Annotated in this window: 53 protein-coding genes, 2 tRNA genes and 1 riboswitch (2 of these 56 only partly in view); of the genes, 13 read left to right on the top strand and 42 right to left on the bottom strand. The window is 64.1% G+C overall.

Annotation, left to right across the window (positions count from 1 at the left end; genetic code table 11):
* Both AC50YA_RS02705 and AC50YA_RS02700 read right to left on the bottom strand, forming a co-directional pair.
* Positions 1-300, bottom strand: the 5' end (the start) of a protein-coding gene (locus AC50YA_RS02705; RefSeq protein WP_494980817.1) for a VOC family protein. 438 nt of this gene lie to the left of the window's left edge; 300 of the gene's 738 nt are visible here — the first part of the coding sequence; it begins with the start codon at positions 298-300; its stop codon lies beyond the left edge, outside the window.
* Positions 301-508: 208 nt separating this feature from the next.
* A complete protein-coding gene (locus AC50YA_RS02700) occupies positions 509-922 on the bottom strand; it encodes a hypothetical protein (RefSeq protein WP_494980816.1) in 414 nt (137 codons plus the stop codon).
* A gap of 425 nt (positions 923-1,347) precedes the next feature.
* On the opposite strand from AC50YA_RS02700, the gene AC50YA_RS02695 reads away from it, so the two are divergent.
* From AC50YA_RS02695 to AC50YA_RS02680, 4 genes are all read left to right on the top strand, one after another.
* A complete protein-coding gene (locus tag AC50YA_RS02695; RefSeq protein ID WP_494980841.1) occupies positions 1,348-1,686 on the top strand; it encodes a UBP-type zinc finger domain-containing protein in 339 nt (112 codons plus the stop codon).
* 133 nt (positions 1,687-1,819) lie between these two features.
* Complete coding sequence (locus tag AC50YA_RS02690; RefSeq protein ID WP_494980815.1) at positions 1,820-2,512, top strand: MSMEG_4193 family putative phosphomutase; 693 nt, start codon at positions 1,820-1,822, stop codon at positions 2,510-2,512.
* Positions 2,513-2,536: 24 nt separating this feature from the next.
* Complete coding sequence (locus AC50YA_RS02685; RefSeq protein WP_494980814.1) at positions 2,537-3,091, top strand: DUF3090 domain-containing protein; 555 nt, start codon at positions 2,537-2,539, stop codon at positions 3,089-3,091.
* Positions 3,091-3,858, top strand: coding sequence for an SCO1664 family protein (locus AC50YA_RS02680; RefSeq protein WP_494980813.1), 768 nt, complete (start codon positions 3,091-3,093; stop codon positions 3,856-3,858). Before AC50YA_RS02685 ends, AC50YA_RS02680 begins: the two co-directional genes overlap by 1 nt.
* Before the next feature lie 783 nt (positions 3,859-4,641).
* Here the strand turns inward: AC50YA_RS02680 and AC50YA_RS02675 are convergent.
* The 4 genes from AC50YA_RS02675 to AC50YA_RS02660 all read right to left on the bottom strand — a co-directional run bounded on the left by AC50YA_RS02675 (position 4,642) and on the right by AC50YA_RS02660 (position 7,843).
* Positions 4,642-4,953, bottom strand: a complete 312-nt coding sequence (locus AC50YA_RS02675) for a hypothetical protein (protein WP_494980812.1) — start codon at positions 4,951-4,953, stop codon at positions 4,642-4,644.
* A 116-nt stretch (positions 4,954-5,069) separates the two neighbouring features.
* Complete coding sequence (locus AC50YA_RS02670) at positions 5,070-6,356, bottom strand: hypothetical protein (RefSeq protein WP_494980811.1); 1,287 nt, start codon at positions 6,354-6,356, stop codon at positions 5,070-5,072.
* 123 nt (positions 6,357-6,479) lie between these two features.
* Positions 6,480-7,136 (bottom strand): DUF4352 domain-containing protein, encoded by a 657-nt coding sequence (locus tag AC50YA_RS02665; RefSeq protein WP_494980810.1) that lies wholly within the window; start codon positions 7,134-7,136, stop codon positions 6,480-6,482.
* Between the two features lie 44 nt (positions 7,137-7,180).
* Positions 7,181-7,843 carry an Rv1352/Rv1906c domain-containing protein gene (locus tag AC50YA_RS02660; RefSeq protein ID WP_494980809.1) on the bottom strand — a complete coding sequence of 221 codons (663 nt, stop codon included), beginning with the start codon at positions 7,841-7,843 and terminating at the stop codon, positions 7,181-7,183.
* A 266-nt stretch (positions 7,844-8,109) separates the two neighbouring features.
* Here AC50YA_RS02660 and AC50YA_RS02655 point away from each other — a divergent pair, with 266 nt between their 5' ends.
* The 5 genes from AC50YA_RS02655 (at position 8,110) to AC50YA_RS02635 (ending at position 17,159) form a co-directional block, all read left to right on the top strand.
* The gene (locus AC50YA_RS02655) at positions 8,110-10,149 is read left to right on the top strand and encodes a hypothetical protein (RefSeq protein ID WP_494980808.1); all 2,040 of its coding nucleotides are present in this window, start codon (positions 8,110-8,112) and stop codon (positions 10,147-10,149) included.
* Complete coding sequence (locus AC50YA_RS02650) at positions 10,149-11,777, top strand: class I SAM-dependent DNA methyltransferase (protein WP_494980807.1); 1,629 nt, start codon at positions 10,149-10,151, stop codon at positions 11,775-11,777. Before AC50YA_RS02655 ends, AC50YA_RS02650 begins: the two co-directional genes overlap by 1 nt.
* Positions 11,774-12,988, top strand: coding sequence for a restriction endonuclease subunit S (locus AC50YA_RS02645; protein WP_494980806.1), 1,215 nt, complete (start codon positions 11,774-11,776; stop codon positions 12,986-12,988). Before AC50YA_RS02650 ends, AC50YA_RS02645 begins: the two co-directional genes overlap by 4 nt.
* Positions 12,989-13,440: 452 nt before the next feature.
* Positions 13,441-16,632: a type I restriction endonuclease subunit R gene (locus tag AC50YA_RS02640; protein WP_494980805.1), complete on the top strand. Its 3,192-nt coding sequence runs from the start codon at positions 13,441-13,443 to the stop codon at positions 16,630-16,632.
* 56 nt (positions 16,633-16,688) lie between these two features.
* Positions 16,689-17,159 (top strand): hypothetical protein, encoded by a 471-nt coding sequence (locus AC50YA_RS02635; protein ID WP_494980804.1) that lies wholly within the window; start codon positions 16,689-16,691, stop codon positions 17,157-17,159.
* 222 nt (positions 17,160-17,381) lie between these two features.
* Here the strand turns inward: AC50YA_RS02635 and AC50YA_RS02630 are convergent, their stop codons facing one another.
* The 8 genes from AC50YA_RS02630 to AC50YA_RS02595 all read right to left on the bottom strand — a co-directional run bounded on the left by AC50YA_RS02630 (position 17,382) and on the right by AC50YA_RS02595 (position 26,833).
* Positions 17,382-18,395, bottom strand: a complete 1,014-nt coding sequence (locus tag AC50YA_RS02630; RefSeq protein ID WP_494980803.1) for a DUF6414 family protein — start codon at positions 18,393-18,395, stop codon at positions 17,382-17,384.
* Between the two features lie 85 nt (positions 18,396-18,480).
* A complete protein-coding gene (nrdF, locus tag AC50YA_RS02625) occupies positions 18,481-19,455 on the bottom strand; it encodes a class 1b ribonucleoside-diphosphate reductase subunit beta (protein ID WP_494980802.1) in 975 nt (324 codons plus the stop codon).
* A gap of 580 nt (positions 19,456-20,035) precedes the next feature.
* Positions 20,036-22,156: a class 1b ribonucleoside-diphosphate reductase subunit alpha gene (gene nrdE, locus AC50YA_RS02620; protein ID WP_494980840.1), complete on the bottom strand. Its 2,121-nt coding sequence runs from the start codon at positions 22,154-22,156 to the stop codon at positions 20,036-20,038.
* 65 nt (positions 22,157-22,221) lie between these two features.
* Complete coding sequence (gene nrdI / locus AC50YA_RS02615) at positions 22,222-22,695, bottom strand: class Ib ribonucleoside-diphosphate reductase assembly flavoprotein NrdI (RefSeq protein ID WP_494980801.1); 474 nt, start codon at positions 22,693-22,695, stop codon at positions 22,222-22,224.
* Positions 22,696-22,752: 57 nt separating this feature from the next.
* Positions 22,753-22,998 carry a glutaredoxin-like protein NrdH gene (gene nrdH / locus AC50YA_RS02610; RefSeq protein WP_009356333.1) on the bottom strand — a complete coding sequence of 82 codons (246 nt, stop codon included), beginning with the start codon at positions 22,996-22,998 and terminating at the stop codon, positions 22,753-22,755.
* A 354-nt stretch (positions 22,999-23,352) separates the two neighbouring features.
* Entirely contained in the window at positions 23,353-24,726 is a 1,374-nt protein-coding gene (locus AC50YA_RS02605; protein WP_494980800.1) for a class I SAM-dependent methyltransferase, read from the bottom strand.
* Positions 24,723-25,454, bottom strand: a complete 732-nt coding sequence (locus AC50YA_RS02600; RefSeq protein ID WP_494980799.1) for a DUF1365 domain-containing protein — start codon at positions 25,452-25,454, stop codon at positions 24,723-24,725. Before AC50YA_RS02600 ends, AC50YA_RS02605 begins: the two co-directional genes overlap by 4 nt.
* Complete coding sequence (locus AC50YA_RS02595) at positions 25,451-26,833, bottom strand: NAD(P)/FAD-dependent oxidoreductase (RefSeq protein WP_494980798.1); 1,383 nt, start codon at positions 26,831-26,833, stop codon at positions 25,451-25,453. Before AC50YA_RS02595 ends, AC50YA_RS02600 begins: the two co-directional genes overlap by 4 nt.
* 181 nt (positions 26,834-27,014) lie before the next feature.
* Here AC50YA_RS02595 and AC50YA_RS02590 point away from each other — a divergent pair, with 181 nt between their 5' ends.
* Together AC50YA_RS02590 and AC50YA_RS02585 are read left to right on the top strand one after the other, a co-directional pair.
* On the top strand, positions 27,015-27,929 hold the full coding sequence (locus tag AC50YA_RS02590) for a LysR family transcriptional regulator (protein ID WP_494980797.1): 915 nt from the start codon (positions 27,015-27,017) through the stop codon (positions 27,927-27,929).
* Between the two features lie 45 nt (positions 27,930-27,974).
* Complete coding sequence (locus AC50YA_RS02585) at positions 27,975-28,481, top strand: DUF2004 domain-containing protein (RefSeq protein ID WP_160671438.1); 507 nt, start codon at positions 27,975-27,977, stop codon at positions 28,479-28,481.
* Between the two features lie 125 nt (positions 28,482-28,606).
* Here AC50YA_RS02585 and metE read toward each other — a convergent pair whose 3' ends face one another.
* The 8 genes from metE to AC50YA_RS02545 form a co-directional block, all read right to left on the bottom strand.
* Positions 28,607-30,940: a 5-methyltetrahydropteroyltriglutamate--homocysteine S-methyltransferase gene (metE, locus tag AC50YA_RS02580; RefSeq protein ID WP_494980796.1), complete on the bottom strand. Its 2,334-nt coding sequence runs from the start codon at positions 30,938-30,940 to the stop codon at positions 28,607-28,609.
* 56 nt (positions 30,941-30,996) lie between these two features.
* Positions 30,997-31,962 (bottom strand): methylenetetrahydrofolate reductase, encoded by a 966-nt coding sequence (locus tag AC50YA_RS02575; RefSeq protein WP_494980795.1) that lies wholly within the window; start codon positions 31,960-31,962, stop codon positions 30,997-30,999.
* Between the two features lie 375 nt (positions 31,963-32,337).
* Positions 32,338-33,150 (bottom strand): hypothetical protein, encoded by an 813-nt coding sequence (locus tag AC50YA_RS02570; RefSeq protein WP_494980794.1) that lies wholly within the window; start codon positions 33,148-33,150, stop codon positions 32,338-32,340.
* Complete coding sequence (locus AC50YA_RS02565) at positions 33,147-34,172, bottom strand: vWA domain-containing protein (protein ID WP_494980793.1); 1,026 nt, start codon at positions 34,170-34,172, stop codon at positions 33,147-33,149. Before AC50YA_RS02565 ends, AC50YA_RS02570 begins: the two co-directional genes overlap by 4 nt.
* On the bottom strand, positions 34,169-35,272 hold the full coding sequence (locus AC50YA_RS02560; protein WP_494980792.1) for a vWA domain-containing protein: 1,104 nt from the start codon (positions 35,270-35,272) through the stop codon (positions 34,169-34,171). The genes AC50YA_RS02565 and AC50YA_RS02560 overlap by 4 nt, the downstream gene beginning before the upstream one ends.
* Positions 35,263-35,733 carry a hypothetical protein gene (locus AC50YA_RS02555; RefSeq protein WP_494980791.1) on the bottom strand — a complete coding sequence of 157 codons (471 nt, stop codon included), beginning with the start codon at positions 35,731-35,733 and terminating at the stop codon, positions 35,263-35,265. Before AC50YA_RS02555 ends, AC50YA_RS02560 begins: the two co-directional genes overlap by 10 nt.
* A complete protein-coding gene (locus AC50YA_RS02550) occupies positions 35,723-36,607 on the bottom strand; it encodes a DUF58 domain-containing protein (protein WP_494980790.1) in 885 nt (294 codons plus the stop codon). The genes AC50YA_RS02555 and AC50YA_RS02550 overlap by 11 nt, the downstream gene beginning before the upstream one ends.
* Before the next feature lie 7 nt (positions 36,608-36,614).
* Complete coding sequence (locus AC50YA_RS02545) at positions 36,615-37,622, bottom strand: AAA family ATPase (RefSeq protein ID WP_494980789.1); 1,008 nt, start codon at positions 37,620-37,622, stop codon at positions 36,615-36,617.
* Positions 37,623-37,777: 155 nt separating this feature from the next.
* Between AC50YA_RS02545 and AC50YA_RS02540 the strand changes: the two genes are divergently transcribed.
* The gene (locus tag AC50YA_RS02540; protein WP_282330830.1) at positions 37,778-37,975 is read left to right on the top strand and encodes a hypothetical protein; all 198 of its coding nucleotides are present in this window, start codon (positions 37,778-37,780) and stop codon (positions 37,973-37,975) included.
* A 28-nt stretch (positions 37,976-38,003) separates the two neighbouring features.
* Here the strand turns inward: AC50YA_RS02540 and AC50YA_RS02535 are convergent, their stop codons facing one another.
* From AC50YA_RS02535 to AC50YA_RS02505, 7 genes are all read right to left on the bottom strand, one after another.
* A complete protein-coding gene (locus AC50YA_RS02535) occupies positions 38,004-38,888 on the bottom strand; it encodes a carbohydrate ABC transporter permease (RefSeq protein ID WP_494980788.1) in 885 nt (294 codons plus the stop codon).
* Positions 38,885-39,802, bottom strand: a complete 918-nt coding sequence (locus tag AC50YA_RS02530; RefSeq protein WP_494980787.1) for a carbohydrate ABC transporter permease — start codon at positions 39,800-39,802, stop codon at positions 38,885-38,887. Before AC50YA_RS02530 ends, AC50YA_RS02535 begins: the two co-directional genes overlap by 4 nt.
* 3 nt (positions 39,803-39,805) lie before the next feature.
* Positions 39,806-41,155: an extracellular solute-binding protein gene (locus tag AC50YA_RS02525; protein WP_494980786.1), complete on the bottom strand. Its 1,350-nt coding sequence runs from the start codon at positions 41,153-41,155 to the stop codon at positions 39,806-39,808.
* Positions 41,156-41,275: 120 nt separating this feature from the next.
* A complete protein-coding gene (locus AC50YA_RS02520; RefSeq protein WP_494980785.1) occupies positions 41,276-42,478 on the bottom strand; it encodes an ROK family transcriptional regulator in 1,203 nt (400 codons plus the stop codon).
* Positions 42,479-42,658: 180 nt separating this feature from the next.
* Entirely contained in the window at positions 42,659-43,819 is a 1,161-nt protein-coding gene (locus AC50YA_RS02515) for a class I SAM-dependent methyltransferase (RefSeq protein ID WP_494980784.1), read from the bottom strand.
* A 17-nt stretch (positions 43,820-43,836) separates the two neighbouring features.
* Positions 43,837-44,916: an FAD-dependent oxidoreductase gene (locus AC50YA_RS02510; RefSeq protein ID WP_494980783.1), complete on the bottom strand. Its 1,080-nt coding sequence runs from the start codon at positions 44,914-44,916 to the stop codon at positions 43,837-43,839.
* Between the two features lie 17 nt (positions 44,917-44,933).
* Positions 44,934-45,287, bottom strand: coding sequence for a zinc ribbon domain-containing protein YjdM (locus AC50YA_RS02505; protein WP_494980782.1), 354 nt, complete (start codon positions 45,285-45,287; stop codon positions 44,934-44,936).
* 84 nt (positions 45,288-45,371) lie between these two features.
* Here AC50YA_RS02505 and AC50YA_RS02500 point away from each other — a divergent pair, with 84 nt between their 5' ends.
* On the top strand, positions 45,372-46,691 hold the full coding sequence (locus AC50YA_RS02500) for a class I SAM-dependent methyltransferase (protein WP_494980781.1): 1,320 nt from the start codon (positions 45,372-45,374) through the stop codon (positions 46,689-46,691).
* Between the two features lie 98 nt (positions 46,692-46,789).
* On the opposite strand, the gene AC50YA_RS02495 is transcribed toward AC50YA_RS02500, so the two are convergent.
* The 13 genes from AC50YA_RS02495 to AC50YA_RS02435 form a co-directional block, all read right to left on the bottom strand.
* Positions 46,790-46,865: transfer RNA gene (locus AC50YA_RS02495), tRNA-Ala, on the bottom strand.
* 281 nt (positions 46,866-47,146) lie between these two features.
* A tRNA-Ala gene (locus AC50YA_RS02490) sits at positions 47,147-47,219 on the bottom strand.
* A gap of 100 nt (positions 47,220-47,319) precedes the next feature.
* On the bottom strand, positions 47,320-47,721 hold the full coding sequence (gene rsfS, locus AC50YA_RS02485) for a ribosome silencing factor (RefSeq protein ID WP_354251589.1): 402 nt from the start codon (positions 47,719-47,721) through the stop codon (positions 47,320-47,322).
* Between the two features lie 47 nt (positions 47,722-47,768).
* Positions 47,769-49,079, bottom strand: coding sequence for a hypothetical protein (locus tag AC50YA_RS02480; RefSeq protein WP_494980780.1), 1,311 nt, complete (start codon positions 49,077-49,079; stop codon positions 47,769-47,771).
* 7 nt (positions 49,080-49,086) lie between these two features.
* Complete coding sequence (nadD, locus tag AC50YA_RS02475) at positions 49,087-49,716, bottom strand: nicotinate-nucleotide adenylyltransferase (RefSeq protein WP_494980839.1); 630 nt, start codon at positions 49,714-49,716, stop codon at positions 49,087-49,089.
* Positions 49,717-49,756: 40 nt separating this feature from the next.
* Entirely contained in the window at positions 49,757-49,987 is a 231-nt protein-coding gene (locus AC50YA_RS02470; RefSeq protein ID WP_494980779.1) for a hypothetical protein, read from the bottom strand.
* Between the two features lie 75 nt (positions 49,988-50,062).
* Positions 50,063-51,415 carry a glutamate-5-semialdehyde dehydrogenase gene (locus tag AC50YA_RS02465; protein ID WP_494980778.1) on the bottom strand — a complete coding sequence of 451 codons (1,353 nt, stop codon included), beginning with the start codon at positions 51,413-51,415 and terminating at the stop codon, positions 50,063-50,065.
* Between the two features lie 26 nt (positions 51,416-51,441).
* On the bottom strand, positions 51,442-52,611 hold the full coding sequence (gene proB, locus AC50YA_RS02460) for a glutamate 5-kinase (RefSeq protein ID WP_494980777.1): 1,170 nt from the start codon (positions 52,609-52,611) through the stop codon (positions 51,442-51,444).
* A complete protein-coding gene (gene obgE / locus AC50YA_RS02455) occupies positions 52,601-54,190 on the bottom strand; it encodes a GTPase ObgE (protein WP_494980776.1) in 1,590 nt (529 codons plus the stop codon). Before obgE ends, proB begins: the two co-directional genes overlap by 11 nt.
* A gap of 116 nt (positions 54,191-54,306) precedes the next feature.
* Complete coding sequence (gene rpmA / locus AC50YA_RS02450; RefSeq protein ID WP_056340543.1) at positions 54,307-54,570, bottom strand: 50S ribosomal protein L27; 264 nt, start codon at positions 54,568-54,570, stop codon at positions 54,307-54,309.
* Positions 54,571-54,632: 62 nt separating this feature from the next.
* A complete protein-coding gene (gene rplU, locus AC50YA_RS02445) occupies positions 54,633-54,941 on the bottom strand; it encodes a 50S ribosomal protein L21 (RefSeq protein ID WP_018773353.1) in 309 nt (102 codons plus the stop codon).
* A 272-nt stretch (positions 54,942-55,213) separates the two neighbouring features.
* The gene (gene thiD, locus AC50YA_RS02440; protein ID WP_494980775.1) at positions 55,214-56,797 is read right to left on the bottom strand and encodes a bifunctional hydroxymethylpyrimidine kinase/phosphomethylpyrimidine kinase; all 1,584 of its coding nucleotides are present in this window, start codon (positions 56,795-56,797) and stop codon (positions 55,214-55,216) included.
* Positions 56,780-56,877, bottom strand: a riboswitch (TPP riboswitch). (Overlaps the previous gene by 18 nt.)
* A 101-nt stretch (positions 56,878-56,978) precedes the next feature.
* On the bottom strand, positions 56,979-57,408 hold the 3' end of the coding sequence (locus tag AC50YA_RS02435) for an Rne/Rng family ribonuclease (protein ID WP_494980774.1). Its footprint extends 2,861 nt past the window's final position; 430 of the gene's 3,291 nt are visible here — the last part of the coding sequence; its start codon lies beyond the right edge, outside the window; the stop codon is at positions 56,979-56,981.

Here is a 57,408-nt window from a genome sequence, read left to right as displayed (position 1 = left end):
GCCCACGTCGGCGGGCGTCGCGCCGAGTTCCAACAGGCGCGCGACCAGACCCGCCTTATGGGCCGCAGAGGTGGTAGCTAGATCGAGGTGCGCACGGTACTTCACTGTCTCGGGGTCCGGGACGGTGACGACATCGACGCAGACCGCGACCGGGTCCGGCCAGACGAAGCCCACGGGCTCAACATTGGTCACTCCGGGTCCCTCGCTGGAAACACCCCAGCCGAGGGCATCCGCCCAAAACCGGCCGAGAGCCGAGTCATCCCGAGCCTTGAAATTCACCTGAACAAGTCGGAGCGCCATACCACCCGACCCTATACCGAAGACCCAGCCTGTGCCGTGCGCTTCGTTTTCCGCGAAGTCGGAAGCGGCGGAGTCAGGACCTGAGCATGATGGAGTAGAAGATTGCCCCGACGCCGCCTACGTGGACGCGGTGGCCGCTGTCCAAATGGCACGCAGGGCTACCGCTGCGAACAGGATCACGATGGCACCCCTCTATCGGCACTCATGGTCAAGGCCTGGTGTCGGGAAGGAGCCCTCCTATGAGTCCCGCCAGGGCTGCCGGCAAGGCGATAAGACCGGCGATCTGTGGAGTCAGAGACGGGGGCGTCACGATCATGGTCGCGAAGCCCACCAGCGCTGCCGGCGAGGCAACACAGATCGTCACCCAAAGCGGGTTGCCTCGGACCTGCGACCATATTGCTGCTGCAAGCGATAAGGCAGACCCGGCGAGCATGAACAGCCTGCCAACCCGCAACCGCTCGATGAACTCCGGGACCGGCGTGTAGACGAAGAATGCCGTCCGTTCCAGGGCAATCCCTGTGACGACGATGGAGACAACGACCAAGGCCGCCCAGGGCAGTGATCTTGCCCTCCACCAAGGGAGGACGACGTAGCGTTCGTTGCCGTTCTGCGAACTCGTCACAGGGCGAGCCTAGCGGGCCTCTCAGCTTCACGCAGCCCTCAGCGCATTCTCCTCGCCCGCCAGCCCGCCCGCCGGCCACGGGAGTCGACGTGACTCATCTCCAAGAATGCGCCGAGAGGTCGGGTCTGGGGTAGCAATCAGCATGATCGGAACCGAGTAATCCATGGCCGCCGTCTTTCCGGTTCAATGGTTCGGTGGCGCTCACGATACTCGCGCTGAGACATTGGGGACAAGGGGTGCTCGTTGCCTCCTGAAACGTCGTTCGGTCGGAGTTGTAGCTGGCCCCGGTTGTCGCGCCGAGTCTGTCATTCCAAGAGCGCGGAGATTCTGCCAGAATAGCTCCCGACTGTGGGCAAGCGGGATGACCTGAGCAGAACCGGAGCGATGGAAATGGAAGAGCCCATGGAGGATCGCCCTATTCCGGAATCAGTCTCACCGCCACACCCAGTGGAACAGGGTGTCTGGAATGCCTCAGCGGCGACGGCCCAGGATGGTGGCTGCATCTTCGACGCTGCGCCCAATGCGGCCACATCGGATGCTGCGATGCATCACCCTCACAGCATGCCAGTGCCCACGCGCGCACCGCCGGCCACCCCGTCATGAGATCCTTTGAACCTGGGGAGAACTGGTTCTACGAACACACAACAAAGAGGTTCTTCCGGGGTCCGCGGCTTCCGGATCCTCAGTCCAGACCAACGGAGCAACCGGCGCCTGCACCGGCGGACAAGGTACCGGCGGACTGGCGCGAGCGCATACATCGGTAACCGGCGAATCCAGAACCAACCGCACTGACGCCGGGATTCGGTGAAGGATGAACGGTGTGCCTGGCTCCCGGCAAAAGTAAACTTCCAAAGTGTGCGTAAACACAGCCGGCGAGCGAATGGTTAGGCTGGGTGGATGGCGACAGTTATTCTCGTGCGGCACGGCCGCACCACAGCCAATGCCACTGGACTGCTGGCCGGTCGGGCCGCCGGTGTCAGCCTGGACCAGATCGGGCGCGAGCAGGCGGCTTTGACCGGAGAGCGGCTCGCGACCGTGCCTGTAGTTGGGGTGGTATCGAGCCCTCTCGAACGTTGTCAGCAGACCGCCCAAGTCATCCTTGATCGCCAAGCTGGCACTCCGTACGCGCCGTTGGAATCCGACATTACCGAGTGCGATTACGGCCAGTGGCAGGGCCGCACGCTCAGTGATCTCGCAACCGAAGATCTGTGGTCGGCTGTGCAATCGCAGCCGTCCGCCGTCACCTTTCCCGGCGGTGAATCCATGGCGGCGATGCAGACTCGGGCTGTAGCAGCAATTCGACGCCACGATGCAGCCTTCGAAGCCGAGTACGGGCCAGGAGCCATATGGGTGGCAGTGAGTCACGGGGACGTCATCAAATCAGTCGTCGCCGACTCGCTCGGCATGCACCTGGACCTGTTCCAACGCATTAACATAGGCCCTGCCTCCGTATCGATCGTGCGCTACGGAGCCAGTCGGCCGAGCGTCTACGCGATCAACACCGACGCGGGGGATCTGTCGTGGCTGTCGAACGGCATCCACTCCGGCGACGCGCCGGTGGGCGGCGGTGCAGGGCATAGGGCGCCATGAAGCTCATATGCCTAAAATGCTCATATGCCTACACGTGTTCATGAGTTTGCCTGGCCTGATCGGGTCGTCGTTGGCACCATTGGCCTTCCGGGGGCACGCACGTTCTACCTGCAGGTGCGGTCGGGGACTCAGATCGTAAGTATCGCCATGGAGAAGCAGCAGTCGGCTCTGCTCGCCGACAAAATCGACGATATTCTGGACCACCTTCTCACCGTCGAGGGCAACCCCCACAGCGTTCCCACCAGCACCCCCATTGAATTGGTTGACATTGACCAGCTCGAGGCCGTTCAGGAGCAGTTTCGGACCGGCGCCATGAGTTTAGGTTGGGACCCGACGACGGCGCAGGTGGTGATAGAGGCCTACCCGATCACCGATGTCGACGCTGATGGCAACGACGGGTCGCTTGATGAGGACGACGCTGACGTGCCCGAAATGCTGCAGGTACGGATGCCGGTTGGCACCGCCCGCGCATTCGCTAAGCGCACGCGTGAGGTTGTGGGCGCCGGGCGTCCCGCGTGCCCGCTCTGCGGTTACCCCGTAGACGCCGACGGGCACGTTTGCACTCGGCCCGAGGCCTGATGCCGGCGCCCGACCTGTCTACGGCCGAGCTGACGCTCACTGGGCGCATAACGACGGCGTCGAACGCCACCTTCCTGGGCAGCATCGGGGACACGACAGTCGTCTATAAGCCGATAGCCGGGGAGAAACCGCTGTGGGATTTTCCCGACAGCTTCCTTGCCCACCGGGAGGTTGCCGCCTACCTGGTTTCGGAGGTCCTCGGCTGGAACGTGGTGCCACGCACCTGGCTGCGCGATGGTCCGTTCGGCGAAGGGATGGTGCAGCTGTGGCAGGAGTCAGACCCCGACCAGAACCCGGTGGACCTCGTTGCATCGGACGACGTGCCGGAGATCGGCTGGAAACACGTCCTCGAGGGTCAGGATGAGAATGGACGGATGGTCGCCCTCATACACGAGGACTCTCCGGCGCTCAGACGCATAGCGGTGTTCGACGTCGTATTGAACAACGCGGACCGCAAAGGCGATCACATCCTTGCCATGACGGACGGACACCGGCACGGCGTGGATCACGGGCTTACCTTTCACCGTGATCACAAGCTGCGCACGGTGCTGTGGGGGTGGCTGGGAGACGCTCTGACCGTCGAGGAACTTGCGGGCATCGATCGTGTCAGCGAAGGACTGGACGGTGAGCTGGGCCGAAACCTGGCGGACCTGCTCAGCGCCGATGAAATTGCGTCAGTCGCCGCGCGCTGCGCCCGGTTGCGCTTGGCGCGTCGGTTCCCGGCTCCGAGCGGTGAGATGTCGGCGGTGCCCTGGCCGCTGTTCTAAGGGAATCACGGCTACGGGCTTCGCAGCATGCTCCACGTTGAAGGCCGGAACGGTTACCGTGCAGGACTTGCGGAGGCTGCAGAAACGGCAGCACTTTGAAAAGGTTCAATGTCCGAAATCAGTGGCATGTGGTCGCTGAACTGCAGCCAGTCCTCGTGCCGGCCGATCTCGAGGGACGCTGATGCGCCGCGGAGGAAGGCGTAGTCAATAGTCCGTGAAGGTTGTCGACCAACAGGGAATGGTTTCGTCCCGGGTGTTCCCTGTCCCAGATGGTGTTGCTGTTGAAGTCGCCGATAAGCAGAGAAGGTGCCGACGTCAGGAAATCAGCGTTGTGGGAGCGGCCAGTGTAACCCGTGACGCGGAAGCCTTTGTGAGGGTTGGATCCGACCCAGGCTTTGAACGGAGCATCCGTTTCAGCGATATGTCTCCGCGAAACCTCCTGTAGAACGGCGACGTCGGGCTGAAGCGCCTCTACCAGCCAGCGCTTCTTTGCATAACCTATGGCACAATTCCAGCGACCACTCCACTACGATGCCCACGTCTGGAAGCTTTGCCGCACCGCCGTTTATGCGCGGTCCATTCTGTACACTTTGGGGTTTTTATCTCAGCTCCTCAGGGCGAAAAATGTCGCGGTCTGAGACGTGCCGCCAGATCACGTGGTCTAGCATCCGCGGCTCAATAAGGTACATTTCTGCAACCCGCGATGTGCTCTGCCGTCGACGAAGTAGTGCCCTTTTCGCTGTCTCACAGCACGACTAGGAGCAGGCAGGTCCCGCGACCGAATCAAGGGATGTCGTGCTCGCCCACTTCGCCGCGCCTCTGCGCAACTTTCATGGCGACTCGCACCGCTTTGACCCGGATGTAGTTGAACGTCACGACAACTTGTCCCGGCGACGTGTCCTTCTTCTCCAGGGACCACCTGACCAGGCGGTCGTACTCCTCACGCTCCTCGATGTCCTCCGGCAGGGAGCTTTCGGGCAGGGAAGCCATGTAGGCGTCGGCCAAGCTGTGGCAGTGCTCCCCCGTGTATTGGTCCTTTACAAAGCCTGCCTCCATGGCTGCGGCGAGTTCTGCACTGTAAGCCTTGGCGTCCATTTAATACTCCCCTATTGAAACCTGCGAACCACGGCCAGGGCAGGCAAATCGAGCGGGCGTCCCTGCCATATGGCCCCTTATGCCCCAGTCGTAGTACCTGATGCCCCGCTTCGGTCCTACTCTGACGCTTTTTCCGGTACTTCGGTGGTGCCGCGCTTCTTCGACTTGAACAAACCAGCAACCCGTCCACCCGCTGCATCAGCGGCACCGGCCAGGGCACCGCCGAGGCCTTTGACCGCTGCGAGCGCCTGCGGCTCATCCGCAATTCCGTCTCCGTCAATGTCTACGCTGCGAAACGGCCGGGACACCACGGCGGCGGCGCTCGCTACTCCCGAGCCGACTGTGACGGCACCCATAGCTACTCCCCCGCCAACGGTGCTTGCAGTATCGGAAATCCAGGTTCCCGTCGACTTCGCAGCCTCCTCCAGAGCGGCGAGTGCCCGGTTGGGCTCGGCTTCCCCGTCATCGGCGTCAGCCTTCGCCTTCTCGTGAAGGGCTAGATGTGCGGGAAACTTGTCCGGGGCCTCCGGGAACGCGGCTCGGGCCGCGACGACGACGTCGCGTCCGAACACAAAACGGCTAACTCCTCCCGTCAGCGCACCCACTCCATATTCGATCGCCGACTGTTGCTTTCCGCTCAAAGTCTCACGCACAGTGTCCAACTGACCCGATTGAATGGTTCGGACGAGACTTTGTGCTGCCCCACTAGGCAGAGTGTCCGAGAGGGTGGTCGCCCAGTGGGACCAGTCACCGCTGCCGGCGGCAATTTTGTGGCCAACACCCACCACACCTTCAGGGGATGATTTCGCAACATCCGTGGCCATGACGGCGATCTGCTGCTGACTAACGCGGTCGTTGGTCAGTCCGTAAACCAGGGCATGAGCCTGATCTTGGTCAAGGTCCATCCCGTGAATGTCGGCGAGGGCCAGCCCGAAGACCGCCGTGATCTCGAATTGGAGTTGCTGATCCCCTGCAGGAAGGAGCGCCGCGACCCGCTGGGCGCCGGTCTTTGCCGCCCCCATTGCTACGTTCTTCGCAGCCAACTTGGCGGCTTCCCTTGCGGTGACCTTTGCAGCTTCCTGAACGGTCTTCTTGGCGGCCTGTTTGCCCGCGGTTTTTAGGCCGGCGGCGGCCACACCGCCGCCTGGAATCAGAGCGATTCCCACTTCTACGGCGATAGAACCAGCAGCGATGGCGGCGCCTGCGGCGCTGATCGAAGTGCTGTAGTGGCGCTCCAGCAGCTTGATCACTTCTGCCGGCGTCGCCTCGGGATTCCGGCGACGGACCCTCATGACGTACTTGCGCGCAATCGAGTGACGAGCACTGACGGCCTTCGCTATGTCAGAGTCGGCCTCTTCGTCGTCTAGCTGTGCCTCCAGCGTGACAGCTTCGCTCTCGGTCATTATGTAGTCCCCTCTAAACCACAGGCTCGGCGACGTCATCAGTGTCCCGCATGAGGCGGTAAGACTATGTGCGCCACGCTGCACCACTCTCGGCTAGCAGCGTGGCCCGGATTTGTACTGCGCCTACCCCGGGATCTGGATCCGCGCCGCTTCCTGCATCAGCGGATCGGAGATCATCACGGTCGCCGCGCCGGGAGCCATGTCGAACGCGATAAACCCACGGGACTTGTCACCCGGCAGGACGTCACCGGAGCCCAGCTGGTTATCGGCAAACATACTGAGGTCTGCCTTCCGGCCGCTGGCATCCTTGGCCGAGAAGTAGAAGGGGTTCGAGCTCGTCTTTCCGGCCTCGGTCTCCCACAGCACGTCCAGGAGCAGGTACGTTCCGTTCTTCGGCGGCGACGCGAAGGCGGTGGTGGTCACTGTGTCGGTCCGCACAGCGGAAACGATCGTGATCCTGGCGACGTCGCCATTGCGCATTTTCACGGTGAAGGGTGTCCCCACCGTCGGTCCCGTCGGAGCAGCAGGTGCCGGGGCGGCCGACGGCGGTGCTGCCGCAGGCTGCGCCGCTGCCTCGGCCGGAGCCTGGGAGGCAGCAGCAGAAGCGATGGGACTGGAGTCCGCCACCGGCTTGGTGCCGCTGGAGCACGAGCCCATGACGATACCCAGCAGCAGGACGCCAGCCGGAATCACAAAGCGCTTCTTCTTGTAAAACGGGCGCTTGGCTGTGGCCGTAGCAACCGGCACGGACGGGAGGGAATCAAAGTTCTGGTGAGACATGGTGGTGGTGCCTTTCGAGAGTGCGTTGGGTGATGCTGCAGGTGCTATTGCTTTTCCCATTTGCCGCAGCGGGTTGAATTGAAGTCCTGGCCCGGAGAGAGCGTGACCACAGGTCGGCCACCGCCGGGGATATCGTTTTCGATGATGTCGCCGCCGTTGCTGCCGCTGCGGTAAATCCCCCAGTAGCAGGTGGATCCCACCGCCGCGCCGGCACGGTAGGTTCCGGGTTCGATGTCGGTCCCCACGGTCCAGGTGCCGTCGCTGACGGTGTTGGCAGCCTTCGCCTTCTCGGCCCCGGTCACTGCCTCTTCCCTGGCCTTGACGGCGGCTTCGGCAGTCTTGACAGCAGCGTCGGCCTTGCCCACTTCGGTCTCCCGTGCGGAAACCTTGGATTCACGGGCTGTGATGCGGCCCTGAAGGCTGTCGTGCTTGCCCTTCACGGACGTGTAACTAGACAGTGCGGCGTCGCGCTCGATCTCGACCGCTGCTTTCTCGTCCGCCAGCGCCGTGTATGCATCGCTGGCCTTCGGGTCAGGAAGAACGGTTCCGAATGCCACTCCGCCGGCAAGAAGTACGACGGCGGCTGTCGCCAGTAGGATGCGCTTCTTACGGCTGGACTTCGCGGCCGGAGCGGGTTGCTCCTCGGCTGCCTCAGGAGCAGTCTGGCCTTCAGGCATTTGCGCCTGGCCAGCGTCAGTGTTCAACATGTTCTCTTCCTTTGTTTGTGGATGACCGCTAAACGGCGGCGGGATACTGATCCCCCAATACGCGGTTCCCCGCCGCCGTCGCAGCTCCGGAAGATTGCTTCGTGGCTGCAGAATGAACTTACGATCGGATCGAGCCAAAAACTCTCGATGCAGTGATAACCCGGGTTATCAGTTGAAAACTTAGAATGTCTGCCGCCGCTACTAAGCTGATGGGACGATCACGACTGAAGGGGGCAGCCATGGAGACATTCACGGAAACATTGCGTATGACTCTCTCCGATGTCGCCTCGCTTGCCCAGGTTCAGCGCCCCGTCGTTTCCATGTGGCGCAAGCGCAGCAGCGGAGGCCCGCTACCGTTCCCGACGGCATCCACTGCGCGAGCCAACGGCGTAGAGCTGTTCGACGCCGATGATGTGACCGCTTGGCTGCAGGCCACGGGCCGGGGGAACAACTCGGAGGCTCGGAACGACGTCGCGGTTTTCGCGAGACTGGCGGCCCCGTCAGCTGAAGCACCGCGGGACAGCCGGCAGACCTTCGATGGCCTGACCGCTCTTCTCACCCTCAAGGTCATTACGGGGCAGGCCGTGGGCGGAAGTACTGCAACGGATCTGTTCGACGCCGCAGATGAAGCGGATCCTGACGATGTGTTCATCTACTCCGAACTGGAGGCCCTCGGCTCGGCGCTTTCGGGACTGGCCAGCTTCGCCGACCGGTTGGCGGACAGTGCGTTCAGCGCGCCGGCGGCCTTCGAAAAACTGCTCGCCCACCGGTTCAAGGAGGGGCTGCGAGAGCAATCGGACACCGCGCTGACAGGCGACGCACTACAGCTCGTGGGCGCAACTGCCATGGAACTGGCATCCACCCTGGACAGCAGGCTGCTATTCGTCGACTCGACGCCCGGCGGGAGCGACGTGATGCTGAGCATCGTCGAGCAATTCGGAGAGTCGCGGCCCATCACTCTCCTGGCAGCCGACCACCATGGCAGCGCGTCGCGACTGGCCCGCCGTCGTCTGGCAGTGCATGGCACGGACAGCAGCCCCGTGAAGATCGACGCCAAGGGAGCCTTCGCGGTCAGCGGCCCTGCGGTGCACGTGGCGCAATACCCCGCTCCGGGCAATCCAGCTTTGGACACCACTGGCATCCTGAACAGCATCGAGAACATCGTCCTGCAAATGGACGACAGTCAGCGCGCCGTTGTCATCGCGCCTGCCCGGGTATTGTGCGACGCTCTCGCTGGAGAGGGCGGCAACCTGCGCTCAGACCTGTTGCGCTCGGGCAGAGTTCGTGCCATCGTCCGCCTCCAGCCGGGGCTTCTTCGTGCCAAGCCCCGGGAGCCGCAGGCCCTCTGGGTGCTGGGGCCGTCCTTCGCTGATGTGCCGATTGCGGAGCGCTGGACAAGCGTGGCAGACCTGAGCACCACCCCGCTCACCCTGGATGTCAGCCAGGACCTGATCAGCGACGTCGTCGCCTCCATGGGCGATCGCGCCACCATCCGCGCTCACTCGTTCAGGTTCACCCGGCTGGTACAGACCCGCGTCCTACTTGCCGGCAAGGGTTCCCTCGTGAACGGTTTGCCTGCCAGAAGTTCGACGGCGGTAGGCAGCGCCGAGGCTACACTTCGGGTCGAGGAACTCGTACGTCTCCTGTCGCTCCGAACCTCCACGCCGGCGGCGCTGCCCGGCGTTCAGCCGGCCGCGCCCGGCACCGTGCCGAGACCGGGCTCAATTCAGGAACTGCTCAACTCAGGAAACCTCAAATACCTCAAAGGCATGAGGATCGACGAAACCGACCTCGGACGAAAGGCCGGAAGCAGGATCCTCGGCCGCGAGGAACTGATGGATCCCGACAACACCGAACCACGGTTCATCACGCTCCTCGACTTCGCGGCCAAGTACCCGGCCGGGCGCCTCACCGAACCTGGTGATGTGGTCTTCTGTACCAGCCCGCGGCCCGCAGCGATGGTCGATGCGGAGGGCGGCGCCGTCGTCGTCTTCCCTGCCCGGATCCTGAGAATCGACCGAGGTGACCCCGGCGGTCTGGTACCGGACGTTGTTGCCGCTGACATCAGCAGCCGACCGCCAGCGGATAAGACATGGCGGAACTGGCGGTTCCGCCGCGCACCGGAAGTTCAACGCCAGCCGCTCTCCAACGCGTTAGCCAGGCTGCAACACGAGCAGGCTGAAGCCCGTCAACGCCTCAACCGACTGGAAGAACTCGCTACGCTGATTACGGACGGCGTAGCGGGCGGAAGCCTTACCCTGACAGACCCCATCTCCATCGCCGCACCAGCAGAAGGAACCGCATAATGCCTCCGAAATTGAAGGTGGACCTCGCCCCGTCCACCATGAAGGAACTGAAAGACACTCTCTGGAAGGCTGCCGACAAGCTCCGCGGCTCAATGGATGCATCACAGTACAAGGACGTGATCCTGGGGCTGGTCTTCCTGAAATACGTATCGGACGCGTTCGAGGAACGGCGCGGGCAGATCCAGGCCGAGCTGGAGGCCGACGGGCTCAACGAAGAGCAGATCGCCCAGCTCATCGACGACGTGGACGAGTATACCGGCCGCGGCGTGTTCTGGGTGTCGCCCCGGGCACGCTGGACCTACCTGGCAGAGAATGCCAAGGGCCTGGACGCCATCGACGGCGCCGAGCCCAAGTCCATTGGACTGCTCATTGATGAGGCCATGGACCTGACCATGGCCGACAACAAGAGCCTGGCTGCAACGCTCCCCCGCATCTACAACCGGGACAACGTGGACCAGCGCCGCCTGGGCGAGCTGCTGGACCTGTTCAACTCCGCACGTTTCACCGGCCAAGGCGCCAGCAAGGCCCGCGACCTGCTCGGCGAGGTGTACGAGTACTTCCTGGAGAAGTTCGCCAAGGCCGAGGGCAAGCGTGGCGGCGAGTTCTACACTCCTGCCGGCGTGGTCCGGGTCCTGGTGGAGGTCCTGGAACCGCACAGCGGCCGGGTCTACGATCCCTGCTGCGGCTCAGGCGGCATGTTCGTCCAGGCCGAAAAGTTCCTTGCGGCGCACAACATGGAGGGCTCGGACATCTCCGTCTACGGACAGGAACTCAACGAGCGCACCTGGCGGATGGCCAAGATGAACCTCGCCATCCACGGCCTGAACGCCAACCTGGCCTCGCGCTGGGGCGACACGTTCGCCCGCGACCAGCACCCGGAGCTGAGCGGCAACAACGGCGCGGACTTCATCATGGCCAACCCGCCCTTCAACATCAAGGATTGGGCCCGCTCTGAGTCGGACCCGCGCTGGAAGTACGGCGTGCCCCCGGCCGGCAACGCCAACTATGCCTGGATTCAGCACATCATCTCCAAGCTGGCGCCCGGCGGAAGCGCCGGCGTGGTCATGGCCAACGGCTCCATGTCCTCCAACTCCGGCGGCGAGGGCGAGATCCGCGCCCAGCTGGTGGAGGCCGACCTCGTTTCCTGCATGGTCGCGCTGCCCACGCAGCTCTTCCGCAGCACCGGCATCCCGGTGTGCACCTGGTTCTTCGCCAAGGACAAGACAGCCGGTCCGCGCGGCTCCGTTGACCGCACGGGGCAGGTGCTCTTCATCGACGCCCGTAACCTGGGATACATGGTGGACCGCGCCGAGCGCGCCCTGTCCGACGAGGACATCGCCAAAATCGCCAACACCTTCCACGCCTGGCGCGGCACAGCTTCCGCTGTTGAGGCAAGTCTGACGTACGACAATGAAGCCGGCTTCTGCTACTCGGCGACACTCGCCGAAATCAAGGCTGCGGACTACGCACTGACGCCGGGCCGGTACGTTGGCGCGGCGGATGTTGAGGACGACGGCGAGCCGATCGAGGAGAAGATCGCGCGGCTTTCGAAGGAGCTATTTGAGCGGTTCGACGAGTCTGAGCGGCTGGCGGCGGTTGTGCGCGAGCAGTTGGGGCGGGTGTCGTGAACTCCCCGCACGTCGAATTCTTTAGCAGTGCGCCATTGCGGATGATCGACGGAGATCGAGGAAAGAACTATCCCAATGGAACCGATTTTTCGGCGGACGGAGACTGTCTTTTTCTTAGTGCCCGAAACGTGACTAAATCCGGCTTCATGTTCAAAGAGACTTCCTTTATCTCGGCAGACAAAGACGCCTCCCTCCGCGCTGGGAAGGTTCGTCGTGGTGACGTGGTCATCACCACGCGGGGCACCGTGGGCAACGTGGCATATTTCGACGATTCAGTCCCATTCGACAGCCTGCGTATCAATTCCGGAATGCTCATTCTTCGGACCGACGAATCACTCCTCGACTCTCGCTATCTGTACCACTTTGTACGGTCGCATTCCTTCGTCGCGCAGATCGAGTCGCTTACGTCCGGGAGCGCGCAACCACAACTTCCAGTTCGCGATCTAGGCAATGTCACGATCCCTATTCCCAGCATGCAAGAGCAACGAGCGATTGCGGAGGTGCTGGGCGCCCTAGACGACAAGATCGCGGCCAACATTAAAATTGCAGAAACGGCAAGCACACTGGCTGGCTTGATGTATGACCGTTCCGCTGCCCAATTCGACATACGGCCCATGAGCGGAGTCTTGACCCCCGTACTAGGGGGAACTCCGCCGCGATCTCGCTCGGACTTCTGGGGCGGAAACCAGTTCTGGGCGTCAGCTAAGGACATTACTGGCGCCGGTTTTGGGGTCGTATTTTCCACCGAGGAGATGATCACAGAAGCCGCAGTAATAGGCACGAAGGCGAAGCCATTGCCTAGTGGAAGCGTCATCCTCACGGCACGAGGAACAGTGGGCGCGGTAGCCAGGCTCGCCTCTCCCGCGTCATTCAATCAGTCGTGCTATGGGTTCATTCCGGGTGACGTCCCGCCCGGCGTCCTTTACTTCGCTCTCACGCGGGCAATGCTAAGGGCGAAGGACATAGCCCATGGCTCGGTATTCGACACCATAACGATGAAGACTTTCGACCATTTGGGATTCCCAAGTTTCGATTCTGCTGCATTGCTGACAACAGAATCCGAAATCGCCCCTCTGCTCGAAACAGTCGCGACAGCCGTGCACGAAAACAGTGCACTCGCCTCTGTCCGCGATGAACTCCTCCCCCAGTTCATGTCAGGCAAACTTAAGGTCAGAGACGCGCAGGCTGCATTGGAGAACGCCGGGGTTTGAACGCACAACGCCTTGCAACACTGCCAAGACGGGCGAGGCCAATCGGGCAAGTGCCGCTTGCACAATTGACGCCGGGCCGCTCCGCAATGATGCAAGGGCCTTGCACGAGTTGGGGCCGGACCCGATTGAATCTTGCAAGCGGCATTTGCAGGTTTAACCGGGACCGAGGTCGTCCAATATTGCAACAGGCTGTTGCAATATTCTTCGACGACCCGCAAACTCTGCACGTCCGTCAGCGGGAAACAGGGTTATAGAGGATAGGGCCATATTTGTGCAGCAGGCGGCTGCACAAATGCTTTGAACCCAGCGCCAATGTTGCAGACACCGTCTGCAACGTCAATTTCGATCCAAATGCTCCCAGCGGGCTAGGCAAACCAACAGCCATGGAATATAGGGCTGGCCGACTTGGCGCCTGAGTAAGCTGAACAGCAAACAACATTGGGGGAATCACCGTGACAACAGCACCAGCAGTAGCCTTTTCCGAAGCCGACTGGGAAGGGGCCGCAAAGGAGCGGCTCGGCGAACTGGACTGGAAGCCGTTCGAAGGCCAGACAATCGCACCCGGCACTGGGGAACGCGATTCCTGGGCCGAGCTGCTTATCCGGCCGCGGCTCCTCGCGTCCCTCCAGCGCTTCAACCCGACGGTCCCGGCCCAATACCTGCAGCAGGCACTGTCGGAAATCGCGGCACCCAAATCCAACGACGCTCTCGCCGAGAATCACCGGATCCATAACTGCCTCGTGGACGGCTACCGGCTGACCTATATCGACTCCGACGGCAACGAAGCCAACCCCACCATCAGGCTCGTCAGCCACGAGCCGGACCAGAACGACTGGCTCGCCGTCAACCAGGTCACGCTGGTGGAGGGCGACTACAAGCGGCGATTCGACGTTGTTCTCTATTGCAACGGCATGCCCGTGAGCATCATCGAGCTAAAGAAGGCGGGCAGCGCCCACGCCGATCTTCCCGGCGCCCACGCCCAGCTCCAGACCTATCTTCGCGAATTCCCGATGGCGTTCCGCTTCTGCGTGTTCACGCTCGCCTCGGACGGCATCCAGGCCAAGTACGGAACGCCGTTTACAGCCTTTAACCACTTCTCACCCTGGAACGTGGACGACGACGGTGTGCCCGTCCCTCAGGGCTTCATGCTCGACGGCGACGCCGTCACCGCTTTGGATACCGCACTGGATGGCCTCTACAACCAGGAGCGCTTCCTCCAGTTGACCCGCAACTTCACCGCCTTCGACCAGGGCTCGGGTGGGCTGGCCAAACGCATCGCCAAGCCGCACCAGTACTACGCCGTGACCAAGGCAGTTGCCAGCACTATCCAGGCGGTGGAAAGCAACGGCAAGGCCGGCGTAGTCTGGCACACTCAGGGTTCGGGCAAGTCCATGGAAATGGAACTGTACGCCAACATGGTGGCCCGTCAGCCAAAGTTGAAGAACCCAACTGTCGTGGTCATTACTGACCGGAACGAGCTGGACGGCCAACTCTTCGAAGGCTTCGACCGCAGTCTGCTCCTCGCGGAGTCGCCGAAGCAGATCAAACGCCGATCCGAACTGCGCGACGAGCTGAGTAACAGGACCACGGGCGGCATCTACTTCACCACGCTGCAGAAGTTCGGTCGCAGCAAGTCCGAGAAAGACGCCGGCGCCGACCACCCTTTGTTGTCCGACCGGCGCAATATCATCGTCGTAGTAGACGAAGCACACCGCTCGCACTACGACGATCTGGATGGCTACGCCCGCCATCTGCGGGACGCACTCCCCCATGCCACCCTGATTGCCTTCACCGGAACGCCCATTTCCTTTGACGACCGGAACACCCAGGATGTTTTCGGCGACTACATCGACATCTATGACCTGTCCCGGGCGGTGGACGATGGCGCCACGGTTCCCGTCTACTTCGAGCCGAGGCTGATCAAGGTGGGGCTGGCCTCCGATATCACCGAGGATGACCTGGACAAGGCCGCCGACGAAGTGACGCTTGGGCTCGACGACACCGAGCGGGCGCGCATCGAGGCGAGCGTCGCCGTCGTCAACGCTGTTTATGGTGCGCCGCAGCGTATCGCGGCGCTGGCCGCGGACCTGGTGGCGCACTGGGAGAACCGGCGTGACCGGATGGGCAAGTTCATCGAGGCGCCGGGCAAGGCCATGATCGTGGGCGGGACGCGGGAGATCTGCGCGAAGCTGTACTCCGCAATTGTGGAGCTGCGGCCCGACTGGCATTCGGACGACCTCTCCAAGGGCAAGATCAAAGTGGTGTACTCGGGCGATGCGACTGATGTGCCGCCCGTTTCCGACCACGTGCGGCGGGACTCTCTGAATGCTCAGGTGAAAGAGCGGCTCAAAAACGTGGACGACGAGCTGGAGCTTGTGATCGTCAAGGACATGATGCTCACCGGCTACGATTCCCCACCCCTGCACACGCTGTACCTGGACCGGCCGCTCAAGGGCGCGCTGCTGATGCAGACTCTGGCACGCGTGAACCGCACGTTCCGCGGCAAGGAGGACGGTCTGTTGGTGGCCTACGCCCCGCTGGCCGAAAATCTGGCCAAGGCATTGGGCGAATACACGCAGTCTGACCGGGCGAACAAGCCCGTGGGCAAGAATATCGACGAGGCCATTGGTTTGACCCTGTCCCTGGTAGAGTCCTTGCGTTCCTTGCTGGCCGGTTACGACTGGAAGTCCGTTTTGATGAAGGGCGGGCCCAAGGCATTCCTGAATGCCGTCACCGGCGCGGTCAGTTATTTGCGCAGCCCGGGTTCGCCCGGTAACCAGCCGGCTGACGGGGAAGAGTCGCTTGCCGCGAAGTACCGCAAGTTCTCCAGCCAGTTATCCCGTGCGTGGGCGCTGTGCTCGGGCTCCGAGACACTGGCTGAGCTGCGTCCCGAGATCCAGGTCTACGAGGAGATCCGCGTCTGGATGGCGAAGTACGACGCTGCCGACCGGCAGGCCAGCGGCGAGCCAGTTCCTGAGGAGATTCAGCGCCTGCTCGGGAACCTGATTGCTTCGGCGACGTCCTCCGGCGAGGTGCTCGACATCTACGAGGCAGCCGGCATGCCCAAGCCATCTCTGGATGACTTGACTCCGGAGTTCATCGCGAAGACTCAGAAGGCGCGAAACCCGCAGCTGGCCATCGAGGCGTTACGGAAGCTGATTGCTGATGAGTCCGCCGCATCCACGCGGAACAACGTGATCCGGCAGCGGGCGTTCTCCGAGCGGATCACCGAGCTGATGAAGAAGTACACGAACCAGCAACTGACGTCCGCCGAGGTCATTGCAGAGCTGGTGGAGCTGGCGCGTGAGGTGGCCGCGGAAGGTAAACGCGGCCAGCAGTTCACTCCCCCGCTTAATTCCGATGAGCTTGCCTTCTACGATGCTGTGGCCCAGAACGAGTCGGCGGTGGAGGTTCAGGGCGAAGGCGTCCTGGCTGACATTGCCCGCGAGCTGGTGGCCGTGATGCGGCGGGACGTCCGGACGGACTGGACCGTGCGCGACGATGTTCGTGCGAAACTTCGGTCTTCTATCAAGCGGCTCTTGGTCAGGTTCGGATACCCGCCTGACAAGCAGCCCGAGGCGATCAAGCTGGTCATGGAACAGATGGAATCGATGGCGCCGCGGTTTGCTGAGGCACGGACTTAGGCCAAGAGATTTCCGCCATCAGGCGGTTGCAAAAATATCAAAATGAAAATGGGGAAATGACTACATTCGAAGCATCCAATGCAAGCGTAGATCCGGACGTTCCGCCGACGCAGGACCAAGAAACACAGCTGAAGACCAAACGGCTGAAACTAGCGAAGCTCCGGTCGGCCAACGGTGCCCGAATCATTCTGGGCGCGGTCCTCGGGCTCCTGCTGATCATCACATGGTTCACCAGCAACCCCTCGTTGAGCGGCAGCGGCCCGTCCGACTGGAAGTCGGAGCTCAGCGCAGCCGATCTAAAGAACACCATGAACAACGGTGAGACAAAGGGGGCCCCGCAGCAAACAGTTGTCAACGGGTGGTACGCCAATGACATCGCGGCCGTCACTGCTGCGCAGAACACCTACATGGCCGCGAGTTCCGCGCGGAACGGGACGCTGCTAGCTCTCATTGGCCTCGGGGTAGCTGGCGAGCTGATAATTCGCGGCGCAGAGCGGGCCAGGAGCAGGGGGCACGTTGCTTCTTGAACGTCTAGAAGGACGAAACCTTGTGCACGAAATTTGATGCCTCCGCGGGCCCACGTCACCAGACAATGAGGCCAGCACTAGCCAATGGTCCAAGGCGACCAAACAGTCATATCGAGCAAGGTGGTTGTAAGGGCCGCCTTCAGTGACACACGGGCGGCCGTCTGCCTCCCGGGCAATGACGCGTCCGCCGTGTCACCAGCTCTCATCCTCGTCCCGAGAAAGCTAGATATAGATTGCCATGGGAAGAACCTGGATCGCAGGGCCCGTAACTATGGCTGATGCGGCCGCGCCTTCGGGTCTCATCGAAGTAAAACCATCAACGACGGATTGAGCTAATTCCGGACTAGCAGCACCGAGGATGGTCCGGCGCGACAGGTTTATTGTCTCGTCTTCGTCCAAAGCTCGCGTCACCTTACCGATGACAGTGAACTCGCCGGACTTGAGATACTCATTCGTTGCCGAAGTATAGAAGTCTGATGAAACGGTAAGAACGGCAGAAAGGCCATTGGGAGTCTCAAGCAAGAGGTCGTGGACATGAGATGCACGGACATCGGCAGCCATCTTCACGACGAGCGCCGCGGCGCCACTGTCCACCCCCGCTTCATCTTCCTTGTTGGATGTCTTAGCAGCACTCGCTTTCACCTGAGGATTACCCGAGCGGTTCGCTTTGGAGGCCGCAACCTTCACTACCGACTTCGCCTCCTGCTGGGCTGTGAGGTACCCGAGCAGGGAGTCAGCAAAGAGAAGAACGTCTTCAAACGGATTGCCGAGATAGCGCCCTTTGACTTCAATCAGTTGGCCACTGGACAGGTTCTCAATGTCCGGGGCACCCTGAACCGACAGTATTTGCCCATCTTCGCGGAGGTAGCGGTACAAAGCATTGAAGAGACTAGCCGCCGTATGGTGGCGGCTAGTCTTGACCTCGCTACTGGCGTCATCACGACTCTGCGTAGAGCCATCTCCGCCCAGATCAGCTTCCAAAATCGCCGGCAAGTTAAATTTGAATCCTGCGCGCGCTTTCAATACACGCTCTTTTGATCCAGCCTCTTTGGTGGTCGCTTCCTCAAATGTGGACACCCCGCCTTCAAGGTGCGCGAGGAAGCTCACCATCATCGGCGTGTCAAGGTACAGCGGATGATGAAGGAAGTATGGAGGTTCTTCAGCCTCACCTAGCTGCATTGTTCGATTTCCTCTCACAGAATGGCGGTCACCCACAGCAACCATCGGGATCTTCATTTTGTCATCGTCACTTGTGCCTCCACTTGCTAGTGGAACCAACTGTCGGTCCGACGATGGCCCACCACGTCGAAGAAGAAGAAGACTAGAAGTCCCAGTCGTCATCCTCAGTATTGACGGCCTTACCGATCACGTACGAGGAACCTGACCCCGAGAAGAAGTCATGGTTCTCGTCAGCATTCGGCGACAGGGCAGACAGAATGGCCGGGTTTACGTCGGTGACGGAAGCCGGGAACATGGCCTCGTAGCCCAGGTTCATCAGCGCCTTGTTAGCGTTGTAGTGCAAGAACTTCTTGACGTCCTCGGCCAGGCCAACGGAGTCGTAGAGGTCGTGCGTGTACTGGACCTCGTTCTCGTACAGTTCGAAGAGGAGTTCGAACGTGTAGTCCTTGATCTCCTGCTTGCGCTCCTCGGACAGACCCTCCAGGCCCTTCTGGAACTTGTAGCCGATGTAGTAGCCGTGCACGGCTTCGTCACGGATGATCAGGCGGATCAGGTCGGCCGTGTTCGTCAGCTTGGCCCGTGAGGACCAGTACATCGGCAAGTAGAAGCCCGAGTAGAACAGGAAGGACTCCAGCAGCGTGGAGGCAACCTTGCGCTTCAGGGGATCGTCGCCCTGGTAGTAGTCCATGACGATCTGGGCCTTTTTCTGAAGGTTCACGTTCTCAGTGGACCAGCGGAATGCCTCGTCGATCTCCTTGGTGGAGGCCAGCGTGGAGAAGATCGAGGAGTAGCTCTTGGCGTGCACAGACTCCATGAACGCAATGTTCGTGTAGACGGCTTCCTCGTGGGGGGTGATCGCGTCCGGAATCAGCGAAACCGCACCGACGGTGCCCTGGATGGTGTCCAGCAGGGTCAGGCCCGTGAACACGCGCATGGTGAGCTGCTGCTCGTCCGAGGTCAGCGTGGCCCACGACTGGACGTCATTGGACAGCGGGATCTTCTCCGGCAGCCAGAAGTTATTGACCAGGCGGTTCCAGACGTCCACATCCTTGTCGTCCTGGATACGGTTCCAGTTGATCGCTTCAACATGGCTCAGTAACTTGAGCTTCTCGGTCAATTTGCGTCCTCCGCCTGATTGCTGTTCCACGGGGAGCAACCCGCCGTGCCTGTTTCAATTCTAGATGGCCGTGTGGGCGCCCAGGCTTGGGCGCCCACACAGCCACAGTCGAGCTCTTAGACCCACTGCCTAATCGTCTGCGCCGGACTCCGCCTAGCGGCAGTGTCGGTCACGAACCTGCCCGTGTCCGCGGAGCGGTTCACAAGCCGTGAGTTCGATGTGCCTGAACCCACAAACTCCACCGTCGTCGTACTGGGACGGCGCTGCGCCGTCGCCATGGGGATGAATGCGCCGGTCTTTGCGTCACGTGCAATTTTCTGAGGCACTGGTGCCCCTTTCTGCCGAATGCTCGGCTGTTGATTTCGTAGCTGACCTTGTGGGCAGCTACGGAATCCCGCGTGGGAAGTTGGACTTTCGTCCGCGTGCCCTGATACATTCGACCTTCCAGAGATTCAATTTGGAACGTCTCGTGCGCGAGATTCTTGAAGGGCCGTGTTAGAGCACGGCCCTTCAAGCCTTTAAGACGGGTTCACTACGAGGGGCGTTTTGCCGCCGTCGTAAATCAACCGATTTCGGTTGATTACAACATACATGAGACGCAATTTTCCACCTCAGTTCCCTCCAGCGCGAGCTGGCGGAGACGGATGTAGTAGATGGTCTTGATGCCCTTCTTCCAGGCGTAGATCTGGGCCCGGTTGATATCGCGCGTGGTAGCGGTGTCCTTGAAGAACAGCGTCAGGGACAGGCCCTGGTCCACGTGCTGGGTGGCGGCGGCGTAGGTGTCGATGACCTTCTCGTAGCCGAGCTCGTACGCGTCCTGGTAGTACTCCAGGTTGTCGTTCGTCAGGTACGGAGCCGGGTAGTACACGCGGCCCAGCTTGCCTTCCTTGCGGATCTCGATCTTGGACGCCACCGGGTGGATCGAGGAGGTGGAGTTATTGATGTAGGAGATCGAACCCGTCGGCGGCACGGCCTGCAGGTTCTGGTTGTAGATGCCGTGCTCCATGACGGAAGCCTTCAGCTCGCGCCAGTCATCCTGGGTGGGGATGTGGATGTTCTTGAACAGCTCCGCAACCTTCTCGGTCTGCGGCACCCACTCCTGCTCCGTGTACTTGTCGAAGAACTCGCCCGACGCGTACTTGGACTTCTCGAAGCCACCGAAGGTCTGCCCGGTCTGGATGGACAGCAGGTTGGAGGCGCGGACCGCGTGGTACACCACCGAGTAGAAGTAGATGTTGGTGAAGTCCAGGCCCTCTTCGGAACCGTAATGGACCCGCTCGCGGGCCAGGTAGCCGTGCAGGTTCATCTGGCCCAGGCCGATGGCGTGGGACTGATCGTTGCCGCGGGCGATGGACGGCACCGAGGTGATGTTGGACATGTCCGAGACTGCCGAGAGGGACCGGATGGCCGTCTCGATGGTCAGGCCGAAGTCCGGGCTGTCCATGGCTTTGGCGATGTTCAGCGAACCCAGGTTGCAGGAGATGTCCTTGCCGGTCTGGTCGTAGGACAGGTCATCGTGGTACGTGGTGGGCTGGGAAACCTGGAGGATCTCCGAGCACAGGTTGGACATGATGATCTTGCCGTCGATCGGGTTTTCCCGGTTCACGGTGTCTTCGAACATGATGTACGGGTAGCCGGATTCGAACTGGATCTCGGCGAGGGTCTGGAAGAACTCGCGCGCCTTGATCTTGGTCTTCTTGATCCGGGAATCGTCCACCATCTCGTAGTACTTCTCGGTGACCGAGACGTCAGAGAACGGCATGCCGTAGACCCGTTCGACGTCGTACGGGGAGAACAGGTACATGTCCTCGTCCTTCTTGGCCAGCTCGAACGTGATGTCCGGGATGACAACGCCCAGCGAGAGGGTCTTGATGCGGATCTTCTCATCCGCGTTCTCGCGCTTGGTGTCCAGGAAGCGGTAGATGTCCGGGTGGTGCGCGTGCAGGTACACCGCACCGGCACCCTGGCGGGCACCGAGCTGGTTGGCGTAGGAGAAGCTGTCCTCGAGGAGCTTCATCACGGGGATAACGCCGGAGGACTGGTTCTCGATCTGCTTGATCGGGGCGCCGACTTCGCGGATGTTGGTCAGCGCGAACGCCACACCGCCGCCGCGCTTGGACAGCTGCAGCGCCGAGTTGATGGACCGGCCGATCGATTCCATGTTGTCTTCGATGCGGAGCAGGAAGCAGGAGACCAGCTCGCCACGCTGGCGTTTGCCGGCGTTGAGGAAGGTCGGGGTGGCCGGCTGGAAGCGGCCTTCGATGATCTCGTCCACCATCTGCAGGGCGAGCTTTTCGTCACCGCGGGCCAGGTGCAGGGCCACCATGCAGACGCGGTCCTCGTAGCGCTCCAGGAATCGATTGCCGTCGAACGTCTTCAGCGTGTAGGACGTGTAGAACTTGAACGCGCCCAGGAAGGTTTCGAAACGGAACTTCTTCTTGTACGCGCGGTTGTAGAGCTCGCGGATGAAGTTCATCGTGTACTGGTCAAGGGTTTCGCGCTCGTAGTACTGGTTCTTCACCAGGTAATCGAGCTTCTCTTCCAGATCATGGAAAAAGACGGTGTTGTTGTTCACGTGCTGCAGGAAGTACTGGTGCGCAGCCTCGCGGTCGGCCTCGAACTGGATCTCTCCGTTGGGGCCGTACAGGTTCAGCATGGCGTTGAGCTCGTGATAGCCCAGCCCCTTATAGGCGGCCGGCATCTCGGGCTTTTCGGCGGCGGCACTCCGCTTTTCGGCAGCGGCGGTGCCCTGGCCTTCGGCCCTGGTTACTTCTGTGTCTGCGACAGTCGTGTCCAAAACGTGTCCAATCCATTGTGTACGCGGGCGACGTCTTCTGGCGTGCCCATAAGTTCAAATCTGTAAAGCCGGGGGACGCTGCATTTGGCGGCAATGATGTCCGCTGCCATGCAGTAGTTGTCCCCGAAGTTTGTGTTGCCTGCACCGATAACCCCACGGATCAGTTGCCTGTTCTGCGGGTTGTTCAGAAAGCGGATCACCTGCTTGGGCACGGAGCCCTCTCCCCCGGTGCCCCCGTAGGTCGGCACCACCAGCACGTATGGCCGGGTGGCGAGAAGGGGTGCATCCGTTGCATGGAGCGGGATCCGTGCCAGCTCACGTCCGAGCTTCGCGACAAAGCGGCTGGTGTTCTCGGAGGTGGAGGAAAAGTAGATGAGCTGGCTCTGCGTGGTGACAGGCGGCAACGGGGCCACCTGGGCCCTGGCTACTGCCAGTGCTGACACGGGAGTCACCTCATGTGTGCGTATTGAAAGTTGCCGGCTGGCGAAAAGTGTGGGGCCTTAGGCCACGGAGGAAACGGCAGACAGCGCCAGTTCCTCGATCTTGTCCGGGCGGAAGCCTGACCAGTGGTCCTGGTCCGTGACTACAACAGGTGCCTGCATGTAGCCCAGCGCCTTCAGGCGCTCGAGGGCATCGGCGTCCTGGGAGATGTCAACGCTCTGGTAAGTAATGCCTTTTTTGTCCAGCGCACGGTAGGTTGCGTTGCACTGTACACACGCAGGCTTGGTGTAAACCGTAACGGTCATTGTCCCTGTCCCCTTTATCGAAATCTTCGCTCGTCTTAGTCCTGCCCAAGCTGTACGTCGATACTACATGTAGTGCAGACGGCTCTTCGGAACCCCAAGATGATGTATTACAAGTATGTCATTTAATGCACTTTTAATCCACAGGCAGACGCCCTCAAAATGTCCGGAATCCCGCCATTTTTGCGGACGTCATCCACACCCTGTGGAGTACTTAGCCACAATTAACGCCCCCGCGTGTCGCGTGCTGGACGGCGTGTCGCGCCTAGTGGGCGGCCCACTACATCTAGTGCCGGGCACGCAAAAGGGGCCCTGAAGAAACCTTCAGGACCCCTGCGACGTGGTGAACCTAACCAGCTACAGCTGCGCCTCCCGGCGGTCCAGGACAATCTGCTGCACGTCCAGGTAGCCGGACTGGAAACCCGCCCGTGAATAGCACAGGTAGAACAGCCACATCCGCTGGAAAACGGCGTCGAACCCCAGCTCGCCCACCTCCTGCGAGCGCGCTGTGAACTGTTCCTCCCAGAGGCGGAGGGTCGCGGCGTAGTGATCGCCCAGCCCCATCCGCTCCCGCACCCGGAGTGTGGTGTGCTGCTGGGTCACACTTTCGATGGCCCGCACTGAAGGCAGGAACCCACCGGGGAAAATGTACTTATGCACCCAGGTGTACGCGTTGCGCGTGGCCAGCATGCGGCCGTGCGGCATGGTGATGGCCTGGATGGCCACCTTTCCGCCCGGGGCCAGCACGCGGTCAATGGTCTGGAAGTAGATGGGCCAGTACTCATAGCCAACCGCCTCGATCATTTCCACTGACACAACGGCGTCGAATTCGCCCTCCACGGCCCGGTAGTCCTGCAGCGCCACGGTCACCTGGTCTGCGTAGCCGGCGGCCGCAATCCTTTCCTGCGCCAGCGCCCGCTGCTCACTGGAGAGCGTCACGCTGTAGACAGTGGCACCGCGGGCTGCTGCCCGGAGGGCCAGTTCACCCCAGCCGGTGCCGATCTCCAGCAGCCGCGTGCCGGATCCGACGCCGGCCTTGTCCAGCAACCTGTCGATCTTGGCCTGCTGGGCCTCCGCCAAGGCGTCCCACGGAACCGAATCCAGCGCACCGTCGCTCAGCGGGAAAAGCGCCGAGGAGTAGCTCATGGTGGTGTCCAGGAAGTTGGAGAAGAGCTCGTTGGAGAGGTCGTAGTGCCGCGATATGTTGCTGCGGGTGTTGTGCTCCTCATTGCGTTCCTGCCGCGGCGTCCGCGGCAGGTACAGGGTCCGCAGCTTCTGCAGCGGTGCGGGGATCAGCGTGTCCACGGACGCGGCGAAGACCTCCAGCACCCCGGCGAGGTCTGATGCTTCCCAGTCCCCAGCCATAAACGACTCGCCCAGCCCGATCAGGCCGTTGTCACCGATCCGCACTTCGAACGCCGCCGGCCTGAGCATGGTCATCACGGGCGCGTCCAGGCCTCCGGTGCCGAGTACTGAACCGTCCGGGTAGGCAACGCGAAGGGGAAGCCGGCGTACCGCCGCCTTGAACAGCAGTCCGGCGGCCTTGCCCGCCACCAGCGCTTTAGTGCCCGACGGCGCGTGGGCAACACCGGGCCACACTTCCGGATCGATGGTGGCCGGCGACGCCGGTACCCCGGCAGGAGCCTGCCCCGTCACCGGGTGCCGTACGGCGGACTTCGCGGCGGAAACCTCCGCAGTCGCGGCTGTTCCGTTCTCATCGGTCATTGTCATTGGACTGCCTCCTGTGAGGGGTGATGTGGTTTCTTGATGACTGGCAGGCGTCGTGCCCAGAGTTTGATGCCCTGAATCCGGATCAGCGCCGATACCAGCAGCGGCGCTGCCGGGACGGCAATGGCCGCTGCCAGGATGTTCCTGACGGTGGCCGGGTGCCGGTCCCCGTCCATGGTGGCGGCGAACGGCCGGTGGCCTTCCCGCTCCAGAACGATGGAGACGGACAGCCGTTGCTCCGGCGCGGGCAGCTTCATCCGGTACTGCCCGTCAAGGTCATTGAACGGTGAAACGTAGAAGGCCTTGGGCACACTGGCCCGGCCGGAAGGATCCGTTTCCAGGAGGTAGCAGTGGCGTTCGCCGTAGGTGTTGTGGACCTCGGCGATGACGCACTGCAGTTCCCCTGACAGCCGGTAGCACCAGAAGAGGGTGAGCGGGTTGAAGACGTGGCCGAAAACCCGGGCGCTGGTCAGCATCCGGATGGCACCGCCGTCGGGCTCTATCCCCCGGGTCCGCAGGAACCGTTCCACGTTGCTGCGGATGGTGGCCTCGGGATCGCCCAGGTGGTCGGCGGCCCGGAAGACGGCCAGTGGCCGCATGAGCCGGGGCAATACCGGGAGCCGGTCCACGTCCACAAACCAGCTGTAGCTCCGGTAGGTGAAGGCATTCTTCAGCGGGGTCCGGCGCACGTGGGAAATGGACGTGCGGTAAATGGCTGCAGTCGAGCTCATGCGCCCTCCGCGGCAGAAAGCAGTTCAGGCTTGAGTGCCTGAATCCCTGGCGTATCCCAGGTGCGTCCCAGGCTCGCGGCGGCCCGGACTCCGGCCAGGGCGCCGTCCTCGTGGAAGCCCCAGCCCAAATACGCGCCGGCATATGCGATGCGGTCATCGCTCAGGGCTGCAATGCACTGCTGTGCCCGCAGCGATTCCGGCGTGTACTGGGGGTGTTCGTAGACCATGCGCTCCAGGACGCGTTCCTCCGCGATGAGCCCTGACTCCCCCAGGCTCACCAGGTACGGCTGGCTGTCGGCCGGCTCCAGGCGCTGGAGCCGGGTGAGGTCGTAGCTGACCAGCACCTTGTCCGGACGGGCTTCGCAATCAGGGAGCCGGTAGTTCCAGGACGCCCTGGCATTGTCCGCGGCGGGCAGCACGGCCGGGTCCCGGTGGAAAACGGTGTGGTTGACGGAATAGGGCATCTGGCCCAGAGCGTCGTTTTCGGCCGGAGTGGCGTCCGCGAGGAAGCCCAGTGCCTGGGCCGGGTGCGTGGCAATGACCACGGCCTCAAAATCTTCAATTCCCTGCTCAGTGGTCAGTTCCACGCCGAGGGCGTGGCGCCGGATGCCGGTGACAGGGCTGTTAAGCCGGATATCTGGCAACGTGGCGGCCAGCTTCTCCACGTACTGCCCCGAACCGCCGGTGACCGTCCGCCACTGCGGCGACCCCTTGACGCCCAACATGCCGTGGTGGCCCAGGAACGTGAAAAGGTACCGCGCCGGGTAGGACAGCGCCGTGGTGGGATCGCACGACCAGACCGCACTAACCACCGGCGTCATAAAATGGGAGATGAAGTACTTGCTGAAGCGTTCCTTTGCCAGGAATTCACCGAGGGTGGGCTCCGAGCCGCCCCCACCAGGACCGGCGTCGGACGCTGGGGCCGCCTCAATCAGCGCCCGGGCCCTGCGGTAGAAACGCATGACCTCCAGCAGCATCAGCAGGTAGCGTCCACGCAGGAGACTGGACGGGCGCGCGATGATCCCGCGGCCGCCCCCACGGGCCCCGGCGTACTCCAGGCCACAGCCGTCACAGCGGACGGACATGCTCATTTCCGAGTCCTGCGTCTCCACACCCAGCTCCGCGAACAGCCGCAGCAGGGTGGGATAGGTCCGCTTGTTGTGGACGATGAAGCCGGTATCGATGCCGAGGGTGGATCCGTCCGGCTGCGGAACGTTATGGGTGTGGGCGTGGCCGCCCAGCCTGCTGTCCGCCTCAAAGAGGGTGACGTTGTCGTGCCGGTTCAGGACATACGCGGCCGTCAGGCCCGCCACTCCGCTGCCCACGACGGCGACGCGCCGTCGCTGTGTCCTGCCGCTCGGGTTCCCTGCCAAAGACACTGTTCTGCTCCCCTACTCGGAATTCGTGGTGCATTTGCTCGGTGCAAACTCTCTAGGGGCAGTTCGACGCCGTGGGGCCGGTGGATGACTGAGTTTGAAGTAAATCTTTGTGCCAGAATGAAGCGGGCCTTCCAGAACCGGCACAACGCGGTACCCAGGCGGCCCTGACCGAAGGACAGCGTTGGTAAATCCCGTTCATCTGAAGACTCTCCTTGAAGTTACCCGGCTGGGCTCCTTCGCGGCCGCAGCGGCACGCCTGGGGTACACGGCGTCGGCGGTCTCGCAGCAGATGTCCGCCCTGGAACGCGAGACGGGCGTGGTCCTGTTCCAGCGCTCGGCCCGCAGCGTGGTCCCCACGGAAGCAGCAATGGTGATGACCCGGCACGCCGCGAAGGTCCTCACGGACATCGAAGCCCTGATGGCGGCAGCCTCCAAAACACACAGCACCAGCCAGGAGCTGCGGCTGGGAATCTTCCCCAGCCTGGCCACCTACGTCCTCCCTCGCATCCTGAAGAATCCGGCGTGGAAGGACCTGGGCATCGACCTCAAAGTGTCGGTGGCCGAGCCGGCCCAGACCATCCAGGGACTGCGCACCGGCGGAGAGCTCGATGTGGCGTTGGTCTTCCAGGTGGGTCAGTCCGGGCTCGCATGGCCGCACACCATCAACCGGCAGTGGATCGGCGACGACAACTTCCGTGTGGTGCTGCCCGCGGGCTGGGGATTCCGCACGGACGCCAAGGTGGCGGCGGACCATCTGTCCGAACTGCCCTGGATCATGCACCACCCCGGGAGCCCGGACGCCGCGGTGATCGAACGTCTCTTTGCCAGCTGCAACCTGCATCCGCGCGTGGTTGCCCACAGCGACGATTTCCATGCAAGCCTCGAAATGGCGGCCGCCGGATTGGGCGCCGCGCTGGTGCCCGAGCTGGCATTGCGGAACCGGCCGGCCGGCGTTGTGGTGCTGGACGTTCCCGAGATCCGGCTGGCACGGAACGTGTTTGCCCTGCTCATCAACGAGAAGAAGACCGCCCGGGTGCAGCTGTTCGTGGACCTGCTGGCTGAAACGCTGGCTGGCCTGGGGGCTGCAGGGAATTAGTCCCGAATGCTGGAATGCTCAGCGCTTGGGGTCTATGTTGAAGATATGAACAGGGTAGCGAGCCAGCACTTTGGAGAAATCGAGCTCAACCACGGCAGGGATCACAACATCGCCGCGAAACACGAGCTGGGTGGCCAGTTGCTGGAACTCGACCTGAACATCAACGCTCACGACCACTTTGACGAAGCGGCAATGCACAAGGTGGACTACCGGTTGCGCTTCCTCCCCGAGCTTGTGGACGAGGTGCGGCAAATGATCGCCGACGAACTGGAGCAGGAAGGCACCAGCCCGCAGGAGTACCTCCACTTCCACTGTAGCGCCCTCAAGGACGAGCAGCTGCAGAAAGTCTTCGGCGTGGAGGAACGTGGCCAGCTCACTAACGACGTCTTCCTGAAAGCCCTCAAACTCGGCCATGTGGGAATTTTCCCCGGCCAGCCTGAGCGCTACTTCGTGATGGACTTCACCCTGGGCTCACACTTCACGGACGAGGTGCTGGTGGTGGCCGCCGACGAAGACGGCGTGGTGGACGACGAAATCCTCTGGGAGTCCTGAATCGATTGCTCCATAACCGCCCTTTTGAGCCCTGAAAACGGCGCTTGCTCAGCAATCGATGATTAAAGTACGACGGCGGCCGGTCACCTGAGGTGACCGGCCGCCGACGGCGTTAATGCGGTGGGTTACTTCGCGGATTCCAGCAGGCCTGCGCGGACCGTCTTGGTGGCCTTGACCAGGTTGCGCAGGGACTCTTCGGTCTCGGCGTAGCCGCGGGTCTTCAGGCCGCAGTCCGGGTTGACCCAGAGCTGGCGGGACGGGACGTGCTTGACGGCGGTGGCCAGGAGTTCGGTGACCTCGGCTTCGCCCGGAACGCGCGGCGAGTGGATGTCGTAGACGCCCGGACCAACGCCGCGGCCGAAGCCGTGGGACTCGAGGTCGTGTACAACCTCCATGCGGGACCGTGCTGCTTCGATGGACGTGACGTCGGCGTCGAGGCCGTCAATGGCGTCGATGATCACGCCGAATTCCGAGTAGCAGAGGTGGGTGTGGATCTGCGTGGCGTCAGCGGCACCGGCGGTGGCCAGGCGGAAGGAATCCACTGACCACAACAGGTAAGTGGCGTGGTCGGCCTTGCGCAGCGGCAGGAGTTCGCGCAGTGCAGGCTCGTCCACCTGGATGACCTTGATGCCGGCAGCCTCGAGGTCCGCGATTTCGTCGCGGAGGGCCAGGCCAACCTGGTTGGCGGTTTCGCCCAGCGGCTGGTCATCGCGGACGAAGGACCAGGCCAGGATGGTAACCGGACCGGTGAGCATACCCTTCATGGGCTTGCTGGTCAGCGACTGGGCGTACTCGGCCCAGGCCACCGTGATGGGGGCGCTGCGGGTGACGTCGCCCCAGAGGATGGACGGACGGGTGCAGCGTGAGCCGTAGGACTGGACCCAGCCGTGGACCGTGACATCGAAGCCTTCGAGGTTCTCGGCGAAGTACTGGACCATGTCGTTGCGCTCGGGCTCGCCGTGCACCAGGACGTCGTAGCCCAGCTCTTCCTGCAGCTCGACGACGCGCTTGATCTCGTCTTTCATGAGCTGCTCGTACTGCTCGTTGGTGAGGTCGCCCTTGTTGTTGCGGGCACGTGCCGAGCGGATCTCGGACGTCTGCGGGAAGGACCCGATGGTGGTCGTGGGCAGCGGCGGAAGGTGCAGGGCCGCTTCCTGGGCGGCTTCGCGGACTGCGTAGGCGGAGCGGCTGAAGTCCGCCGGGGTCAGGGCCTCGATGCGGGCCCGGACGTCGTCGCGGCGGACGCCTTCGGCGGTGGCGCGTGCGGCGATGACGGCGGATGCCTCGTCGATGGCTGCCTTGGCGGAGGCCGGGTCGGCCAGGTAGGACGCGAGCGTCTTGACTTCTACGGCCTTCTGGTCAGCGAACGCGAGCCAGCTGCGGAGCTCCTCGGAGAGCTGGCCTTCTTCGGTGACGTCGTGCGGGACGTGCTGGGTGGAGGTAGAGGTGCTGACGGCGATCCGGCCGGCGGCAGCCTTCAGTTCGTCCAGCTTCGCGGCAGCGACGGCGAGGTCGTTGCGCCAGATGTTGTGGCCGTCGACGACGCCCGCAACCAGGGTCTTGTTGCCAAGGCCGGCCAGGGCCGCTGCGGACGGGACCGCACCCTTGAAAGCGTCGATGTGCAGGGCGTCGATGTTGGTGGCGGCAAGCGTGCCCAGCTGGCCGTCGAGTGCACCGTACGGGGTGGAGACGAGGATCTGCGGGCGCTTGGCTGCGCCGGAGAGGACCTCGTAAGCGCGGGCAACGGCTGCTTCGATTTCGGCGGCCGGGGTGTCCTGGTCAACCACCAGTGCGGGCTCGTCGAGCTGGATCCAGCTGGCACCTGCAGCGGCGAGCTTCTCGAGCAGCTGCACGTAGACCGGCAGGACGTCTTCGAGGCGGGACAGCGGAGCGAAGCCTGCGGGGGCCTCATCTGAAGCCTTGGAGAGCAGCAGGTAAGTGACCGGGCCAACGATGTACGGGCGGGTCTCGATGCCGTTGGCCAGGGCGAACTCGAATTCCTCAACGATGCGGTTGGAGGCGAGGGTGAATTCGGTCTCCGGGCCGATCTCGGGGACGAGGTAGTGGTAGTTCGTGTCGAACCACTTGGTCATTTCCAGCGGCTGCTGGTCCTTGGTGCCACGGGCCAGCGTGAAGTAGCCGTCGATGTCGAGCTGGCCTTCGGCGTTGAGGAGCTTGCCGAAGCGGGCCGGGACAGCGCCGAGGTGGGCGGTGGCGTCCAGGACCTGGTCGTAGTAGGAGAAGGTGCCCGGAACGGCGGCCGCTTCGGTGAGGCCCAGTTCCTGCAGGTGCTTGGCGATGGTCAGCTGGATGCCCTTGGCGGCGGCGTCCAGTGCGGCGGCGTCGATCTTGCCGGCCCAGTAGGCTTCGATGGCCTTCTTGAGCTCGCGACGGCGGCCGATGCGCGGGTAGCCGAGGAGTGACGCGGCCGGGAACGGGGTGGTGTTCTGTTCAGTCATGGGAGATTCCTTGAGTGTTAGTGGAAACTGTGAATGGTCTGGCGGATGTTGGAAGGTCAGCTGGCGAGCTGGCGCCGGAGGGTGGCGCTGCGGCGGCCAACTGAACGGGACTGGCGCGGAAGTGCCAGTTTGTCCAGCACCTCCAGCGCGCTCTGGTGTTCGTTGAAGGTGTAGATGTGGATGCCCGGCGCTCCGGCTTCGAGGGCCGCGTTGGCCAGGTCCACCGTGGCCCGGACACCGATCCGGAGGCGTTCGGAGTCACTGTCCGCGGCGGCGAGGCGGGCCAGGAGTTCCGGTGCCGGTTCAACGCCTGTCAGTTCGCCGAGCCGTGTGACCCGGCGCAGGCTGGTGAGCGGCATAACGCCCGGGATGATGGGGATGGTGACCCCTGCCCGGCGTGCGCGGCTGATGAGGTTCGCGTACTGCTCGGTATGGAAGAAGACCTGGGTGATGGCAAAGTCGGCGCCTGAACGCTGCTTGGCGAGCAGCACCTCGACGTCGTGGGCTTCACTGGGTGATTCCGGGTGCCGGGTGGGGTAGGCGGCGACGCCCACGGCGATCTTGCCTGCACACAGCAGGGCCGACCGCCGCTGTTCAACACGGCGGATGAGTTCGATCAGGTCCTGCGCATACCGCAGTGACCCTGCGGCGAGCGGTGCACCGTCCTTGGGCTGGTCGCCCCGGAGGGCCAGGATGCCCCGGACCCCGGTGTCCAGGAGGTCGCCGATGATCTCCGCCAGTTCCTCCGGCGTGTTGCCCACGCAGGTGAGGTGGGCCAGCGGCCGGAGCGTGGTTTCCAGCAGGAGCCTGTTGATGAGTTCGACGGCGGTGTCCCGGTTCGAGCCACTGGCGCCGTAGGTGACGGAGACGTAGTCCGGTTCGGTGGTTTCCAGTTCCCGGATGGTGGTCCAGAGTGACTCGGCCGCGGCCGGCGAGCGGGGCGGGAAGAGCTCGTACGAGAGCGCCACGGGGGCGGTCTCGGAGAGGTTCGGATGCGTTTCGATAAGGCTTGGCGGTGACATTTGCGTCCTTGGCTTTGGGCCATTGCCGGATACCGGTCAGCAAATGTGACGGTGGTGCCGGGAATGAATTTGAGTTTGGGAACACGGAAAACTCCACAGGGACGCAGCCGCGACTGTTACGCCTGTAATGAAGTTGTCCGTGAGCAAATGTCAGGCCCACATGGGGGCACCCACACCCTCCACAATCGGAGGATCGCTGACACGTTACCTCGGTAACTTGTATAGAACTCTAGGAGCCGGCGGGGCACCCTTCAAGTCGGCCGCCGAATTAAGACGCAGTTTTACGGCGTGTTTCGTTCTGGTGCAGAATTTTGTTCGCCGTTTTGGTCAAAGAATTCATCGGGGCATACTGCGGACCCCGGCTGCATTGGCCCGTTACCAGGGCCGGTCGACGCCCGGCCCGAAGTCATCGTCCCGGAGGTACTCGTCCCGCTCCTGCCCGGAATTCCGCTCGCTTTGGGCCTCCTTGGCACTGTCCTTGAGCTGCTCAAGCTGGCTCTGCTGGCCCGGATCCGCGGGAGCCTTGTCCTGCCCGGGCTGTTGCGACGGTTGGGTGGTGGTGTTGTCCGCAGCAGCCGCATCGGCCTTCTGCTGCAGCCGCTCCCCCGCCTGTTCCAGCGTCTCCCCGGCGCCGTCCTCTGGGCCGTCCTCCTCGCCGGCTCCTCTGCCGGCGTCGAAGCAACCCTCCGGAGCAGCCTCCACCACGGCAACGCCGTCGGCGAAGAGCCGGGCCGCCGCCGTCGGATCTTCTGCTTTGGCCTGGGCGTCGCCGAGGCGTTCGATGGTGAGCGCCAGGTTGACCCGGACGAGGCACTCGTCGGTGGTGCCTGCCAGGGACAGTGCCTCCTCGAAGCGTTGGCGGGCGGCAGCGAAGTCCCCCGCGAGGAACAGCCCGTCACCCTCGGCGAACGGCGCCTTGTGCGGTTCGATGAAATTGGCGATCCGCAGTCCGGCCGCAGCATCCGCCACGCTGATGGAGTCTCCGGCCGCAAAGGACCGAGCGGCAGTGTCGGCGAGCATGCCGACGCTGAGCAACTTGGCGGACAGGCAGAGGACCAGGAGTGCCGGCAGCGCAGACCACCACAACAGCCGACGGCGGCGCTCCCGCCGGTCCCGTGAGGTCACCGGCGGTGCCTGTTGCTGCGGTGCCGGGTCCCGGCGTACCGGTGTGTGCGGTGGACGCATCATGTTCGACCTCCCTGTCCGGGCCGGAGCTGCCGCCACTGGCGCAGCACCAGGAAGGTTTCGCGGAGGGCAAGCAGGAACGCTCCGGCGGCGAGGAGCCAGTACAGCTCGGTCCGGCCGACAACATCGCCATCCGCCGGTGCCCGTTGGAAGTCCCCTGGATCAGCGGCCTGCATCATCGGCGCCACCGGGTCTCCGGCCGAACGGTGGACGTAAGGAACCCCCAGCTGCGCGGCAATCCCCTGCAGCCGGCCTTCGTCGATGACCGACAACGCATCCTTGCCGGTTCCGGACGGCCGGTCCTGGATGTAGCCGGCACCAGCGTCCTGCCCCGGACCCTGCCCCGTGTTTTCCTTCATCCGGCCGCCTTCGGCAGTGCCATAGCCGAGCACGCCGCCGCCGTCCACCAGGCCGCCGTCGAGCCGAAGGGGCTCCGGTGCCTTGGCGCTGGTCTGCTCACCGTCGCCCACGTAGTAGACCAGGCGCGGCCGTTCGGGATGGCTGTCCCGCGCTGCCCGCAGCCGCTCAGCCAGCAAGGCACCGGCAGCCGTGACACTGCTGCCCTTCGAAAATGCCGTGACCTGGGGCTGCAGGACGGACACGCTGGTGTCCAGGGCGGTGGCGTCGGTGGTGAGGGGCATCCGGACCACGGCGTCGCTGTCGAAGGTCAGGAGCGAAAAGCGGGCTCCTGCCAGTTCACCCGCGATTGCCCTGATGTCCTGTCGCACCCCATCCAGCCGGGGCGAGCCGCTGCCGTAGTCTTCGGCGGCGATGCTGCTGCTGGTGTCCACCACAAAGAAGACGTTGACATCCGCCGTCGCGGCCTGGGAACTTCCACCGGGAACACCCGGGCGGAGCGCCGCAGCCAGCAGCAGCAGCACCAGGACGCTCCTGAACAGCCAGTCGCGCCGTGTACCGGCAGAGCGTGCCCGCGCCGCCTGAACCAGTCGCCAGACCAGAAAGAGCACGACTGCGGCTATAAGCGGGACCATAACCCACCAGGGCAGGATCGGTTGCAGTGTCATGGCCGGAGCCTCCACGATGCGCCAGCCAGCACCAGGCCGGACAGGAGCGCCAGCGTGAGGGCCAGATCGGGCCGGTCCGAGACCACTGCCTGGGGTGCATCCTTCATGGCCGTGGCTTCGGTTTCCTGCACAGACCGGACGATGCCCGCAACGGCCTCCGGGCTGTCCAGCCGGTAGTACGCTCCACCGCTGGCCTCGGCCGCTGTGCGCAGCCTGGCTCCGGGCTGGCCGGGGCCGGGTCCATAGTCGAAATCGCCGGGGTTCAGGGCATACACCGGCACTTCGCGCTCCTTGGCCAGGGCGGCCGCCTGCTCCAGGGTGAAGATGGGATCGCCGGACAGGTAGTTGTCCGTAGCCAGGACAATGGACCGCGAGCGCCGCTGGCCGGCGTCAGGGCTGTCAGTGTCCGAGCTCCCTGTGTCCGAGCTGCCAGTGTCAGAGCTCCCTGTGTCCGAGCTTCCAGTGTCACCATTGCCGGTCTCCGCGCTGGGGGTCGCCGCGGCGCCCGTACCCGGGAATCCGTTGACGCAGGACGCCAGGCCGTCGCCGATCAGCGACGATCCGCGGCCATTCCAGGTACCGTCCAGGAATCCCGCACTGCCGGGGTTTCCGTCAAACGCGTCTTTGGCCAGCGTGAGCTGTTCCTGGACGTACCCGTAGTCGTCGGTGAGGGGGAAGACCTGGACGGCGCTGCTGTCAAAGACGGTGAGGCCGATCCGTTCGCCGTCGAACTCCTTCGCCAGTTCCGCAAACACCTGCACCACGGCCGCATCGGCGCTGCTCATCGAGCCGGACGTGTCCAGGCACAGCATGATGTCCCGGTTGCGTTGCTCCGGCTGAAAGGTGGTCAGCTCCACCGGGCGCGCCGCCGCGGTCACCGCAGAGACCACCAGGGTTACGGCCGCGAGCGCAGCTACCGCCAGCCAGCGGCGGTGCCGGCGGAGGGCCGCCTGGTATTCGGGCAGAGCGGTTAGGCGGTCCGCATTGGCCACGGGCCGCTGTCGAGCGTTTGCTTGGCGGTCCGGGCGGAAGGCGCGCCAGCCGGCCAGGGCCGCGATGACCAGTGCCGGCGGGATCAGCCACCAGAACATCAGTTCCATTGCCACACCGCCTGGCGGGCAGTCTCAGCCGATTGAGCCACCGGCGGCAGCGGCTCCAGGCCGAACTCGCCCGGGTATATCTTGCGGACGGCCTCGGCCACTGGGGGCAGGGGGTGACCGTGCAGCTCGGCCAACGTCATCCTGGGGGCGTCCACGCCGGTGACGTCGCGGGCGAACCGGCGGACCAGGAGGCTCAGTTCCTGGTGCGATTCACGTGCGGTCAGCAGCCCGGCGGCTGCGTTGGCTGCGACGGCGTCGATCCTTTGCAGGTAGGCCTCCTTGAGGCCCGCAAGGTCCGACGGCGGCGTGAACGGGGGCGCCTGCTCCGGCACCTTCGGTTTGAGCGTGCTCAGGAAAACGAATGCGTACCAGCCCAGGACCGCTGCCAGGAGGGCGAGTCCGGACCACAGCCATGCCTGGCTGTACTGGAGGGGTCCATAGATGCCCGGTTCAGCCTGCACGCCGGTGCCTTTCCAGGAGGGCGAAGAGTTCAGTCATGACCGCGCTGCTGCCGGACACGTGGCCCTGGGTGATGCCCGTGCGGCGGAGCATGGCGTGCCTGGCGGCGTCCCGCTCCCCTGTTGCCTTGGCATAGGCCGCCGCGATGGCGGGGGATGCCGCCAGGTGCGCTGGCAGCACCGAGGAGTCTGCCACGCTGAAGGCGTCCTGGCCGGTGTTTCCCTCCCCGGCCAGGTCAGCGTCCCGGATGGTGAGCCAAAGGACCTCATGCTGGGCACGGAGTCTGCGGAGCAGCTGTTCCGTGTCTGGACCGGCAGCACGTTCGTCCGACACCACAAACAGCAGGAACCTGCCCGTGACGTTGCGGGCCACGTATTCCAGCTGGTCCTCGATCCCGCTCGGGCCGGAGTCCAAGGAGGTGGCCGAGTCAACCTCGCGCAGGAGCCGTTCCAGATGTGGCTCGCCCGCCTTGGCGGGGATGGAGCGCGTCCCGTTGCCGTCGCCGCAGACCAGGCCCACCACGTCGCCGTGCCGGTGCGCCAGGTAGCCCACCACACCGAGTGCCATCACGGCGATGTCCTTTTTGATTTCGCCGTCGCGGGACTCGGCAGCCATGCCGCGGCCGGTATCGGCAATGAGCATGACGGTCTGGCGCCGCACGGCGACGTACCGTTTGATGAGCGGCGAGCCGAACCGGGCGGATGCCTTCCAGTCGATGTCGCGGACGTCGTCCCCGGGGATATAGGCGCGCAGGTCATCAAAGTCGAGGCTGCGGCCGCGGAAGACGGAACCGTATTCGCCGTCGAGCATGCCACGGGCTTTCCGGTGGGCGAAGATGGCCATCTTCGACTTCACGCGCTGCAGGAGGCTGGTCACCGCAGCCTCAGGGAGTCTGGACGGAGGCCACGACCGCATCGATGATCGTCTCCACCGGCACCTGCTCCGCAACGGCGTCGAACCCCAGGATGAGGCGGTGCCGCAGCACGCGGTGGGCGAGGGACTTCACGTCCTCCGGGATCACGTGGTCCCTGCCGTTGAGCAGGGCCACTGCCCGGGCGGCCTGGCTGAAGGCAATGCTGGCGCGCGGGCTGCCGCCGAAGTCGATGAAGCCGGCGAGCCGCTGGTCGATGTACTGCCCGGCGTTCCGGGTGACGAACACCAGGCCCACGATGTAGTTGATGATGGCCGGGTCGATGTAGATCCGCTTCACCAGCTCCTGCACACCGATGACGGCGTCCAGTGAAGCCGCGGCCGCCGGCTTCTGCTCCGCACTGAAGACCCCGGCGTCGATCCGGCGGATGATTTCCGTTTCCTCGGCCGGAGTGGGGTAGTTCAGCACGTCCTTGAGCATAAAGCGGTCCATCTGCGCCTCCGGCAGCTGGTACGTGCCTTCCTGCTCGATCGGGTTCTGGGTTGCCAGCACCATAAACGGGGACGGCAGCCGGTATTCCTCTCCCCCGATGGAGGTCTGCCGCTCCTGCATGGCCTCCAGCATGGCGCTCTGGGTCTTGGCACTGGACCGGTTGATCTCATCGAGCAGGACGATGTTGGCGTGCACCGGCCCGAGCTGGGTGATGAACGTGCCCTTGGCGGCGTCGTAAATCTGCGTGCCCACGATGTCGCTGGGGAGCAGGTCCGGCGTGCACTGGATCCGGCGGAACTCTGCGCTCACTGCTTCGGCTACGGTCTGGGCGGCGGTGGTCTTGGCCAGTCCCGGAACGCTTTCCAGCAGGATGTGCCCACCGGTCATCAGGCCCACCAGCAGGGATTCACGGAGCCGCGCCTGGCCCACCACCTTGGCATCGAAGCTGCGGGAAATGTTCGCCACCACTTGCTGTGCCCGGGCCAGTTCCGCCGGATCGATTCGTGCGGGCGCACTGGTCTGAAGCAATGGATTTCCCCCTGAAGGCTGGTGGTTTGAGACTGGTAGGCCGTGGTGCTGCCGGGCGGCTGCACTCCGCCCGCCATCCTATCCAAGCCACCTGCCGGTCCGGCCGCAATGGGGACCCCTCCCCATGAGGGGTCCGTCAGGTCTATTCTTTTGGAATGAGCCAGCTACCAGCCAGTTACCAGGAGTATCTCGCAGGAAAAAGCGAGAGTTTCATCAACACCGTGCGGCCCATCCTGATGCAGTCGGCGGCGGATCAGGCCCACGGTGTGCGGGTCCTCAACCTGCCTCACGGCCACCAGGCCCACCTCGATGACAGCATTCCCTTCGGAGTGGTGGTCGAGGACATCGACTGATGGTTCCGGCCGGCGTCGCCCGGCGTCGCTAGCCCTTCACGGCACCCGAGAGCGCAAAGGAACTGCCCGCGCCCTTCGCCACGATGACGTACAGGGCCAGCACCGGGACTGAATACAGGATGGAGAAGGCGGCCAGCTGGCCGTACGCCACTGCGCCCTGCTGTCCGAAGAAGCTGAAGATCGACACTGACGCCGGCTGCCGGGCTTCGGACAGCAACAGGACGAACGGGACAAAGAAGTTCCCCCAGGCCTGGATGAACACAAAAATAAACACCACGCCCAGCCCCTGCCGCATCAGGGGCAGGACGATGGTCCGCAACGCCGTTAGTCCCGAGGCACCGTCCACCCAGGCCGCTTCCTCCAGCGACACCGGGACGGCGTCCATAAAGTTCTTGGTCATCCAGATGGCCATGGGCAACGTGGTGGTGGCCATAAAAAAGATGGTGGCGGGCATCGAATCCAGCAGGTGAAGCTGCACAAACAACCCATACACCGGCACCATGATGGCCGTGATGGGAAGGGATGTTCCAAACAGGATGGTGTACATAAACGGCCTTTTGAACCTGGACTGATAGCGGGACAGCGGGTAGGCGGCGAGCACTGCTGCCACGAGGTTCACGGCGGCTGTGCCGGCGGACAGCACCATGCTGTTCCAAAGCGGCTGGAACAGCAGCCCCGGCGTCATGATGGCGGCAAAGTTGTCCAGGGAGATTTGACCCGGGAGCCGGGCCTCATGCCCGGCGGAGGCATCAAGGGACGCAAACACCAGCCAGAGCAGCGGCAGGACAAAGCAGGCACCGATCAGGATCAGGGACACGTCCGCCGGCATCCGGGCACGCTGCTGGGCACGGGAAACGGCGCCCATCCCGGACCGCAGCTGCCCCCGGGCGGAGGTCCCCGCCGTCGTCGTCATGGTTTGCCCTCCCGCAGTAGCCGGACGTAGGCGGCACCGAACACCAGGCCAATGAGGATCAGCACTGACGCCACCGCCGTGCCGTATCCGATGTCGCCGAACTTGAAGGCCTCCAGGTACGCCAGCACCGGCAGCGTGGTGCTGGCGTTGGCGGGGCCGCCCGCTGTCATGACCCAGATGAGGGTGAACACCGCCAGCGTCTGCAGAGTGATGAGCATGAGGTTGGTGGCGATGCTGCCGCGGATCATGGGGATGGTGATGAAGGCCAGCCGCTGCCAGCCACCGGCACCGTCCATCAGCGCGGCCTCCGTGACCTCACCGGGGACGTCATTGAGCGCGGCGCGGTAGACCAGCATGGAGAACGCCGTGCCACGCCAGATGTTGGCAAGCAGGATGGCAACCATCGGGAACGAATACAGCCAGTCGGTCTGTCCGAACCCCAGTCCGCCCAGCAACTGATTCAGGGTCCCGTCCCGGCTGAAATAGGCGTAGGCGGCGAAGGCGGCCACGATCTCGGGCAGCACCCACGCAGCCACCACCGCAGTACCGACGACGGCGGCCACCGGGCGGCGTGCCCGCCGCATCAGCACCGCGAGGGTGAGTCCCAGCAGGTTCTGGCCCAGAATGGCCGAGCCGCCCACGAAGAGGACCGTCAGGCCAAGCGAGAGAGGCAGCATCGGATCGGACAGGAGTCTGGCGTAATTGTCGAACCCAATCCAGCCGGGATTGCGGGCGTTGCGGCCCGTCAGGGCAGCGTTGGTGAACGACGCGTGGAAGGCCCACAGCACGGGGCCGGCCAAAAACACAAGCAGCAGAAGCACGGCCGGGAGAACCGGGAGCAACCGTGCCTGGCGCCGGAGCACGGAGCGACGCCGCCGGTTGCCGGGCTGGTCATGCGTTACAGAAACCGCCACAGGTTACTTAGCGACGGTCTTGGCCTCACCCACGATGCCCTTCACCGCCGTGTCATAGTCGGCGGCCGCCTGCTCCGGGGATTTCGCCCCGGTGATCACCGCTTCCGTTGCCTCTTGGACGGCCGCCGAGATCCGGGGGTAATCGGCGGTGGCAGGACGGTAGTGCGTAACGGCCACAAGCTCGGACACGTCCTTCACAAACGGGTTGGCCGCTTGGTAGCCGGCATCTGCGGCGACGTCTTTCCGTACGGCGATCTGGGAGCTGGCGATGTTGAAGGCCAGGGAGTTCTTCTGGCTCAGTGCCGTGGCCAGGAACTCAAATGCAAGATCGGGGTTCTTGGTCTCCGCCCCTACGGCCAGGGTCCAGCCGCCGGACATGCTGACGCCGCCGGGCGCCTGGCCGTTCTGGGTGGGGAAGGCCGTCACGCCCATGTCCTGCCCATACTCTGCCCATTCGTAGCTCCCGCCCTTCTGCCAGAACGACGGCGTGTAGGAACCCTCAACTGTGGCGCCCATCTTGCCCTGCGGCAGCCATTCACCGAAGACTTTCTTCCACACATTCGCGTCGAGGGCCTCCGCCGGTGAGACTGCGAGTTTTTCGTCGTAGAGGGTCCTGAGGAACGTCAACGAGTCGGTGAAACCCGGGGAACCGACCACCCACTTCTTGGCGTCGGCATCGTACAGCTCGGACCCGGTTCCATAGAGCAGTTCGTAGAAGCTCTGCATCACCGTGCCTTCACCGGTGGCCTTGCCGGCGTACATGTTGAACGGTACTACAGTGGCGTCACTGGCCTTGATTTTCCGGGCGGTGTCCAGGATGTCCTGCCAGGTGCGGGGCTCCCACGGGACGCTGACGCCCGCGGCGGTGAGTACCTTTTTGTTGTACCAGATACCGCGGGTGTCGGTGCCGAGCGGAACCGCATACGTGCCTCCGTCGTCCCCCAGGCCGGCCGCCTTGGCGCCGTCATCGAAGGTATCCCAGTCCTCCCACGCCGCAAGGTGGCTGTCCAGCTTCAGGAGGTACCCGGCGTCGACGTCGGAACGGACCTTGAAGGTGTCCTCATAGAAGACATCCGGGGCGGTGGAAGGCGAACGAAGAGCGAGGGCAAGCTTGGTGCCGTAGTCGTCGTCGTTCGCCTGGATGGGCTCCAGGGCAACCGTGACGCCCTGGTTGACGGCCTCAAACTCCTGCTTGGCCGCCTGGAAGAGGGTGTCCAGGGCAGTGAAGGAATCGGTCTTTTGGTACACCATCTTCAGCGTTTTGGTCTCCGCTTCGGGGGCAGCAGGGGAACACGCTGTCAGCACAAAGCCCGCTGCAGCGAAGAGTGAAGTGATTTTGAGGGCCCGACGCATGATGCTCCATTCAGTCAATGGCTGCCGTCCCCTGTGTCTGCGGGCCCCCAGCCGCGGCGATATCCAAATGCTAGATGGGGCTCCTGCCACTGGCAAGGAGGCCCCGGTCAGACGTCCGGTTCAGATTTCCAGGAGAAGCCGCTGAGCCCGGGGCGCCAGTGTGTGCTCCAGGACCAGGCAGGCAGCTCCAATGGCCCCAACGTCCTCACCGACTCCCGTGCCGACAACCTCGATGGTGTGGATCAGGCGGGCCGCGCTGTTGGCGTGCACCAGCGCCGGGATCTTCTCCAGGTAGCGGTCAGCGATCCGGCTCCAGAAGGGTCCGCCGAACACAACGCGTTCCACATCCAGCGTGTTGGTGACCACGGAAACGGCCCGGGCCACCAGCACCGCCGACTTGTCGATGATCGCCAAAGCCTTGGCGTCCCCGGCATCGGCGAGGTCGCACAGCTGCGCGAAACTCTGCTGCACTTCGGCTCCGCTGGTGTGCTTTCCGGAGCCGTTCAGGATGCCCGCGGCAACGGCCTCGGCAACGAGGACCTGCGGGATGGCCGAGGACTTCACGCAGCCGCGCAGTCCGCAGTCGCAGCCCGGCCCATCGGGATCCACCACAATGTGGCCGATCTCGCCGGCATTTCCTGATGTTCCGCGGACCACCTCATCGTTGAGGACGATGCCGCAGCCGATGCCGGTGCCCATGTACATAAAGATGAAACTGCCCGAGCCGCTGGGCCCGCCGGCCCACGTTTCGGCGACGGCGGCGCTGGTGACGTCCTTATCCACCAGGACGGAATAGCCGGTGGCTTTGGCCAGGGCGTCCCGGAGTTCCACGCGGTCCCAGCCCGGCAGCAGCGGCGGATCCACCACAGTGCCGTTGTCCAGGTCAATGGGTCCCGGAGCGGCCAGGCCCAGGCCGGCGATTCTGCTGGTGTCCACACCGGACTCAGCAACCAACTGTTCGATCTCGGTGGCCATCGTGGCCATCACGGCGGCAGGATCATTCCCGCCGGGGGTTTTAATCCGTGAATGCTGTACAACGGCGCCCACCAGATCCAGGACCACGAACGTGGTGACGGCGGGGTCCAGGTGGACGCCGATGGCATACATGCCGCCGGGGTTGAGGCGAAGCATGGTGCGCGGTTTGCCCGGGCCGCTGCCTTCTTTGCCGGCTTCAACGATCAGGTGCTGGTCCAACAAGCGGCGGGAGATGTTGGAAATTGTCTGCGGCGAGAGGCCCACAATCTGGGCGAGCTCCACGCGGCTCAGTCCGCCGGATGACCTGCGGATGGCATCCAGGATGACCGTGAGGTTAAAGTCCCCCATGCGCGGAAGATTAGTCCCGCGCCGTGGCGCCGAGGACTGGCGGATTTCAGGCACGGTCTCCCCTAGGTTTTCGGCCGCGTATTCATGATGTCTGAATCGTACGTTACCTCCTGATCAACGCCCAGAGCCGGAGGTGGGGCCGCGCCGCGGCCGGGGCGCCACCTTGCCGTGCAGGCGCGCCTACGGCCGTCTGGTACTGACCGCCACCGTGAACTTTGGATTGCCGCCCTTCACAGTGGTGGGACCCACCAGCCGCTCCAGCGCCGGGAGGTACTGCAGGTGCCGGTTGAAGACCGTCCACAGCTCACCGCCCGGGGCCAGGACCCTGGCTGCCGCCTCGAACAGTTTGATGCCCGCACCGGCATGCACACTGGCGCCCAGGTGGAAGGGCGGATTCAACAGGACCAGCTCGGCGCTTCCGGCGGGCAGGGTGCTCATGGCGTCATCCTGGAGGGCTGTAATCCGTTCCGCGAGGCCGTTGGCCCGCGCCGTGGACCGGGCGGAGGCGACGGCGGCTGCGGACCGGTCCGTGGCCGTGACCCGTGATTCCGGGTTCTGGCGGGCGTACATGGCGGCGAGGATGCCGGTTCCGCAGCCCAGGTCGATGGCGTGCCGGGCCTGCGGCATCTCCGGCAGGAAAGTCAGGAGGAACCGGGTCCCGATGTCCAGTTTCGCTCCAGCAAAGACGGCACCGTGCGCAGCAACGTCCAGGTCCAGCTCGGCAAGGCGTTCGACGGCGGGACTCCACTCGTGCGTCCCAGTTTGCCGGGCGTCGCTGGCCAGGACGATCCGGGACTTCTGCCGCGCCAGCTGCGGCTGGACCGTCTCGAAGTGGCGTTCCAGGACCGCGTTCATTCCCAGGGACATGTGTTTGATCCGCCCGCCGGCGAGGAGCACCACATCAGGGGCGGCATAACGCGCCACGGCGGCCGCGATCTCTTCAAGCTCCGCCAGCGTCCGCGGCAGTTGAAGCAGCACCAGGTCCGCGCCGGACAGCAGCTCCTCCCCCAGCGGCAATTGTTCGAACCCCATGGCCTCAACGTCTCCGGGAGCCGCGGCTTCAAAGCCCAACGCCGCGGCGTTGTTGCGCAGGGCGCGCTCCCCCGTGATGAGGTCCTCGTGCACACGGACCCGCAGGACCCCCAGCGTGCCCAGCGCACCGAGGGTGAGGGCACCGTAGCGGTCGCCGATCACTGCGAGCCGTGTGTCGGGATTCAGGCGCGCCGCGGCAGCTTCCACCAGCAGCCGGTCCGTGGCGTCCCAGGCCTGGAGATTCGGGGCTTCGACGTCCGGGTGGCGCCGGAGCGTGCCGAAGATGTCCTCAAGATTGTTCTGTGCCACTGGTTCCTGCCATCCGGTCATGTACTGGTTGTTGATGCAGTTGGTGCAAGCGCGGGCAGCTTGAGGATCGCCGAGACGGCCGCGCGGCCCGCCCGGTTTGCGCCGATGGTGGACGACGACGGTCCGTAACCCACCAGATGGACCCGCGGCTCGATTGCCACCTGGGTCCCCTCCATGGCGATGCCGCCGCCGGGTCCCCTGAGGTGCAGCGGCGCCAGGTGCTCGAGCTCGGCACGGAATCCCGTAGCCCACAGGATGACGTCGGCACGGAGCAAACTCGCATCGGTGAGCCGTACGCCGTCGGGCTCTATGGCGGTGAACATGGGGCGCCGGTCCAGCGCACCCCGTTGTGCTGCCGCCCTCAGTGCAGGCGTCCAGATGAGGCCGGTAACGGCCACCACGCTTTGCGGCGGCAGGCCCTGCCGCACGTGTTCCTCTACAAGGGCGACGGCATTGTGGCCGGCCTGGGCGTCGAACGCGGCGTCGCGCCAGTCCGGTTCCCGCCGGGTGAACCAGCTGGTGCTGGTGACCTGCGAGACCTCATCCAGCAGCCCGACAGCGGAAATGCCGCCGCCCACCACGATGACGTGCAGGCCGCGGAACTCCTCGGCTGAGACGTAATCGGCCACGTGCAGCTGCCGGCCCCTGAACGTGGCGCGGCCCGGATAAATAGGCCAGAACGGCCGGGTCCACGTACCTGTTGCGCTGATGACAGCCTTCGCTGACCAGTGGCCCCTGTCGGTGCTGATTCGCAGCCGTCCTGCCGGGTCGGCGTCTTCCCTGGCGACGGAGGTGACCTTGACTGGGCGCAGGACCTCAATCCCGAGGTCCCGCTCGTAGCCGGCGAAGTACCGGCTCAGGAACTCCGAGCTCGGTTCCGCGGGGTCCACGTCACGCTTCGCGACGCCGGGAAGGTCGCTGATGCCGTTGACCGTGGCCATGACCAGACTTTGCCAGCGGTGGCGCCAGGCGCCGCCCGGACCCTCCTCGGCGTCGAGGACCTTGTATTCCAGACCCCGTCGCTGCAGGTGGTAGGCGGCGGAGAGACCCGCCTGGCCCGCGCCGATGACCACAACGTCGGTGGTTGCGTCGTCCATGCTCTTAGCCGATTCTGCTAGACCTTCTTCACCACGGAGGACTTGAGCTGCATCGGCCCCACGCCGTCCACTTTGCAGTCGATGTCGTGGTCACCCACACCGTCCATGAGCCGGATCCCGCGGACCTTGGTGCCTACCTTGATGACACCGGAGCTACCCTTGATTTTCAGGTCCTTGATCACCGTAACCGTGTCGCCGTCGGCGAGGAGATTGCCCACTGCATCTTTGATGACCCGCGGCCCGGCCTCTGCCGTGGCCTCCGCTGCCTCGGCGGACCACTCGTGGCCGCATTCCGGGCACACCAGGAGCGCACCCATCTCGTAGGTGTAGGCACTGGAACATTCGGGGCACGGAGGCAACGTCTCATTCACTCCCCCATGATAATCGCGCCGCTGCGCTGACAGGCGCGCGCCGCCGTCGTACTGTTGGCCCTAGGCAGACGAAAGGCGAGGACCATGACAACGAAAAAAGGGGCAGCGTCGCTGCTGGCTAACGCACTGGGCATCGTCCTGGGGACGTCGGCGATACCGCTAAGGCTGCGGGCGTGGGACGGTTCCGAGGCGGGTCCGCCCGACGCCCCGGTCCTCGAATTCAAGTCGCGCCGCGCCCTGCGCCGGATCCTGTGGTCGCCCGGGCAGCTCGGGCTCAGCCGCGCCTACGTCGCCGGGGACATCGACGCCCCCGGCGACATTTTCGCAGCCTTCACAGCGCTCAGCTCGGTGGGGAAATTTTCCGAGCCCGGCCCCTTCCGGCCCCTGACCCCGCGTGAACTGGCCACGCTGGTCAGCACGGCCGTCCGGCTGGGCGCGCTGGGTCCCAACCCTGCACCGCCCACAGAAGAATCACGGGTCTTGCGGAAGGGCCGGCTCCACACCCGGCAGCGCGACGCTGCGGCCATCTCGCATCATTACGACGTCGGAAACGACTTTTACGCCCTCGTGCTGGGACCGTCGATGGTCTACTCGTGCGCTGTGTGGGCGGATGGACCCGACGGCGGCGACGCCCCCGCCGGCCGCGGCCTTCCGGCCGGATTGGATGAGGCACAACAGGCCAAGCTGGACCTTGTCTGCCGGAAGCTTGGCCTGAGACCCGGGATGAGGGTACTGGACGTGGGCTGCGGCTGGGGCAGCTTCGCGTTGCACGCGGCGCAGTATTACGGCGTCACGGTGGTGGGGGTGACGCTCTCCACGGAACAGGCCGTGCTGGCGCGCAAACGCGCCGCCGACGCCGGCCTGACCGAAAACATCGACATCCGGGTGCAGGATTACCGCGATATCTCCGACGGACCGTTCGACGCCATCAGCTCCATCGGCATGTCCGAACATGTGGGCCGGGAACAGACACCCCACTATGTCGAAGTACTGCACGGCTTGCTCCGTCCCGGCGGCCGGCTGCTCAACCACGCCATCTCGTGGAACGCCGGCCCCACCAAGCCGGACCCGGACTCGTTCATTCCGCGCTACGTCTTTCCCGACGGCGAGATGATCAGCCTGGGCGAGATGGTCAGCGCCTTGGAGACCGGCGGGTTCGAGATCCTGGATGTGGAGGCCCTGCGCCAGCACTATGCCCTGACCCTGCGGGCCTGGGTGCGCAGGCTCGAAGAAAACTGGGACGAAGGCGTCCGGCTCACCAGCCTGGGCCGGGCACGGGTGTGGCGGCTGTATATGGCCTCAAGTGCCCTTGGCTTTGAAACCGGGATCACGGGCGTCAACCAGGTCCTGGTCCAGCGTGCCGGCGGGGACGGGCCGCCGCTGCGCCGGACTGACTGGATCTGAGCGCCCACTACTCGGCGCCCACCGTCCGGGGTCCCCACGCAGGACACAAAAAAGAGCCACCCGGCCGGGTGGCTCTTTTGGTGGACCTGCGTCCTGTTTGGTGGAGCTGAGGGGACTCGAACCCCTGACCCCCTGCATGCCATGCAGGTGCGCTACCAGCTGCGCCACAGCCCCAAACTTGTGCTCCTCCGCGGTTCAGACCGCCCGAAGCAACCTGATCAGCTTAATAGAAATCTGCGCGCGGCGCCAATCGGGAGCACGGAGCCACAATGCATAGGCTTGTTCGCGGATCCGAACCTTCAAGGCCAGGAGCCGCGAAGAAGTCCAGGACTCTCACCCCGGGGAGAAGGTGCGTGCCCGAGACATACGGGCCCTGGAACAGGCATCCGGCAAGTAGGGTGTCCGGCTGGAACAAAAAATCCGCCGGAATCTTTCGATTCCGGCGGATTATCCGGTGGAGCTGAGGGGACTCGAACCCCTGACCCCCTGCATGCCATGCAGGTGCGCTACCAGCTGCGCCACAGCCCCGGACCTTCGTTACTCCGTGGTCTCCCCGGAGCAACTCAAATATCTTAGACCAGCTTTTCCGAAAATTCCAAATCGGGCATATCCGGGCCGGCAAGGCCTGCTATTCGGCGTCGGAAGCCGCCGTCGCTTTGGCTGAAGTGTCGTCCCCGAGCTGCAGGTCAACTACCGGGCAGTCCTTCCACAGGCGCTCCAGGGCGTAGAAAACGCGGTCCTCTTCATGCTGGACGTGGATGACGATATCCGAGTAATCCAGCAGTACCCAGCGACCGCCGGAGCGGCCTTCGCGGCGTACCGGACGGAGGTCCTGCTTGGAAAGCTCCTCTTCGATGCCGTCAACGATGGCGTTGACCTGGCGCTCGCTCGGCGCGGATGCGATGAGGAAGACGTCTGCCAAGGCCAGGCGTTCGCTGACATCAAGCGCCACGATGTCGTGGGCAATCTTGTCTGCGGCAGCCTTGGCGGCTTGGCGGGCAATGGCTATGGATGAATCTGATGCAGTCATGGGACTCCTTGTAGTTTTCTAAAGCTTCGTAAGAGGGCGTGGCCTGGTCAGCTGGAGATGCCGCTGACAATGAGGATGACGCCGGAAATAAGGGCCACGATCCCAAAAGCCAGGACGAGGACCTGAATGAGCCTGAGCCGCTTCGCGCGGGCCAGGCCTGCCGTCGCCGCATCCAGCGGCTCCAGCCCATGCGCTGACCGGGCCGGGATACGCGGCAGGTCATCGAACAGATCGTCCGGCTCCCCCACCGGCACATCGGCCACGACCGGCCGGACAGGGACGGCGCGCTTCGGTTCCGCGGCAGCCCTGGCAGCAGCTTCCGCACGGGCGATCACCCGGGAACGGCCCGAAGCGGCTGGCTGCGCAGAACCACCGGCCGGCGCCTTTGACGTCGTGGACGGCCGGCGGCCGTTGCCGCCAGGCCTGACCTTGGATCCGGGCTGGGTTACCACCGGCACATAGGAAGTGGCCGGGGGTTTCATCACAGGACGGTCGACGCCGGGCACCTGCACGAATTCCAGCGGCGTCACCATGGCCAGGTTATCGGCGGTGGCCGGGCCCGTCTGGGGAACGGACTGGGTGGCCCCGGACTGGGGACTGGGAGCCGGCGTGGGTGCCGATACTGGGGGCGCAGGGGCGGCCTGCTCGGCCAGCTTCTGCTTGGCCATGGCCCGGCGGTTGAGCACCGCCGCACGCTCGGCCAAGGCGATCTGTTCCGCAAGGATGTCCGGATCCACCGCTTCGGGGTCCAGGGAGGCGATGTGCTCCATCTTGGCCAGTTGGTTCCTGGCCTGCTCGGCAATGAGTGTGCGGGCCGCGAGTGCCTGCTCCACGCTCATGCCGTCCGGAACGCCCTTGGCATTGGCCGGAACAGCGGCCTGTTCCTTTTCGGATACGGCGGTGCCGTGGCCCGGCTTCGTTGGGCCCGGCTTGGCCTGGCCCGGATTTGCTTGGCCTGATTTGGCTGCGCCAGGTTTGGGTTGGCTCGGCGCAGGTTGGCTGGGCAGGGGCTGACCCATGGGGGCGGCAATGATGGGATTGGCCGAAGTGACGGCCTGTTCCTTCAGCTGCTGGAGCCGCAGCTGCCTGCGGGTGGGAGGGCCGCCGGCGGAAAGCTGGCCCTCTTTCTCCTCAAGTTCCTTGATGGCACGCAACGCCGCACGGTCGCGGGCACGGATCTGCGAGGAACGCTGCGCCTGGGACTGCTCGGGGACGGAATCCACCGGGGCGTCACCCGCCCGCCGTTGTTTTGAGGCAGGCGAAACCTGGCCCGGGACGGTTGACCCGGAAGCCGTGTTCTCATCTCTGGCCTGCCGCAGTTCGCGGCGGCTGCGGACGGGGGGCTGTTCCTGACTCATTGGGGACTCATTCAGTACTGGCTGGCTCGTCTGGTTCGGTAATTCGGACGTCCTGGGGATCTGATCCCTCGGCGTACAGACCATATTTGGCGATGTATTGGACCACTCCGTCGGGCACGAGGTACCAGACCGGATTGTTCGCGGCTACACGCACACGGCAGTCCGTGGACGAGATGGCCATGGCGGGCACCTCGAGGAGGCTGACGTCTTTGCGGCCCATGCCATCAAGCACATGTCCCGGCCGTGTCACGCCGACAAAATGGGCCAGGGACCACAGCTCATCGATGTCCTTCCAGGACAGGATCTGCGCCAGGGCATCCGCACCGGTGATGAAGAACAGATCCGCATCCGGACGCTGGGTCCGGAGATCCCGCAAGGTATCAATGGTATATGTGGGACCGGGCCGGTCAACATCCACCCTGCTGACGGTGAACCGGGGGTTCGAGGCCGTGGCGATCACCGTCATAAGGTAGCGGTGCTCAGGCTCGCTGACCTGCTTGTGCGATTTCTGCCACGGCTGTCCCGTGGGGACAAAGACCACTTCATCCAGGCCGAACTTGGCGGCCACCTCGCTGGCTGCAACAAGGTGGCCGTGGTGGATGGGATCAAACGTCCCACCCATCACGCCCAGCCGCAGCCGCCCCTGCGCACCGTCACGGTGCAGAACACGCGAAATGTCAGTGGCCTTGGCCGTGGTCGTGCTTGTTGGGGTGCTGGCGGTGCGGATCGGCGTGCTCTTCCGCTACGGTGTGCCGGTTGCCCACGTTGGAGTAGGACCACGTCACGAACATCAACACCAGCAGGATGGCGAAAATGGATACGCCGAAGACCCACGGCTCAGCCCACAGCGGAGCGGGTTCGTGTTCTCCGCCTTCGGCGACGGTCATGGCGATCTGCTGGAGCAGCATTTTCTCCCCTAAGGTTCAAGGATGTGGCAGCGGATTGTCCCGCTGTTCCGGACTTCTGTCTATAATACCGCGTTGCTACCCGCGGACCTGGCCCTCGCCCTGCACGATCCACTTAGTGGTGGTGAGCTCAGTCAAGCCCATCGGGCCGCGGGCATGAAGCTTCTGCGTGGAGATGCCAACCTCGGCACCCAGGCCCAGCTCGCCGCCGTCGGTAAAACGCGTGGACGCGTTAACGATCACCGCGGCCGAGTCAATCTCGGCGATGAACCGCTCCGCGTTGGCGAGGTCGTTGGTGAGGATCGCTTCGGTGTGGCCAGTGGACCAGGTCCGGATGTGCTTGACGGCGTCATCCAGGCTGTCCACCATGGCCACGGCGAGGTCCAGGTCCATGTACTCGGTTGCCCAGTCCTCATCCGTTGCCGGCTCGGACTCAACCGATAAAGGCAGTGCAGCACGGATGCGCTCGTCGACGTGGAGGGTGACCCCGGCACCGCGCAACGCGGCCGCGACGGCGGGCAGCACGGTGGACCGCGAATGGACCAGCAGGGTCTCCACGGTGTTGCAGACGCTGGGCCGCTGGGTCTTGGCGTTCAGCAGGATCTCCACCGCCATGTCCTCGCTGGCGGATTCGTCGATAAAGATATGCACGTTGCCCTCGCCGGTCTCGATGACCGGCACCGCGGCGTTCAGCACCACGGACTGGATCAGGTCCCGGCCCCCGCGCGGAATCAGGACATCAACGCGCCCGCGGGCCCGCATCAGCGCATTCGCGCCTTCCCGGCCGTACTGGTCCACTGTCTGCACGGCATCGGCGGGCAGCCCGACGCCGTCCAGGGCTTCGCGGAGAACGTGGACCAAGGCTTCGTTGGTGGCCGCAGCGGCGGTGCCGCCACGGAGGATAACGGCGTTGCCGCTCTTGAGCGCCAGGCCGGCGATGTCCACAGTGACGTTGGGCCGGGCTTCATAAATGGCTGCGACGACGCCCATGGGAACATTCACCTGGCGCAGGCGGAGACCGTTGGGGAGGGTCTGGCCGCGGACCACGTTGCCCACCGGGTCAGGCAGGTTGGCCAGAGTCTCCAGGGCGTCAACAAGCCCAGTAATGCGGGCTTCGCTCAGTGTCAGCCGGTCCAGCATGGCCGCGGACGTGCTGTTGGCCTTGCCAGCGGCAACATCCTTGGCGTTGGCGGCCAGGATCTGGTCCTTCCGCGCCAGAAGGCCAGCGCCGATGGCGCGCAGGCCACGGTCCTTCCAGGCCCGGTTTGCCCCGGCCATCCGGCGGGCCGCGTGCTTGGAGCGGTCAGCGATGGCGTGGACCGCTGCCTCAACCTCCGCCGGAGTGGGGGTACTCCCCTGTTCCGGTCCGGAAGGAACCACGTTCGAATCGTCGGAATTGCCAGTGGCTTGGGAAATCAATGCCTCAGTCATCCTTCAAGTCTAGGCGAGCGGACCGCTCAGACCAGAACCAGATCGTCCACATGGACAACCTCACGGTCGAATCCGCGGCCCAGGGACTCGCCCAGTTCCACGGTGGAGCGGCCCAGCATCTGGGGAAGCTCAGCGGCAGAGTAATTAACCAAACCGCGCGCGATGACGGTACCGTCACCGGCCACCATCTCGACGGCGTCTCCGGCTTCGAAGGTGCCGTCCACCGATGAAATTCCGGCGGGGAGCAGCGAGGTGTGATTGTCCCGCACGGCATGCACGGCGCCGTCGTCAAGAAAGAGCCGACCCTGAACGTGTGCCAGGTGGGCCAGCCACATCATCCGCACGGACTTACGGCCGCTGTTGACGGTGAACCAGGTCCCCACATCTTCACCGGCCAGGGCGGCTCCGGCGTTGGCTGTGGAGGTGACCAGCGCGGGGATGCCGGAATCGGCGGCCATGGTGGCAGCCTCGACTTTAGTCTGCATTCCGCCGGTGCCTACGCCTGCCTTGCCCGGCTTCCCGATGGTCACTGCCTCAAGATCTTCGGGGCCGTCCACCTGGGGAATGCGCTTGGCACCCTTGGCGGGCGGGCCGTCGTACAGCGAGTCGACGTCGGACAGCAGCAGCAGGGCGTCGGCGCGGACCAGATGTGCCACGAGCGCTGAGAGCCTGTCGTTGTCGCCGAAACGGATCTTGTGCGTGGCGACCGTGTCGTTTTCATTGACCACCGGCACCACGCCGAGGTTGAGGAGGCGATTCAGTGCACGGAAAGCGTTCGCGTGGTGGCTGCGACGCATGAGGTCATCTGCAGTCAGCAGCACCTGGCTGACGGTGACGCCGTGGGCGCCGAACGCGTGCGTGTAGCGCGCCATGAGCAGGCCCTGGCCCACGCTGGCGGCGGCCTGCTGGGTCGCGAGGTCACGCGGACGCTTCACCAGGCCGAGGGGCGCAAGCCCAGCGGAAATGGCTCCCGAAGAAACCAGGATAATTTCCGTGCCGGCGTTATGTTTGGCGGCCAGGACATCTGAGAGGGCGGTCAGGGACTCTTCCGAGATGCCGCCCTTGATGCTGGTCAGCGACGACGATCCTACTTTGACAACGATCCGGCGGGCCCGGGCGAGCACACTGCGGTCGTCCTTTGGTTCCTCGATGATTACTGCGGAATTTTCAGTCACTTCGGCCGTCTCACTCGTCATCTTCAACGCCCAGTCCACTCTCCTTGAGCGGCGTGGCAGCGCGGCGGCTGCTGACCGATTCGGTCCAGATCCCGGCCTTGCGCTCGGCTTCGAGCTCGGCGCGGGCGGCGGCCTTGGCATCCTTGCGTTCCTGCTGCTCGTCACGCTTCTGGCCACGGGTGGGGCGGTCGCCGACGTCCGCGAAACGGATATCCGTGCCACGCGGTGATGCGAGCATTTCGGCTCCGGCCATCATGGTGGGCTCCCAGTCGAAGACAACGCCGTCATCTTCGCCGATCACGACTGCGTCGCCCGGCTTGGCGCCCTGCTTGAACAGTTCGTTTTCGACGCCGAGCTTGGCCAGGCGGTCGGCGAGGTAGCCGATGGCTTCCTCGTTGGTGAAGTCAGTCTGCTTGACCCAGCGCACGGGCTTGTCGCCCAGGACGCGGAAGAGCGGTTCGAGGTTCTTTTCCTCGCGGCGGATCCTGAAACCGGACTCGTTGACGGCGCGGGGCCGCAGGATGGGCGGCTGGACCTTTGGCGGGGCGGCCGCGAGGGCGGCACGGGCGGCCTGGACGATTTCCGCCATCGCGAAGCCCAGCTGGCGGAGACCCTCGTGGCTGGTGGCCGAGATCTCGAAGACCCGGTAGCCGCGTGATTCCAGTTCGGGGCGGACGAATTCAGCCATGTCCTTGCCGTCCGGGAGGTCCACCTTGTTCAGGGCCACCAGCCGCGGACGGTGGTTCAGCGGAACCACTTCGCCGTCGGTACCCGCGTAGCTCATGTCCACGACGTACTTTTCCAGTTCGGCCTCGATGATGGCCAGGTCTGCCAGCGGGTCGCGGTCCGATTCAAGCGTGCCGCAGTCCAGCACGTGTACCAGGGCGGCGCAACGCTCCACATGGCGCAGGAAGTGGTGGCCAAGGCCCTTGCCTTCGCTGGCGCCCTCGATGAGGCCCGGAACGTCTGCAATGGTGAAGCGGACATCGCCGGACTGGACAACACCCAGGTTCGGGATGAGGGTGGTGAAGGGGTAGTCGGCGATCTTGGGCCGCGCGGCGGACATGGCCGCGATCAGGCTGGACTTGCCGGCAGAGGGGAAACCCACCAGTGCGATATCGGCGATGGATTTCAGTTCCAGCACAACGTCGCTGGCGTCACCCTCGATGCCCAGGAGCGCGAACCCCGGGGCACGGCGCTTCTGCGAGGACAGCGAGGCATTGCCCAGGCCGCCCTGGCCGCCGGCGGCGGCCACATATTCTGCGCCTTCGCCGACCAGGTCTGCCAGAACGGTGCCGTCCTTGGATTTGACCACGGTGCCATCCGGGACCGGCAGGATGAGGGTCTCGCCGCTCTTGCCGCCGCGCCAGTCGCCCATGCCGGACCCGCCGTTGGTGGCGTGCCGGTGCGGGGAGTGGTGGTAGTCCAGCAGGGTAGTGGTCTGGTGGTCAACGCGCAGGATGACGTTGCCGCCATCGCCGCCGTTACCGCCGTCGGGTCCGCCCAGTGGGATGAACTTCTCCCGGTGGACGGAGACACAGCCGTGGCCGCCGGTACCGCCGGATACGTGCAGTACTACCCGGTCTACAAAGCTCGCCACGTGGATCTCCTCAGTGCTTTTTCCTGGACGCCCAAGGGCGCCAAGACGATTGTAATGCGGTTAAAAGAATAGTGGAGCGGACCAAATGGCCCGCTCCACCGATTCAGAACTATTTGTTACTCTGCAGCTGCAGCAGCAACGATGTTAACAACGCGGCGACCGCGGCGGGTGCCGAACTGGACGGCTCCCGGAGCCAGTGCGAACAGTGTGTCGTCGCCGCCACGGCCAACGCCGGCGCCCGGGTGGAAGTGGGTGCCACGCTGGCGGACGATGATCTCGCCTGCGGAAACTACCTGGCCGCCGAAGCGCTTGACGCCGAGGTACTGGGCGTTGGAGTCACGACCGTTGCGAGTGGAACTCGCGCCTTTTTTATGTGCCATTTGAAATGCCTGCCTTTAAAATTCTGGGGAATCTGCTGAAGAACCTGAACAGTAACGAAGAGTTACTTGATACCCGTGATCTTGACCTTGGTCAATTCCTGACGGTGACCCTGGCGCTTCTTGTAACCGGTCTTGTTCTTGAACTTCTGGATGACGATCTTCGGACCACGGAGGTCTTCGAGGATCTCAGCCGTAACCGTTACCTTGGCCAGGTCCGCAGCAGCAGAGGTGACTTTGTCACCGTCTACCAGGAGCAGTGCGGGCAACTCAAAAGTGCTGCCGGCTCCACCGGGGACGCGGTTCAGGGTAACGAAGTCTCCAACGGAAACCTTCTCTTGGCGGCCGCCTGCGCGGACAATCGCGTACACCACTTGGGAACTCACTTCTCTCGACGTTTATTACTAAATTTGCGTGCTGAACCCGATTCCATAATTGGCTGGGTTCTCGCTGTGCCTCAACGCCGTGGGGTCGTAACCCAAGTGTTGGCGTAAGCACCGAAGATCTAGAATACGCTAATTTTGCCTTCGGCCGCAAATGAGGCTGGTTACGGTCTGTTGTCTGTGATAGGACCCACAAGCAGGTACTGCACTGACAATCCAAAACCGTGCCTGACTATCGTACAGGCCACGTGGACGCCAAACTGTCAGGAATGAATTCGCGGCGCGTCGAAGAATTCCACTTCGAACCGGGAGGACTGCCTGAACGCCACCAGCATCGCCGCCCGTTCAGCCGCGGAAGCGCTCCGGGCGGCATCGTCAGCCAAGGCGATGGCGTCGCGGGTGGCCTGCGCGAAGTCCTCGTCAGCATAGGCCCGCAGCCAGTCGGCATAAGGGTGCGCTGCAGGGGCACCGGCAGCCAGGAACTCCGCGTGGAGGGTCTGTCCCACCTCGGCGTACAACCAGAAGCACGGCAGCACCGCCGCCACGAGGACCGCATAGCTGCCGGAGGCCGAGGCTGCCAGCAGGTGGTCCACGTAGGACTTGGTGACAGGTCCAAGGACGGAGTCCACTGTCCTGGTGCTCAGCCACGTGCGGTGCAGTTCGGATTCGACCTCAAGGCATTGCCGGGCCGACTTTGCCCAGAACAGCTGCGAGGCTTCCGTGGGCGCCAGCGCACTGGCCCGGGCAAGGACACGCGAATAGCCGTTGAGGTAGATGGCGTCCTGGGCGAGGTAAAAGGCGAACTGCTCCTCAGCCAACGTGCCGGCCGCCAGGTCACGGATGAAATCCAGCCCGTAGATGGCCTGAAGATCCGGCTCCGACGCCCGACGCAGCGTCTCTGCGAATTCGCCGGCTGCCGGAACCTGCTGCATGTGGTGGAAGTGGTTGATGGGGCCGTTGCCCCCGCCCACCTCGAGCTGGTCAGAGGCCTGCAGCGCGCCAACCAGCCAAGGCTTGACCTTCCGCAATGCGGCTTCCCAGTCCCCCAGCCTGGCCTGAGCCGTGGCCATGGCCGACGACAGCGAGCAGCCGGTGCCGTGGCTGTTGCGGGTGGGGATCCTGTCCCCGCTCACTTCCACCACCTCCCGGGTAAGCAGCCCGGCGGCGTTGACCAGGGCATCCGGGCACGCACCGGCGTCGAGATGGCCGCCCTTGACCAGCACGGTGGCACCGGTCGCGGCGGACAACCGCCGCCCTTGCCCGAGCGCATCAGGCCAATCCCGCGCCTGCGGCTCCCCCACCAGGATGGCCAGTTCGGCCAGGTTGGGGGTGATCAGGTCCGCGAGCGGGAGCAGTTCCCGCAGGGCTACCTCCGCCGACTCCTGCAGCAGCCGGTCTCCGCTGGTGGCCACCATCACCGGATCAAGAACGACGACGGCGGGACGCACCTTTTCCAGCCAGTCCCGGACCACGCCTATCACCGCGGCGTCGCCCAGCATGCCGATCTTGACCGCGTCGATGGTGATGTCGTCGCTGATGGCCTCAAGCTGCTGGCCCAGAAAGGACGCCGGCGGGACGTGAACCGCCCGGACCCCCTGCGTGTTTTGGACTGTCAGGGCGGTGATGGCCGCCATGCCATAGCCGCCAAGAGCCGCAATGCTCTTGAGATCGGCCTGGACGCCCGCGCCACCTGAGGGGTCCGATCCGGCAATGGACAGCACCCGCGGAACGTCACGCAGCACCTGGACCGCAGAAGAGCGGCCTGGGGCGGGCCGGTACACAGCGGGGGTTGCCGTAGCCAGGGGCGTTGCAGGAGGAAGGACAGAAGTTGAAGCCAAAGGAGACATCCCTTCGCCGGTGCTAACCGGACAGGTTCAACGGGTGTGGATCTCAGCCGGCTCTCTGCGCGGCACCCCGTGTCAGTCACCAGCCTAGCGTTCCTCAGGACTTAACGCCGGACGCCCGGACGCAGCCCGTAATTCACGGGTACGTCCGGGCGCCGGTGTAGTGGATTGCCCTGCTGTTTGGTCAGAGCTCCGAGGCCGGAACCCCTACGCCCAGGATGATGGGCGCGTTGGTGGCCGCCGGCTTCTCAGCCACAGGAGCCTTGACGGGCTCAGGGGCCTTGGCGGCGTGGGTGTGTCCGGCGGCAGCCGCCGGAGCGGCTTCGTGATGCTCCACGGACGTGGCGTTGGCTGCGCCCTGGGCACGGCTGGCACTCCGGTTCCGCCGGGGACGGCGGGCGCGCGGCTCCTCGGTGTGGTCGGAATAATCCTTCTCCGCCACGGCAGGCTGCTGCTGCTGACGGGCAGGTCCGGCCGGCTGGCTTTCAGTTGCCTGGACTGCCGACGGCTTGCTTTCCGCCACAGGAGCCGAACCGCCAAGGTGGGCGAAGGCCTCCGCGAGGCGGTCCAGTGTCAGGGCAGGCGCGTGCGGCAGATCCTCGTGATGCTCCACG

This window comes from Pseudarthrobacter sp. RHLT3-21 (genome assembly GCF_059383495.1).
Note: the sequence above shows the minus strand (reverse complement) of the source record. Positions and strands in the feature narration are given on the sequence as shown.

Bases quoted from the DNA above. Each gene is read 5' to 3' on its own strand.
- AC50YA_RS02690 (WP_494980815.1), top strand. From the start codon at position 1,820: ATGGCGACAGTTATTCTCGTGCGGCACGGCCGCACCACAGCCAATGCC.
- AC50YA_RS02685 (WP_494980814.1), top strand. From the start codon at position 2,537: ATGCCTACACGTGTTCATGAGTTTGCCTGGCCTGATCGGGTCGTCGTT.
- AC50YA_RS02680 (WP_494980813.1), top strand. From the start codon at position 3,091: ATGCCGGCGCCCGACCTGTCTACGGCCGAGCTGACGCTCACTGGGCGC.
- AC50YA_RS02675 (WP_494980812.1), bottom strand. From the start codon at position 4,953: ATGGACGCCAAGGCTTACAGTGCAGAACTCGCCGCAGCCATGGAGGCA.
- AC50YA_RS02670 (WP_494980811.1), bottom strand. From the start codon at position 6,356: ATGACCGAGAGCGAAGCTGTCACGCTGGAGGCACAGCTAGACGACGAA.
- AC50YA_RS02665 (WP_494980810.1), bottom strand. From the start codon at position 7,136: ATGTCTCACCAGAACTTTGATTCCCTCCCGTCCGTGCCGGTTGCTACG.
- AC50YA_RS02660 (WP_494980809.1), bottom strand. From the start codon at position 7,843: ATGTTGAACACTGACGCTGGCCAGGCGCAAATGCCTGAAGGCCAGACT.
- AC50YA_RS02655 (WP_494980808.1), top strand. From the start codon at position 8,110: ATGACTCTCTCCGATGTCGCCTCGCTTGCCCAGGTTCAGCGCCCCGTC.
- AC50YA_RS02650 (WP_494980807.1), top strand. From the start codon at position 10,149: ATGCCTCCGAAATTGAAGGTGGACCTCGCCCCGTCCACCATGAAGGAA.
- AC50YA_RS02635 (WP_494980804.1), top strand. From the start codon at position 16,689: ATGACTACATTCGAAGCATCCAATGCAAGCGTAGATCCGGACGTTCCG.
- AC50YA_RS02630 (WP_494980803.1), bottom strand. From the start codon at position 18,395: ATGAAGATCCCGATGGTTGCTGTGGGTGACCGCCATTCTGTGAGAGGA.
- nrdE (WP_494980840.1), bottom strand. From the start codon at position 22,156: ATGCCGGCCGCCTATAAGGGGCTGGGCTATCACGAGCTCAACGCCATG.
- nrdH (WP_009356333.1), bottom strand. From the start codon at position 22,998: ATGACCGTTACGGTTTACACCAAGCCTGCGTGTGTACAGTGCAACGCA.
- AC50YA_RS02605 (WP_494980800.1), bottom strand. From the start codon at position 24,726: ATGACAATGACCGATGAGAACGGAACAGCCGCGACTGCGGAGGTTTCC.
- AC50YA_RS02600 (WP_494980799.1), bottom strand. From the start codon at position 25,454: ATGAGCTCGACTGCAGCCATTTACCGCACGTCCATTTCCCACGTGCGC.
- AC50YA_RS02585 (WP_160671438.1), top strand. From the start codon at position 27,975: ATGAACAGGGTAGCGAGCCAGCACTTTGGAGAAATCGAGCTCAACCAC.
- metE (WP_494980796.1), bottom strand. From the start codon at position 30,940: ATGACTGAACAGAACACCACCCCGTTCCCGGCCGCGTCACTCCTCGGC.
- AC50YA_RS02575 (WP_494980795.1), bottom strand. From the start codon at position 31,962: ATGTCACCGCCAAGCCTTATCGAAACGCATCCGAACCTCTCCGAGACC.
- AC50YA_RS02570 (WP_494980794.1), bottom strand. From the start codon at position 33,150: ATGATGCGTCCACCGCACACACCGGTACGCCGGGACCCGGCACCGCAG.
- AC50YA_RS02565 (WP_494980793.1), bottom strand. From the start codon at position 34,172: ATGACACTGCAACCGATCCTGCCCTGGTGGGTTATGGTCCCGCTTATA.
- AC50YA_RS02560 (WP_494980792.1), bottom strand. From the start codon at position 35,272: ATGGAACTGATGTTCTGGTGGCTGATCCCGCCGGCACTGGTCATCGCG.
- AC50YA_RS02540 (WP_282330830.1), top strand. From the start codon at position 37,778: ATGAGCCAGCTACCAGCCAGTTACCAGGAGTATCTCGCAGGAAAAAGC.
- AC50YA_RS02535 (WP_494980788.1), bottom strand. From the start codon at position 38,888: ATGACGACGACGGCGGGGACCTCCGCCCGGGGGCAGCTGCGGTCCGGG.
- AC50YA_RS02525 (WP_494980786.1), bottom strand. From the start codon at position 41,155: ATGCGTCGGGCCCTCAAAATCACTTCACTCTTCGCTGCAGCGGGCTTT.
- AC50YA_RS02520 (WP_494980785.1), bottom strand. From the start codon at position 42,478: ATGGGGGACTTTAACCTCACGGTCATCCTGGATGCCATCCGCAGGTCA.
- AC50YA_RS02510 (WP_494980783.1), bottom strand. From the start codon at position 44,916: ATGGACGACGCAACCACCGACGTTGTGGTCATCGGCGCGGGCCAGGCG.
- AC50YA_RS02500 (WP_494980781.1), top strand. From the start codon at position 45,372: ATGACAACGAAAAAAGGGGCAGCGTCGCTGCTGGCTAACGCACTGGGC.
- rsfS (WP_354251589.1), bottom strand. From the start codon at position 47,721: ATGACTGCATCAGATTCATCCATAGCCATTGCCCGCCAAGCCGCCAAG.
- AC50YA_RS02480 (WP_494980780.1), bottom strand. From the start codon at position 49,079: ATGAGTCAGGAACAGCCCCCCGTCCGCAGCCGCCGCGAACTGCGGCAG.
- AC50YA_RS02470 (WP_494980779.1), bottom strand. From the start codon at position 49,987: ATGCTGCTCCAGCAGATCGCCATGACCGTCGCCGAAGGCGGAGAACAC.
- AC50YA_RS02465 (WP_494980778.1), bottom strand. From the start codon at position 51,415: ATGACTGAGGCATTGATTTCCCAAGCCACTGGCAATTCCGACGATTCG.
- proB (WP_494980777.1), bottom strand. From the start codon at position 52,611: ATGACGAGTGAGACGGCCGAAGTGACTGAAAATTCCGCAGTAATCATC.
- rpmA (WP_056340543.1), bottom strand. From the start codon at position 54,570: ATGGCACATAAAAAAGGCGCGAGTTCCACTCGCAACGGTCGTGACTCC.
- thiD (WP_494980775.1), bottom strand. From the start codon at position 56,797: ATGTCTCCTTTGGCTTCAACTTCTGTCCTTCCTCCTGCAACGCCCCTG.